General features: G+C 65.2%; 48 protein-coding genes, 6 tRNA genes and 1 other RNA gene (2 of these 55 running past the window's edge). 34 read left to right on the plus strand and 21 right to left on the minus strand.

What is annotated here, in order from left to right; translation table 11 throughout:
* Together V6W80_RS08975 and V6W80_RS08980 are read left to right on the plus strand one after the other, a co-directional pair.
* Positions 1-979, plus strand: the 3' portion of a protein-coding gene (locus tag V6W80_RS08975) for a metal-dependent hydrolase family protein (RefSeq protein ID WP_184290863.1). Its footprint begins 275 nt before the window's first position; the window shows 979 of its 1,254 coding nt (coding positions 276-1,254); its start codon lies beyond the left edge, outside the window; its stop codon occupies positions 977-979.
* Positions 980-1,040: 61 nt separating this feature from the next.
* A complete protein-coding gene (locus V6W80_RS08980; protein ID WP_338546664.1) occupies positions 1,041-1,442 on the plus strand; it encodes an ester cyclase in 402 nt (133 codons plus the stop codon).
* On the opposite strand, the gene V6W80_RS08985 is transcribed toward V6W80_RS08980, so the two are convergent.
* The 5 genes from V6W80_RS08985 to V6W80_RS09005 are packed head-to-tail and all read right to left on the minus strand — an operon-like array spanning position 1,439 to position 7,423.
* Positions 1,439-2,458 (minus strand): helix-turn-helix domain-containing protein, encoded by a 1,020-nt coding sequence (locus tag V6W80_RS08985; protein WP_338546666.1) that lies wholly within the window; start codon positions 2,456-2,458, stop codon positions 1,439-1,441. The genes V6W80_RS08980 and V6W80_RS08985 overlap by 4 nt on opposite strands.
* Positions 2,455-3,837 (minus strand): dihydrolipoyl dehydrogenase, encoded by a 1,383-nt coding sequence (gene lpdA, locus V6W80_RS08990; protein WP_338546668.1) that lies wholly within the window; start codon positions 3,835-3,837, stop codon positions 2,455-2,457. Before lpdA ends, V6W80_RS08985 begins: the two co-directional genes overlap by 4 nt.
* A 2-nt stretch (positions 3,838-3,839) precedes the next feature.
* Entirely contained in the window at positions 3,840-5,126 is a 1,287-nt protein-coding gene (locus tag V6W80_RS08995) for a dihydrolipoamide acetyltransferase family protein (RefSeq protein WP_338546670.1), read from the minus strand.
* Between the two features lies 1 nt (position 5,127).
* On the minus strand, positions 5,128-6,186 hold the full coding sequence (locus tag V6W80_RS09000; protein ID WP_017642822.1) for an alpha-ketoacid dehydrogenase subunit beta: 1,059 nt from the start codon (positions 6,184-6,186) through the stop codon (positions 5,128-5,130).
* Positions 6,187-6,190: 4 nt separating this feature from the next.
* Positions 6,191-7,423: a thiamine pyrophosphate-dependent enzyme gene (locus V6W80_RS09005; RefSeq protein WP_338546673.1), complete on the minus strand. Its 1,233-nt coding sequence runs from the start codon at positions 7,421-7,423 to the stop codon at positions 6,191-6,193.
* A 223-nt stretch (positions 7,424-7,646) separates the two neighbouring features.
* Here V6W80_RS09005 and V6W80_RS09010 point away from each other — a divergent pair, with 223 nt between their 5' ends.
* Entirely contained in the window at positions 7,647-8,108 is a 462-nt protein-coding gene (locus V6W80_RS09010; RefSeq protein WP_017642824.1) for an Lrp/AsnC family transcriptional regulator, read from the plus strand.
* Positions 8,109-8,124: 16 nt separating this feature from the next.
* Here V6W80_RS09010 and V6W80_RS09015 read toward each other — a convergent pair whose 3' ends face one another.
* Positions 8,125-8,334, minus strand: a complete 210-nt coding sequence (locus V6W80_RS09015; RefSeq protein ID WP_017642825.1) for a hypothetical protein — start codon at positions 8,332-8,334, stop codon at positions 8,125-8,127.
* Positions 8,335-8,399: 65 nt separating this feature from the next.
* A complete protein-coding gene (locus V6W80_RS09020; RefSeq protein WP_026084051.1) occupies positions 8,400-8,807 on the minus strand; it encodes a response regulator in 408 nt (135 codons plus the stop codon).
* A gap of 397 nt (positions 8,808-9,204) precedes the next feature.
* Here V6W80_RS09020 and V6W80_RS09025 point away from each other — a divergent pair, with 397 nt between their 5' ends.
* A complete protein-coding gene (locus V6W80_RS09025) occupies positions 9,205-10,977 on the plus strand; it encodes a glycoside hydrolase family 5 protein (RefSeq protein ID WP_338546674.1) in 1,773 nt (590 codons plus the stop codon).
* A 62-nt stretch (positions 10,978-11,039) separates the two neighbouring features.
* Here the strand turns inward: V6W80_RS09025 and V6W80_RS09030 are convergent, their stop codons facing one another.
* The 7 genes from V6W80_RS09030 to V6W80_RS09060 all read right to left on the minus strand — a co-directional run bounded on the left by V6W80_RS09030 (position 11,040) and on the right by V6W80_RS09060 (position 19,045).
* A complete protein-coding gene (locus V6W80_RS09030; RefSeq protein ID WP_338546675.1) occupies positions 11,040-11,591 on the minus strand; it encodes an ATP-dependent Clp protease proteolytic subunit in 552 nt (183 codons plus the stop codon).
* A gap of 149 nt (positions 11,592-11,740) precedes the next feature.
* A complete protein-coding gene (locus V6W80_RS09035; RefSeq protein ID WP_017642599.1) occupies positions 11,741-12,541 on the minus strand; it encodes a universal stress protein in 801 nt (266 codons plus the stop codon).
* Positions 12,542-12,678: 137 nt separating this feature from the next.
* Positions 12,679-13,830, minus strand: a complete 1,152-nt coding sequence (locus V6W80_RS09040) for an acyl-CoA dehydrogenase family protein (protein WP_338546676.1) — start codon at positions 13,828-13,830, stop codon at positions 12,679-12,681.
* Positions 13,831-13,841: 11 nt separating this feature from the next.
* Entirely contained in the window at positions 13,842-14,894 is a 1,053-nt protein-coding gene (locus tag V6W80_RS09045; RefSeq protein ID WP_338546678.1) for an enoyl-CoA hydratase/isomerase family protein, read from the minus strand.
* Entirely contained in the window at positions 14,891-15,787 is an 897-nt protein-coding gene (mmsB, locus tag V6W80_RS09050) for a 3-hydroxyisobutyrate dehydrogenase (RefSeq protein WP_257706260.1), read from the minus strand. The genes V6W80_RS09045 and mmsB overlap by 4 nt, the downstream gene beginning before the upstream one ends.
* A gap of 13 nt (positions 15,788-15,800) precedes the next feature.
* Positions 15,801-17,315, minus strand: coding sequence for a CoA-acylating methylmalonate-semialdehyde dehydrogenase (locus tag V6W80_RS09055; protein ID WP_338546680.1), 1,515 nt, complete (start codon positions 17,313-17,315; stop codon positions 15,801-15,803).
* A complete protein-coding gene (locus tag V6W80_RS09060) occupies positions 17,312-19,045 on the minus strand; it encodes an AMP-binding protein (protein WP_338546682.1) in 1,734 nt (577 codons plus the stop codon). Before V6W80_RS09060 ends, V6W80_RS09055 begins: the two co-directional genes overlap by 4 nt.
* A gap of 208 nt (positions 19,046-19,253) precedes the next feature.
* On the opposite strand from V6W80_RS09060, the gene V6W80_RS09065 reads away from it, so the two are divergent.
* Positions 19,254-20,210 carry a LysR substrate-binding domain-containing protein gene (locus V6W80_RS09065; protein ID WP_184290842.1) on the plus strand — a complete coding sequence of 319 codons (957 nt, stop codon included), beginning with the start codon at positions 19,254-19,256 and terminating at the stop codon, positions 20,208-20,210.
* Between the two features lie 98 nt (positions 20,211-20,308).
* The gene (locus V6W80_RS09070) at positions 20,309-20,755 is read left to right on the plus strand and encodes a hypothetical protein (RefSeq protein WP_173148240.1); all 447 of its coding nucleotides are present in this window, start codon (positions 20,309-20,311) and stop codon (positions 20,753-20,755) included.
* Positions 20,756-20,784: 29 nt separating this feature from the next.
* Here V6W80_RS09070 and V6W80_RS09075 read toward each other — a convergent pair whose 3' ends face one another.
* A complete protein-coding gene (locus V6W80_RS09075) occupies positions 20,785-21,735 on the minus strand; it encodes a 2-hydroxyacid dehydrogenase (protein ID WP_338546684.1) in 951 nt (316 codons plus the stop codon).
* A gap of 54 nt (positions 21,736-21,789) precedes the next feature.
* Entirely contained in the window at positions 21,790-23,097 is a 1,308-nt protein-coding gene (locus tag V6W80_RS09080) for an Nramp family divalent metal transporter (protein ID WP_231356241.1), read from the minus strand.
* A gap of 281 nt (positions 23,098-23,378) precedes the next feature.
* Between V6W80_RS09080 and tig the strand changes: the two genes are divergently transcribed.
* The 5 genes from tig to V6W80_RS09105 all read left to right on the plus strand — a co-directional run bounded on the left by tig (position 23,379) and on the right by V6W80_RS09105 (position 31,366).
* Positions 23,379-24,689 carry a trigger factor gene (tig, locus tag V6W80_RS09085; RefSeq protein ID WP_026084027.1) on the plus strand — a complete coding sequence of 437 codons (1,311 nt, stop codon included), beginning with the start codon at positions 23,379-23,381 and terminating at the stop codon, positions 24,687-24,689.
* A 90-nt stretch (positions 24,690-24,779) separates the two neighbouring features.
* Complete coding sequence (clpP, locus tag V6W80_RS09090) at positions 24,780-25,421, plus strand: ATP-dependent Clp endopeptidase proteolytic subunit ClpP (RefSeq protein WP_007162222.1); 642 nt, start codon at positions 24,780-24,782, stop codon at positions 25,419-25,421.
* Positions 25,422-25,531: 110 nt separating this feature from the next.
* Positions 25,532-26,812, plus strand: coding sequence for an ATP-dependent Clp protease ATP-binding subunit ClpX (clpX, locus tag V6W80_RS09095; RefSeq protein WP_007162223.1), 1,281 nt, complete (start codon positions 25,532-25,534; stop codon positions 26,810-26,812).
* A 126-nt stretch (positions 26,813-26,938) separates the two neighbouring features.
* Positions 26,939-29,335 (plus strand): endopeptidase La, encoded by a 2,397-nt coding sequence (lon, locus tag V6W80_RS09100; RefSeq protein WP_064308841.1) that lies wholly within the window; start codon positions 26,939-26,941, stop codon positions 29,333-29,335.
* A 174-nt stretch (positions 29,336-29,509) separates the two neighbouring features.
* The gene (locus V6W80_RS09105; RefSeq protein WP_160923125.1) at positions 29,510-31,366 is read left to right on the plus strand and encodes a SurA N-terminal domain-containing protein; all 1,857 of its coding nucleotides are present in this window, start codon (positions 29,510-29,512) and stop codon (positions 31,364-31,366) included.
* Positions 31,367-31,470: 104 nt separating this feature from the next.
* Here the strand turns inward: V6W80_RS09105 and cysK are convergent, their stop codons facing one another.
* Positions 31,471-32,445, minus strand: a complete 975-nt coding sequence (gene cysK / locus V6W80_RS09110; protein ID WP_184290835.1) for a cysteine synthase A — start codon at positions 32,443-32,445, stop codon at positions 31,471-31,473.
* Positions 32,446-32,556: 111 nt separating this feature from the next.
* Between cysK and V6W80_RS09115 the strand changes: the two genes are divergently transcribed.
* Both V6W80_RS09115 and V6W80_RS09120 read left to right on the plus strand, forming a co-directional pair.
* Complete coding sequence (locus V6W80_RS09115; protein WP_338547393.1) at positions 32,557-33,390, plus strand: AAA family ATPase; 834 nt, start codon at positions 32,557-32,559, stop codon at positions 33,388-33,390.
* 8 nt (positions 33,391-33,398) lie between these two features.
* Positions 33,399-34,574, plus strand: coding sequence for a vWA domain-containing protein (locus V6W80_RS09120; RefSeq protein ID WP_338546690.1), 1,176 nt, complete (start codon positions 33,399-33,401; stop codon positions 34,572-34,574).
* A 39-nt stretch (positions 34,575-34,613) separates the two neighbouring features.
* Here the strand turns inward: V6W80_RS09120 and htpX are convergent, their stop codons facing one another.
* The gene (htpX, locus tag V6W80_RS09125) at positions 34,614-35,492 is read right to left on the minus strand and encodes a protease HtpX (RefSeq protein WP_017642582.1); all 879 of its coding nucleotides are present in this window, start codon (positions 35,490-35,492) and stop codon (positions 34,614-34,616) included.
* Between the two features lie 193 nt (positions 35,493-35,685).
* Positions 35,686-36,897: a pyridoxal phosphate-dependent aminotransferase gene (locus V6W80_RS09130; RefSeq protein WP_017642581.1), complete on the minus strand. Its 1,212-nt coding sequence runs from the start codon at positions 36,895-36,897 to the stop codon at positions 35,686-35,688.
* A gap of 156 nt (positions 36,898-37,053) precedes the next feature.
* On the opposite strand from V6W80_RS09130, the gene msrB reads away from it, so the two are divergent.
* The 4 genes from msrB (at position 37,054) to V6W80_RS09150 (ending at position 39,418) form a co-directional block, all read left to right on the plus strand.
* A complete protein-coding gene (msrB, locus tag V6W80_RS09135; RefSeq protein ID WP_184290831.1) occupies positions 37,054-37,455 on the plus strand; it encodes a peptide-methionine (R)-S-oxide reductase MsrB in 402 nt (133 codons plus the stop codon).
* A complete protein-coding gene (locus tag V6W80_RS09140; RefSeq protein ID WP_338546693.1) occupies positions 37,452-37,937 on the plus strand; it encodes a glutathione peroxidase in 486 nt (161 codons plus the stop codon). Before msrB ends, V6W80_RS09140 begins: the two co-directional genes overlap by 4 nt.
* A 108-nt stretch (positions 37,938-38,045) precedes the next feature.
* Entirely contained in the window at positions 38,046-38,933 is an 888-nt protein-coding gene (locus V6W80_RS09145; RefSeq protein ID WP_257706251.1) for an ATP-binding protein, read from the plus strand.
* The gene (locus V6W80_RS09150; protein WP_231356236.1) at positions 38,930-39,418 is read left to right on the plus strand and encodes a GAF domain-containing protein; all 489 of its coding nucleotides are present in this window, start codon (positions 38,930-38,932) and stop codon (positions 39,416-39,418) included. Before V6W80_RS09145 ends, V6W80_RS09150 begins: the two co-directional genes overlap by 4 nt.
* Positions 39,419-39,442: 24 nt before the next feature.
* Here V6W80_RS09150 and V6W80_RS09155 read toward each other — a convergent pair whose 3' ends face one another.
* On the minus strand, positions 39,443-40,210 hold the full coding sequence (locus V6W80_RS09155) for a hypothetical protein (RefSeq protein ID WP_231356235.1): 768 nt from the start codon (positions 40,208-40,210) through the stop codon (positions 39,443-39,445).
* A gap of 171 nt (positions 40,211-40,381) precedes the next feature.
* On the opposite strand from V6W80_RS09155, the gene V6W80_RS09160 reads away from it, so the two are divergent.
* The 6 genes from V6W80_RS09160 to V6W80_RS09185 all read left to right on the plus strand — a co-directional run bounded on the left by V6W80_RS09160 (position 40,382) and on the right by V6W80_RS09185 (position 40,979).
* A tRNA-Glu gene (locus tag V6W80_RS09160) sits at positions 40,382-40,457 on the plus strand.
* Between the two features lie 6 nt (positions 40,458-40,463).
* Positions 40,464-40,539 (plus strand) — tRNA-Gly (locus V6W80_RS09165).
* A 64-nt stretch (positions 40,540-40,603) separates the two neighbouring features.
* A tRNA-Glu gene (locus V6W80_RS09170) sits at positions 40,604-40,679 on the plus strand.
* 4 nt (positions 40,680-40,683) lie between these two features.
* A tRNA-Gly gene (locus tag V6W80_RS09175) sits at positions 40,684-40,759 on the plus strand.
* Between the two features lie 64 nt (positions 40,760-40,823).
* A tRNA-Glu gene (locus tag V6W80_RS09180) sits at positions 40,824-40,899 on the plus strand.
* A gap of 4 nt (positions 40,900-40,903) precedes the next feature.
* Positions 40,904-40,979, plus strand: a tRNA-Gly gene (locus V6W80_RS09185).
* Between the two features lie 91 nt (positions 40,980-41,070).
* Here the strand turns inward: V6W80_RS09185 and V6W80_RS09190 are convergent.
* Entirely contained in the window at positions 41,071-42,066 is a 996-nt protein-coding gene (locus V6W80_RS09190; protein WP_338546694.1) for a sulfate ABC transporter substrate-binding protein, read from the minus strand.
* Positions 42,067-42,234: 168 nt separating this feature from the next.
* On the opposite strand from V6W80_RS09190, the gene smc reads away from it, so the two are divergent.
* The 11 genes from smc to V6W80_RS09245 all read left to right on the plus strand — a co-directional run.
* Positions 42,235-45,720, plus strand: coding sequence for a chromosome segregation protein SMC (smc, locus tag V6W80_RS09195; RefSeq protein ID WP_338546696.1), 3,486 nt, complete (start codon positions 42,235-42,237; stop codon positions 45,718-45,720).
* Between the two features lie 205 nt (positions 45,721-45,925).
* Positions 45,926-46,825, plus strand: a complete 900-nt coding sequence (gene zipA / locus V6W80_RS09200; RefSeq protein WP_257706247.1) for a cell division protein ZipA — start codon at positions 45,926-45,928, stop codon at positions 46,823-46,825.
* A gap of 115 nt (positions 46,826-46,940) precedes the next feature.
* Positions 46,941-49,322, plus strand: a complete 2,382-nt coding sequence (gene ligA, locus V6W80_RS09205; protein ID WP_338546697.1) for an NAD-dependent DNA ligase LigA — start codon at positions 46,941-46,943, stop codon at positions 49,320-49,322.
* A 148-nt stretch (positions 49,323-49,470) separates the two neighbouring features.
* Positions 49,471-49,567: signal recognition particle sRNA small type (gene ffs / locus V6W80_RS09210), an RNA gene on the plus strand.
* Positions 49,568-49,758: 191 nt separating this feature from the next.
* Complete coding sequence (locus tag V6W80_RS09215) at positions 49,759-50,040, plus strand: hypothetical protein (RefSeq protein ID WP_338546698.1); 282 nt, start codon at positions 49,759-49,761, stop codon at positions 50,038-50,040.
* A 178-nt stretch (positions 50,041-50,218) separates the two neighbouring features.
* The gene (gene dnaX, locus V6W80_RS09220; protein ID WP_338546700.1) at positions 50,219-52,213 is read left to right on the plus strand and encodes a DNA polymerase III subunit gamma/tau; all 1,995 of its coding nucleotides are present in this window, start codon (positions 50,219-50,221) and stop codon (positions 52,211-52,213) included.
* A gap of 33 nt (positions 52,214-52,246) precedes the next feature.
* Complete coding sequence (locus tag V6W80_RS09225; protein ID WP_007162246.1) at positions 52,247-52,573, plus strand: YbaB/EbfC family nucleoid-associated protein; 327 nt, start codon at positions 52,247-52,249, stop codon at positions 52,571-52,573.
* Between the two features lie 62 nt (positions 52,574-52,635).
* A complete protein-coding gene (gene recR, locus V6W80_RS09230) occupies positions 52,636-53,235 on the plus strand; it encodes a recombination mediator RecR (RefSeq protein WP_017639624.1) in 600 nt (199 codons plus the stop codon).
* 97 nt (positions 53,236-53,332) lie between these two features.
* On the plus strand, positions 53,333-53,842 hold the full coding sequence (locus V6W80_RS09235; RefSeq protein WP_338546701.1) for a sigma-70 family RNA polymerase sigma factor: 510 nt from the start codon (positions 53,333-53,335) through the stop codon (positions 53,840-53,842).
* Positions 53,839-54,768: a DUF4880 domain-containing protein gene (locus V6W80_RS09240; protein WP_338546703.1), complete on the plus strand. Its 930-nt coding sequence runs from the start codon at positions 53,839-53,841 to the stop codon at positions 54,766-54,768. The genes V6W80_RS09235 and V6W80_RS09240 overlap by 4 nt, the downstream gene beginning before the upstream one ends.
* A 76-nt stretch (positions 54,769-54,844) precedes the next feature.
* Positions 54,845-56,147: the 5' portion of a TonB-dependent siderophore receptor gene (locus V6W80_RS09245; protein WP_338546705.1), read on the plus strand. 1,115 nt of this gene lie beyond the right edge of the window; the window shows 1,303 of its 2,418 coding nt (coding positions 1-1,303); the start codon lies at positions 54,845-54,847; the stop codon falls past the right edge of the window.

Here is a 56,147-nt window from a genome sequence, read left to right on the forward strand (position 1 = left end):
CCTGCCCATTCTGGGCGCGATGCTCGAGCGCGGCTTCACTACCGTCCGCGATGCCGGCGGCGCGGACTGGGCACTGGCACGATCCATCGCTCTGGGGCTGGTGCCAGGCCCGCGGATCTTCGCCTCCGGCAAGGCGCTGTCGCAGACCGGCGGCCACGGGGACATGCGGGCGCGTGGGGAACTGCTGCTGAACGAACCGTGCAGTTGCTGCTTCCGTGCTGGCGCCATCGCCCGGGTGGTTGACGGGGTGGACAACGTGCGCAAGGCGGTGCGCGAAGAACTGCAGCAGGGCGCCAGCCAGATCAAGATCATGGCCTCCGGCGGTGTTTCCTCGCCTACCGATCCCATCGCCAATACCCAGTACAGCGAAGCCGAGATTCGTGCCATCGTCGAGGAAGCTGAGGCGGCCAACACCTATGTGATGGCCCATGCCTATACCGCCCGGGCCATTCGCCGTGCCGTGGCGTGCGGGGTGCGCACCATCGAGCACGGCAATCTGGTCGACCGGGAGACGGCGCAGTTGATGCGCGAACGGGGCGCCTTCGCCGTGCCCACCCAGGTGACCTACGAGATGCTCGCCGAGCACGGCGCCCGCTATGGGCTGCCAGCGGATTCCGTGGCCAAGATCGAAGACGTCCGCCTGGCGGGCCGTCGCGCCCTGGAATTCTTCGCCGAGGCGGGCGTACCCATGGGCTACGGCTCCGACCTGCTGGGCGAGATGCACGAATACCAGACGCAGGAACTGCGCATCCGCGCCGAGGTGCTGGGCAATCTGGAGGCCTTGCGCAGCGCCACCAGTGTCGCGGCACGCATCCTTGAACGCGAGGGCGAACTGGGTTGTATCGCGACCGGAGCCCTGGCCGATCTGCTGGTCGTGGATGGCGATCCGCTGGCTGATATCTCCTGTCTGGTGGGGCAGGGCGAAAGACTCGACGTCATCCTGCAAGGTGGCCGTCTGGTGAAGAATCGCCTCGGGTAACGGGAGTCTTGCCGGACTGGCGCGGTCCCCTGTAGCAGTCAATGCCCATGGAGAGCTCGCGATGCCGCTCGCCGCAACCGAATTCGGCAGCCACTACCAGGCCTACCTCGACTGCCTCAACCGCCAGGCCTGGGCGGAGCTGGGCCGTTATGTCGACGAGGCCGTCGAACACAATGGCCGGCCCCTGGGATTGGCGGGCTACCAGGCCATGCTTGAAGGCGATCATGCCGCCATTCCCGATCTGCACTTCACCGCGCATCTGCTGGTGGTGGAAGCACCCTGGCTGGTCGCGCAGCTGGATTTCGACTGCACGCCGCATGGCGAGCTGTTCGGGGTGGCGGTGAACGGGAGGCGGGTACGCTTCAGCGAGCATGTCTTCTATCGTTTCGAGAACGGGCGAATCCGCGAGGTGCGCTCGGTGATAGACACCGCCGCCATCGCTGCCCAGCTGGCCGACGGCTAACCCGCTCGACTCTGGCGCTGGCGATAACCCAGGGGGCTCAAGCCCGTCCATTTGCGAAAGGCGCGCTGGAAGGAGCGGGGATCGGCGAAGCCCAGGCGCAGGGCCAGTTCATCCAGGGGCAGGGCGCCCTGATCCAGCTGGCGACAGGCTAGCCGGCACCGGCGTTCGTCCTTGAGGCGTTGGTAGGACTGGCCGCCTGCCGCCAGCTGGCGTCTCAGGGTGGCGGGCGAGAGCCCCAGGTCTGCCGCCAGGCCGACGGCGTCCGGCCAGTCTTCGGGGGCGCGGCTGCGCAACAGGGTGCGGATGCGGGCGATCAGGTTGGCGTCGTCGCGATAGTGCACCAGCAGATTGCCCGGCGCGCCGGCGATGAAACGCCGCGCGTCCGTGGCACTGCGCCGGATCGGCAGGACCAGCAGGGCGGCGTCCAGCACCAGGCAGTCGTCATCGCTGGCGAAGCTTAGCCGTGGCCCGAAGCGTTGCTGATAGTCGGCCAGCAGGTCCGCTCCCGGCGTCTGAGCGGTCAGACGGATCTCCTCTAGCGGCAGCCGGCGGCCCACCAGCCAGCAGGCCAGGCCATGCAGGATCAGCCAGAGGGTAAAGACCGCGAAGCTACCCGGCAGACCACCGGGTGCCAATCGCAAGGTCGCCCGCTCCCCGTCGCGTTGCAGCCGCAGGTTTACACCCAAGGTCAGGCGCAGGAAGTCGGCGCTGTGCCGCAGGGCATTGCCCAGGGTCGGTTGCAGGCGGGTGCTCTGGCAGAGAAAGGCAAAGCTGCCCGCCGGCAGCGGACGCGGACCCAGGGCGAAGAATTCGTCACCGAAGCGCCGTGCCAGGCGATACCACAGCTGGCCGAACAGCGGCGCCGAGAGACGTTCTCGGTCAAGTAGCAGGTCGGATAGCCGGACGCCTTCCGCGGCGAGCAGGGCGTCCGGCAACTGACCGCTTTGCCGGCAAAGCCCGGCCAGGGCCTCGTCGAGGATGCCTGGGGCCAGGCTGTCGCGCGGCAGGTGGGTCACAGGTGCAGCGCCCGGCCCAGGGCACGCAGCGCCGCCTCCTGCACCGCCTCACCCAGGGTGGGGTGGGGGTGCAGGGTGGCGGCCACGTCTTCCAGCTGCATGCCCATCTCCAGGCTGTGGGAAAAGGCCGTGGCCAGTTCCGCCACCTGCTGCCCGGTGGCCTGCCAGCCGAGAATGCGGTGGTCATCCGCGCGGGCCACTACCCGCACGAAGCCTTCCGGTCCCTCCAAGGTGAGGGCGCGGCCATTGGCGGCGAAGGGGAAGCTGGCGACCATGGTCTCCAGGCCTTGCGCCTTGGCCTGCTCGGGGGTGAGGCCGACCACCACGATCTCCGGATCGGTGTAGCAGACCGCCGGGATGGCCACCGGGGCGAAACGCCGTCGCTTGCCGGCGATCAGCTCGGCCACTACCTCGCCCTGGGCCATGGCGCGATGGGCCAGCAGGGGTTCGCCGGTAAGATCACCAATGGCCCAGACGTCGGTCATGCTGGTACGACAGCCGTCGTCGACGCGGATGTAGCGACCGTCGTAGTCCAGCGGCAGGCGCTCCAGGCCTTCGGTGCGGGGGCGGCGGCCGGCGGCGACCAGGATGCGCTGGGCCGGCAGAAGCTCTTCCCGACCGTCGCCACGGGTCATCCACAGACCCGCGCCGTCCGCGGCCAGGCCGGCGACCTGGCAGTTCAGGTGCAGCGCGATGCCCAGGCGTTCCAGCCGCTGGCGCAGTGGCGTCGTCAGCTCGGCGTCATAGCCGGGCAGCAGTCGCGACTGGGCTTCCACCACGGCGACCTGGGCGCCGAGCTTGCGATAGGCGATGCCCAGTTCCAGGCCGATGTAGCCGGCACCCACCACCACCAGATGCTCGGGAATCTCCGTGGGCGACAGCGCCTCGGTCGCCGAGATCACCGGGCCACCGAAGGGCAGGTTGGGCAGCTCCACCGAGGTGGAGCCCATGGCCAGCACCAGGTGCTCGGTGCGGATGCGCAGTCGCTCACCGCCGGCACGCTGCACCTCGACGGTCTTGCCGTCGAGGATTTCGGCCCAGCCCTCGATTACCGTCACCCCCTGCTTCTTGAGCAGGGCGGCGACGCCGGTGGTGAGGCGATCGACGATGCCGTTCTTCCAGGCCACGGCCTGGCCAAGATCCAGCTCCGGGCGGCCGTGGCGGATGCCCAGGCTGCCATGCTCAGCGCGCCCGCAGGCCCGCTGGTATTCCTCGGCCACGTGGATCATGGCCTTGGAGGGGATGCAGCCGACGTTGAGGCAGGTGCCGCCGAGGGCAGCGCCCTCCACCAGGGTAGTGGCGATGCCCAGCTGGGCGGCGCGCAGGGCGGCGACATAACCGCCGGGGCCGCCGCCGATGATGAGGAGTCGGGTGTCCATGGCTACTCCAGGAAGAGGGTGGCGGGTTGTTCGAGCAGCTGGCGCACGGCCTGGATGAAACTGGCGGCGTCCTGGCCATCGATCAGCCGGTGGTCGAAGGAGGCGGAAAGATTCATCAGCTTGCGTGGCACCACCAGGCCATGGCGGAAGGCCGGGCGCTCGACGATGCGGTTGACGCCGATGATGGCCACCTCGGGATGGTTGATGATGGGCGTGGAGGCGATGCCCCCCAGCGGACCGAGGCTGCTGATGGTCAGGGTAGAGCCGGACAGTTCGTCGCGCCCGGCCTTGCCGCCGCGCACTGCGGTCGCGAGGCGCGCCACCTCCTGGGCACAGCCCCAGAGATCCAGCGCCTCGGCGTGGCGCACCACCGGTACCGCCAGGCCCTGCTCACCCTGGGTGGCGATGCCGAGATGTACCGCGCCATAACGCGTCACGGTGCTGCTGTCTTCGTCGAAGCGCGCATTCATCTGCGGAAAGTCCCGCACCGCCACTACCAGGGCGCGCGCCAGGAAGGGCAGCAGGGTGAGATGGGCACGACGCCCCTGCCAGCGCTGGTTGAGGGTGGCGCGCAAGGCTTCCAGCTCGGTGACATCCACCTCTTCCACATAGGTGAAGTGGGGGATATGCCGCTTGGCGGCCTGCATCTTCTCGGCGATCTTGCGTCTCAGGCCGATCAGCGGGATGCGCTCCTCGCCACTGCGTTTCGCCAGGCCACCGCCGCCAGTGGCCGGTGGCAGTCCGGCGTCGCGTTGCTGCACATAGGCTTCCAGATCGCCATGCAGGATGCGCCCGCCCTGACCGCTGCCGGTGACGAAGCGCAATTCGATGCCAAGGTCCCAGGCGTGCTGGCGCACCGCGGGAGACGCCAGCGGCGGACTGCCCGGGGCTGGTCGGGAGGCCGGACGATCGTCGTCGCGCGGGAGCTCCGCTTCCGGGTGTCGCGGAGCAGGGGCCGCCTCGGGCTTGGGCGCTTCCGCCTTCGGTGCTGGCGCCGGCGCGGCTTCCATCGGCACGGGGCGACTGGCCTCGCGCAGATTGCCGTCACCGGCCACCTCCAGGCGGATCAGCTCGGCGCCCACGGCCAGCACCTGGCCGGGCTCGCCGCCCAGGGCGACTACCCGGCCCACCACCGGGGAAGGGATCTCCACCATGGCCTTGTCGGTCATGACGTCGGCCAGGGTCTGGTCCTCGCCGACTTCATCCCCTACCGCCACGTACCACTTGACCAATTCCACCTCGGCGATGCCTTCGCCGATGTCGGGCATCTTGATGACATGGGTACCCATCTCAGACCTCCATGACGCGCTTGAGCGCGGCGCCGACCCGGGACGGACCCGGGAAGTAGTCCCATTCCTGGGCGTGGGGATAGGGGGTATCCCAGCCGGTGACCCGCTCGATGGGCGCCTCCAGGCGATGGAAGCAGTGCTCCTGCATCAGAGACACCAGCTCGGCGCCGTAGCCGCAGGTACGGGTCGCTTCATGCACCACCACGCAACGGCCGGTCTTGGTCACCGAGTCGGTGAGGGTCTGCAGATCCAAGGGCCAGAGGCTGCGGATGTCGATCACCTCGGCGTCGATGCCGGTCTCGGCGGCGGCCGCCAAGGCGACCCAGACGGTGGTGCCATAGGTCAGCACCGTGACCTGCTTGCCAGGGCGGACCACGGCGGCCCGTTCCAGCTCCACCCGGTAATAGCCGTCCGGCACAGCGCTGGCCGGGTGTCCCGACCAGGGCGTCACCGGGCGGTCGTGATGGCCGTCGAAGGGGCCGTTATAGAGGCGCTTGGGTTCGAGAAAGATCACCGGGTCGTCGCTCTCGATGGAGGCGATCAACAGGCCCTTGGCGTCATAGGGATTGGACGGCATCACGGTGCGCAGGCCGCAGACCTGGGTGAACATCGCCTCCGGGCTCTGGCTGTGGGTCTGGCCGCCATAGATGCCGCCGCCACAGGGCATGCGGAACACCAGCGGCGAGGTGAACTGGCCGACCGAGCGATAGCGCAGGCGCGCCGCCTCGGAGACGATCTGGTCGATGGCCGGGTAGACATAGTCGGCGAACTGGATCTCCGCCACCGGGCGCAGGCCGTAGGCGCCCATGCCCACCGCGGCGCCGGCAATGCCATTCTCCGAGATGGGCGCATCGAATACCCGCGAGGCGCCATATTTGGCCTGCAGGCCCTCGGTGCAGCGAAAGACGCCGCCGAAGTAGCCGACGTCCTCGCCGAACACCACCACGTTGTCGTCGCGTTCGAGCATCACGTCCATCGCCGAGCGGATGGCCTGGATCATGGTCAGGGTGCTGCGGCTGCCGGCCTGGGTCGGCAGGTCGGTTTCCTGTTGTACGGTCATGGCGTCACTTCCCGAGCTGTTGGCGTTGGCGGCGCAGGTGCGGCGGCAGGTCCTGGTAGACCTCCTCGAACATGTCGGCGGCGCTAGGGGCGAGATCGCTGGCAAAGGTGCCGTGGGCTTCCGCGGCCTTCTGTGCGGCGGCGACCTCGGCTTCCAGCTCGGCGGCCAGCGCCTGGTGCAGCGCGTCCGACCAGAGACCACGACCGATCAGATGCGCCTTGAGCCGGTCGATGGGGTCGCCCAGGGGGAAGTGCGCCCAGTCATCGGCGGGTCGGTACTTGGACGGATCGTCGGAGGTGGAGTGGGGACCGGCGCGATAGGTCACCCATTCGATCAGGGTCGGCCCCAGGTTGCGCCGGGCGCGTTCGGCGGCCCAGCGCGAGGCGGCCAGTACGGCGAGGAAGTCGTTGCCATCCACCCGTAGCGCAGCGATGCCGTAGCCAATACCGCGGGTGGCCAGGGTGATGCCCTCGCCGCCGGCGATGGCCTGGAAGGTGGAGATGGCCCACTGGTTGTTGACGATGTTGAGGATCACCGGCGCCCGGTAGACATGGGCGAAGGTGAGGGCGGCGTGGAAATCGCCTTCGGCGGTGGCGCCATCGCCGATCCAGCCGGCGGCGATGCGGGTGTCCCCCTTGATCGCCGAGGCCATGGCCCAGCCCACTGCCTGGATGTACTGGGTGCCCAGGTTGCCGGAGATGGAAAAGAAACCGAGGTCGCGGTAGGAGTACATCACCGGCAACTGGCGACCCTTGAGCGGATCCCGGGCATTGGACAGCAGCTGGCAGATCATCTCGTCCAGCGGCGCCTCGCGGGCGATGAGGATGCCCTGCTGGCGGTAGGTGGGGAAATGCATGTCGTCCGGGCGCAGGGCCAGGGTCTGGCCCACGGCGATGGCTTCCTCGCCCAGGCACTGCATATAGAAGGACAGCTTCTTCTGCCGCTGGGCCTTGAGCATCCGGGCATCGAACAGGCGCGTCTTGAGCATGGCCCTCAGGCCTTGCAGCAACAGGTCGGGCGCTTCTTCCGTGGCCCAGGGCCCGACGGCGCAGCCGTCTTCATCGAGGATGCGGATCAGCTGGGTCGCCAGCTCGCGGGTATCCACCGGCGCCACGTCGACGGGTGGCTTTTCCGCACGGCCAGCGGGGCAGAGCTGCAGATAGTTGAAGTCGGTAGGACGGCCCGGTCGGCCGCTGGGTTCGGGGACGTGCAGGCGCAGGGGTGGGTAGTCGCTCATGGCCGACCCCCCAGGTAGGTAAGGGGGCGGGCGGGTCGCAGGACGGGTTGGCCGTCCGGGTGCGATGCAGGGTGCCACATGGTGGAGGCCTCGGCATTCTTGTTATTGGTCACCTGAGTATAGGCCGGCTCCGCTAGCCGTTTTGCCGCAATTTGGAGGTGGGCAGCAGGGTCGTTTGGTGCTATTGAACTCTCTACAAGAACAACAGTAGAGGTTTTGCACCATGGCTGGTCTGGACCGTATCGACCTGCGCATCCTCAATGCCCTGTCCGCCGATGGCCGTCTGAGCTGGCGCGATCTGGCACAGAAGATCGGGCTGTCGCTGACCCCGACGCTACGGCGGGTCAAGCGTCTAGAGGAGGAGCGCTATATCCAGGGGTATCACGCCCAGCTCGACGAAACCCGGCTGGCCGGCAGTGTCAGCGTCTTCGTCTCGGTACGTCTGGAAAAGCAGTCCACCGATTACTTGCGCGCCTTCGAACGGGAGATCGTCAAGGCGCCCCAGGTGATGAGCTGTTTCCAGATGACCGGCGATGCCGACTATGTGTTGCGGGTGGTGGTGCAGGATCTGGCCGCCTACCAGCACTTTCTGGCCGATACCCTGACCTGCATTCCCGGGGTGGCCAGTGTGACCTCGGCCTTTTCGCTCAAGGCGGTCCTGCTCAGGCCAGCGCCACCCCTCTGAACGATCGAGCGAGCGGTTAGGTGCCCAGTGAGCGGCGCACCTGCTGCGCCTGAACGGCACAATAATTCGAATCGCGGAGCCGGGCGATATCCAGCATCAGCGTCAGGCGACGTCGACCGGAGGAGTTGCAGAGCTGGGCGGGCAGACCGCCATCCGGCGTGAGCGGGCCGAACAGGCAGGTGACGTTGGGGAGCTGGGCAACGAATTGCTGGGTCAGGGCGAGCATTATGGCGGTCCGGACGGTCGAGGTGGCAATGTGACAGCGTTCACATTGCCGAGGTTCCTCGCCAGTCAGGCGCTGGGCGTCACCGAATAGGCCACGCCATTCACCGCGTCGATCAGCTGACCGATCGACCAGGGCTTGGGCAGGAACCGAACCTTGCATTTAATGCTGGCCGTGGACGGCGTTTCGTAGCCGGACATGACAATAATCGGCATGTCTGGCCACCGCTGGCACACCATGTTGGCCAGCTGCGCGCCATCCATCGAGCCGGGCATGCGAATGTCCGTCAATAGAATGTCGATGTTGGCGTCTTCTTTCTCCAGCAACGACAGGGCGGTGTCGGCCGAGTCAGCGGCGATGATGTTGAAGCCTTCGGGCTCGAGGATTTCGCGGACGAAATCCGCTACCAGTGGCTCGTCGTCCACCACCAGGAGAGTGGGTCGGAAGACAGGGGTTCCCGGCTGTTCTGCGCGCATGACTGGACCTTATATACAAGACATTGCTGAGCCTTGGAGGGTAACGGTGGAGGAAAATTCCCTGAGAGAGCTCGGAGAATTTTGGCGTCAGATTTCTGTCTTCGCGGGGTCGAAAGACCAACCAGGTGCCCGCTTTCCAAGCTGCGACCCTGTGTCGCGCACATTTGGTTACGTTTGCCGCAAGGGCTCTGTCCCGGTGCTTTCAGCGTTTCTTTGGACGCTGTGACTTCCTGTTGGATGAAAGGTTTCACTTGGCTGGCATATGACTTGTATTAGGTGAGACAACTGCAGGACGCAGAGCGCTTTTTTTGTCACGTCCCAGTGGCCTTACCTAAACCCAGGCTTTGCTCGTACACAAAGGACATCGACGCCACGCCTCCCAAAGCAGTACCTGTCCATGACACCTATTCGCTCCGTTGTTACCGCCCTTCGTCGTCCGCTCGCCGCGGCCGCTGCTGTCGTCGCGCTGTCCGCTGGCTTCGCCCAGGCCGAGCCTGTCAGCCTGGTAGGTCTGAATCTGTCTGGTGCGGGCTTCGCGCCCCAGGTGTTGCCTGGCATCAATGGCACCAACTATATCTTCCCGGTGGAAGCCTACTTCCAGCAGTGGAGCGCGCGGGGCGTGAAGCTGATTCGCTTCCCCATCATCTGGGAACGCCTGCAGCCACGCCTGGGCGGACCCCTGGATAGCGCCTACGTGGCCTTGGTGAACCAGACCTTCGGCTATGCGCAGAAGCATGGCATCAAGATCATCCTCGACCTGCACAACTACGCCCGCTATCGCGGTCAGGTGATAGGTACCAGCGGCGTACCCTATGCCCGCTATCAAGAGATCATGACCTACATCGCGCGGCAGTGGAGCGGCCAGTCCTCGCTGTACGCCTACGACATCATGAACGAGCCCCACGATGCCATGGCCTACTGGCCGACCGCGGCCCAGTACGGCATCAATGGCGTCCGGGCGGTGGACAGCACTCGGCCGGTGATCGTCGAAGGCAACGGCTGGTCGAGCGCCACCCGCTGGGCCGAATTCAACGATGCCCTGCTGGGGCTGAAGGATCCGGCCAACAACATCATCTTCTCGGCGCACTCCTACTTCGACGAGAACGCCGGCGGCAGCTATGACAAGACCGACGTCAACAAGCTCGATGCCAACTATGGCGTGACGCGGGTGAAGCCCTTCGTCGACTGGCTGAAGAAGAACGGCAAGCGTGGCTATATCGGCGAGTTCGGTGTCCCGGACAACAATCCGCGCTGGAACCTGCTGATGGACAACATGCTGGCCTACCTGAAGCAGAACTGCATTCCGGCCTCCTACTGGGCCGCAGGTCCCGGCTGGGGCAGTTACTTCATGTCGGTGGAGCCCATCAATGGCCAGGAGCGCCCGCAGTGGCCGACCCTGCGCAAATACCTGGACGACAGCAGCTGCACTGCCATCGGTCCAAACGCCAGTGGCAGCACCGCGCCGGCCGCCGGCGGTACCGGCACGGGCAACAGCGGCTCCACCGGTGGCAATGCCGGCGCCGTGGGCAATTCCGGTGGTGGCAGCGCTGGCAACACCGGCAACACCGGCAATACGGGGAGCAACGCCGGGGTCCAGATTCCGCCGAGCACCGGTGCCACCGCAGGCACTGTCACCTCGGTGGTCAACGACTTCACCAACCCGGACTGGCACAAGGGCGTGTTCCTCAAAAAGGCTGCGATCTCGGTACCCGGAACCGCGGTGAATCGCGCTGCCTTCAAGGCCGGTGCCTACCTGACCACCGCGGATGGCCAGGTACGGCGGATCTCCTCGGTGCAGGCCGGCAACAGCCTGGGCGTCTTCACCGAGGGCACGCCCTTCAACGGCAACGCCGTGGGCTATCCCAAGACCGTGACGGTCTCGCCCACCGGGGTGACCAGCGCCGCCAGCGTCAGCAGTGCCATCAACGACTTCACCAACGCCGACTGGAATCGCGGCGTCTACCGTCGCGCCGCGGCCATTTCCATCCCGGCGACCGCAGCCAATCGCTCGGCCTTCAAGCTGGGTGGCTCGGTACGCCTCGTCAACGGCCAGATCCTCAAGATCAGCTACGTGCAGGATGGGGCGAAAAGCCTGGGCGTGTTCTTCGATGCCAGCCGGCTGGATGCCAGCGTCGGCTATCCCAACACCCTGATGTCCTTCAGTCGCTGATCCTCGGGATCAGGCAACAAAAAACCCGGTGGCCATTGTCCACCGGGTTTTTTGTTGCCCGCTCAAAGATGGATGAAGGTGGTGACCTCTCCCGGTTGCACCCGGCATTCATCCACGGCATGGATCACCCCCGTGGTCAGAGCCGCTTCCGGACTCAGCAGCCGGGCGTTGGCCTTGAGGCAGCTGTGGATGTCCAGGGCCTCTGCGGCACCGGCGGTGCGCTCGGCGACGATGCGGGCATAGAGATCCAGGTCGTAGTCCAGGCACATGGCGTATTCGGCCATGCGTGCGTGGTCCACCGAGTTGTTCAGATTCCAGTAGAAGGAATGATAGAGGAACTTGCTGTGGCGACTGGCGGTACGCTGTTCACCGGCGAGAAAAAGGATGTTGCCCATGGATTCGACGGTACCCAGGTTGTGGGTGTGCACCGGTACCGGCAGGGACAGCAGGAAGTTGTACATTGTGAAGCCGTAGCTGCAATCGCCGCCCATGGTGGCAATCTTGAGCAGGATGCGCGAGGCGTCCTGCTGGACCGCCTGAGAGCACTGGGCGATCAGCTGGCCGCAACTGGTGGAATTGATGGGACCGGTGAAATGGATGACATGGGTGCTCATGGGGCCTACCGACGCGCCGGGGAGCCCGGCGGAAGGCGGGCTCTATAGGAGTTGCTTCGGCGACTTTCGGCCGGGCTTGAGTGCTGGCGTCGGCTGGCCGACGAAGCGCGTCCCAGACGGATGGGCTGCGCCTGAGCGCAGCCGCGATCTCAGCGCAGCAGGAGCATCGGCACTTCGGTCTTGTGCAGCAACTGGGTGGTGCGACTGCCGCGCAGGAAGCGCCAGACCGAGGAGTGGCTGTAGGCACCCATGATCAGCAGATCCGCCCGGCGTTCGTCGAGGTGGCGGGGGACGATGCGCTCCACGTCGCCATGGGCGACGGTGGTGTCCACCCGGCACCCGGCGCTGCGCAGCAGCAGGGCCAGGTCCTCCAGGCGCTTGCGCAGGATCGGATCGTCTTCGCCAACTCGCAACAGGGTACCGCTCATGCCGGCCAGTAGCGGACTGCGCGCCAGCGCCAGGATGCCCTGGTGAGTGGCTTCCCGCCCGTCGTAGGCGATGGTGAATTGCCGTGGCGGCTTGAACGGCCCCGAGCAGATCAGGATCGGCCGGTGCACGGCGCGCACCACGGCTTCCAGCTGGCTGCCGATGCCGCTGTCCCCGGAACGCTCGCCGCGCTTGCCGATCACCAGCAGGCGGGTATCGGCTTCCAGGGTCTTGAGGGTATCCACCAGGCCCTCGGGCCGCCGCAGGATCTGCGGGGCGGAGGTCAGGCCCTGCTGCAGCAGGCGCTGGCGGGCATTGAGCAACAGCGCCTTGGCCATCCCGGCACCGACATCATCGTCCAGATAGACCGGGGCGCCGTTGGCGACCTTCTTGCCGCTGCTGGCCGATTCCTGCACGTGCAGCAGGGTGACGGGTGCATCCAGCCGCCGCGACAACCAGGCGGTGTGGTCGCAGACGCTTTCGGCGTGAGGGGATCCATCGATGCAGGCGAGCAGGGAGGCCATAACGGTATTCCTTGACGAGACCGGGACCAGACACGATCCCTGTCAGGAGCGTAGCACCCGCCCAGCGCCTGCTGATGACGCTTGGGTGTCATCTTCGGCTTTTGCTGGACAGGTCACGGCCGTCATCCCGGACGCCCTCACATTTCGTAGCGATCGAGTTCCCGGGTGATCAGCAAACGCTGAATTTCACTGGAGCCTTCGTAGATCTGGGTGATGCGGATATCGCGGTAGTACTGCTCCACCGGATAGTCCTCCAGGTAGCCATAGCCGCCATGGATCTGGATGGCCTTGGAGCACACCCATTCGCCCGTCTCGGTGGCGAACAGCTTGGCCTGGGAGGCTTCGCTGAGGCAGGGCTCACCGGCCGTGCGTAGGCGCGCGGCATGCAGGATCAGCAGGCGCGCGGCGTTGAGCCGGGTGTGCATGTCGGCCAGCATGTTGGCGATGCTCTGGTGCTGGATGATGGCCTTGTCGAACTGGATGCGTTCGCGGGCGTAGCCCAGCGCCGCCTCGAAGGCCGCGCGAGCGATGCCCAGGGCCTGGGCGGCGATGCCGATGCGCCCGCCTTCCAGGTTGGACAGGGCGATGGCCAGCCCCTTGCCGCGCTCGCCCAGCAGGTTGGCCGCCGGGATCCGGCAGTTGTCCAGGGTGACCGCGCAGGTGTCGGAGGCGCGCAGGCCCATCTTGTCTTCGGTGCGCTCGACGCGAAAACCGGGAGTGTCGGTGGGTACCAGAAAGGCCGACAGGCCCTTCTTGCCCAGCTCCGGATCGGTCACCGCGAAGACGATGGCCAGGCCGGCGCGGCGCCCGTTGCTGACGAACTGCTTGCTGCCATTGAGCACCCAGCTGTCGCCGTCGAGGACCGCGCGGGTGCGCAGGTTATGGGCCTCGGAGCCGGCCTGGGGTTCGGTCAGGCAGAAGCAGCCGATGACCTTGCCAGCGGCCAGGTCGGGCAGCCAATGATCCTGCTGTTCGGCGGTGCCGTAGCGCAGCAGTGGGCCGCAACCCACCGAGCTGTGGATGCTCATCAGGGCGCCGAGGCTACCGTCGCCGGCGGAGATCTCTTCCACGGCCAGGGCATAGGCGACGTAGTCCATATAGGTGCCGCCCCATTGCTCGGGCACCACCATGCCCAGCAGGCCCAGTTCACCCAGTTGGGCAACCACGGCGTCGTCGATCCACTCGGCCTTTTCCCAGGCCCGGGCGTGGGGCGCGACCTCGCGGCGGGCGAAGTCACGCGCCATGTCGCGGATCATGCGTTGTTCTTCGGTGAGTTCGATGTCGTGCATGGAAGCCTTCCTCAGGAATGGCGAAAATCGGTGAAAAAGGCCGCGACGCGGCGTGGATCCAGATCCTGCCAGCGAGCCGGATTCCAGTGCGGCGTGCGGTCCTTGTCCACCAGCATGGCGCGCACCCCCTCGATGATCTCGCCCTTTTCGAACCAGCGGCGATCCAGGTGCAGCTCCAGCGCGAAACACTGCTCCAGCGACAGCCCGCCGCCTTGACGCAGCAATTCCAGGGCGGTGGCGACCGCCAGTGGCGAGCGGGCGTCCAGGGTGGCCAGGGTCTCCTGGGCCCAGTCGCGATAGGCGGAGCGGCTTTCCGCCTGCAGGCTGCCGCGCAACTCTTCCACGGTCGCCGCGGCGAAGTGTTCGGCGATGGCGGGGCGCAGGTCGGTCAGACGCGCCGACTCGGCCGGCGCCGTGGCGAACTCCTGCAGCAGGGCGGCCAGATCGGTCGGCCCCTGGGCAGTGGCCGCCTCCAGCCGTTGAAGGAGGTCGTCGGTTGTCGCTTCGGCAATGAAGACATCGGCCAGGCCGGCGGCCAGGGCATCGGCCGGACCGATCTGCACGCCGGTCAGGCCCAGATAGAGGCCCAGCTGATCCGGCAGGCGTGGCAGGAAGTGGCTGGCGCCGACATCGGGGAAGTACCCGATGGCGGTTTCCGGCATGGCCATGCGGGTGCGCTCGCTGACGATCCGCAGGCGCGCCGCCTGCACCAGGCCCATGCCGCCGCCCAGGACCAGGCCGTGGGCCAGCGCCAGCACCGGCTTGGGATAGCGGTGCAGCGCCAGGTCCAGGGCGTATTCCTCGGTGAAGAAGGTCAGGTGCAGGTCGTCGCCACGCTGGTAGCTGTCGTAGAGCGCACGGACATCGCCGCCGGCGCAAAAGGCCTTGGGGCCGTTGCCGCGCAGCACGATCACCCGCACGCCGGGGTCCTGTTCCCAGTCGCGCAGGGCTCCGTGCAGCGCGCGCACCATCTCCAGGTCCAGGGCATTGAGCCCGGTCGGGCGATCGAGGGTCAGATAGCCGATCCCGCCACGTCTTTCCAGCAGTACCTTGGCGTCGCTCATGCACCGTCCTCGTCCAGGTAGTCCTGGATGATGGCCGAGAAATCCAGGCCGCCGCCACCCGCGCGGCTGAATCTCTGATAGAGCTGCTGCGCAACCGCCCCAAGGATCACCGGCTGGCGCACGGCGCGCGCCGCCTCGGTGGCCAGGCCCAGGTCCTTGAGCATGAGTTCGGCGGCGAAGCCACCCTGGTAACCGCGCGAGGCTGGCGCCTGGGGCAGCACGTCCGGATAGGGGTTGTTGACCTCCGAACTCCAGCAGCGCCCGCTGCTGGTATTGATCACCCCGGCCAGGGTCTTGGCGTCCATGCCCAGGCGGGTACCCAGGGCCATGGCTTCGGCTACCCCGACCATGGAGATGCCCAGCAACAGGTTGTTGGCCACCTTGGCCACCTGGCCGTTGCCGCTGGCGCCGCAGTGCACCAGGTTGCGGCCCATGGCGGCCAGTAGCGGCTGGGCACGCTGGAAGCCGGCCTCGCTACCGCCGACCATGAAGGTGAGAGTCCCTGCCGCGGCGCCGCCGGTGCCGCCGGAGACCGGGGCGTCCAGCAGTTCCAGGCCGCGCTCGGCGGCGGCGCTGGCCACCGCCCGGGCGCTGAGCGGGTCGATGGTGGAGGAATCGATCAAGAGGGTGCCCGGCCGGGCACGGGCGATCAGTCCGTCCTCGCCCAGGTAGACCGTCTTCACCTGGGCGGCCGCGGGCAGCATGGTGATGATCACCTCCGCGCCACTCGCCGCCACGGCGGTGGGCGAGGCAGCGACCTCGGCTCCTTCGGCGCGCAGTGCGTCCAGCGCGGCGGTGGAAAGGTCATAGACGGTCAGCTGATGGCCGGCCTTGAGCAGGTTGCGGGCCATGGGCGCGCCCATGTTGCCCAGTCCCAGAAATCCCAGATGCATGCTGGCGTCTCCCTTACTTGAGGGTGATGGTGGTGTTGACGACCCCGGCGCTGCCGACGTCCTGCTCGTCGGGCCAGCGCGTGGTGATGGTCTTGGTCTGGGTATAGAAGAGCACCGCCTGCTTGCCATAGGGCCCCAGGTCACCCAGTTTGGAGGCGCGCGAACCGCTGAAGGAGAACAGCGGCACCGGTACCGGAATGGGCACGTTGATGCCGACCTGGCCGACGTCGATGTCTTCCTGGAAGCGCCGTGCCGCGGCGCCGGAGCGCGTGAAGAGGGCAACGCCGTTGCCGTTGGGGTTGGCGTTGATCAGGGCGATGGCCTCGTCGAGGGTGGCGGCGTGCATCACGCAGAGCACCGGTCCGAACAGTTCTTCGCGGTACAGGGTCATGTCGGTGGTCACCCCGGAAAACAGCGTCGGGCCGACGAAGTTGCCCTTCTCGTAGCGCTCAACCTGGATGTTGCGGCCGTCCAGCTCCAGGGTCGCGCCTTCGCTCAGCCCGCGCTCGATCAGGCCGCTGACCCGGTCCAGGGCCTGGCAGGAGATCAGCGGGCCGACATCGGTGCCGTGCTCGTGACCCGCACCCACCTTGAGGCTGCGCGCCTTGGCCACCAGGTCCGGCACCCAGCTGTTGGCTTCACCCACCAGCACCACCACCGAGACCGCCATGCAGCGCTGACCCGCCGCGCCGAAGGCGGCGCCCACCAGGTTGGCCAGGGTCTGTTCGCGGGGCGCATCGGGCATCACCACCGCATGGTTCTTGGCGCCCATCATGCACTGCACGCGCTTGCCGGCTTCGCTGGCGCGGCGATAGACATGGGTGCCGACGCGGGTCGAGCCGACAAAGGACAGCGCCTTGATATCCGGGTGATCGCAGAGGGCGTCCACCACCGCCGGTCCGCCATGGACCACGTTGAGCACCCCGGGCGGTACCCCGGCTTCCAGCGCCAGCTCGGCCAGGCGCATGGTCACCAGCGGATCCTGCTCCGAGGGCTTGAGGACGAAGGTATTGCCGCAGGCGATGGCCATGGGAAACATCCACAGCGGAATCATCGCCGGGAAGTTGAAGGGGGTGATGCCGGCGCAGACGCCTAGGGGTTGCAGCAGCGTATAGGTGTCCACCCCGCTGGCGACGTTGTTGGCCAGTTCGCCCAGTTGCAGATTGCCGATGGCCGCGGCGTGCTCCACTACCTCCAGGCCGCGGAAGACATCGCCCTCGGCGTCGGCCAGAGTCTTGCCCTGCTCGGCGGTGAGCAGGGCGGCCAGTTCGCTCATGTGTTCGCGGATCAGCTGCTGGTAGCGCAGGAAGATGCGTGCCCGGGCGCCGATGGGCGTCTTGCGCCAGGTGGCGAAGGCCGCCTTGGCACTGGCCACGGCGCGCTGTACCTCCTCAGGGGTGGCGAAGGGCACCCGCGCCAGCACCTCCTGGGTGGCCGGGTTGATCACTTCGCGGCCTTCGCGGCTGGTGGAGGTGACGAATTGGCCGTCGATCAGCAGCGGCACGTCTTTGATGGCGGTCTGGGTCATGACAGGGATTCCTGGGCGGTGGCAACGGAGGCCGGTGCAGGGTGGTTGGCGAAGTCTTCTTCGGCATAGTCGTGGAGGTCGGCTGTGCCAGCCGCGCGGCGCTGTGCCTCGCCCAGGCGCAGCTCGATGCGGCGGATCTTGCCGGACAGCGTCTTGGGCAGTTCGCCGACGAATTGCAGGCGGCGTACTCGCTTGTAGGGGGACAGGCAGCCACGGGCGAAGCCGAGCAGCTCCTGCGCGAGTTCAGGCGAAGGCGCGTGGCCGGCGGCCAGGATGACGAAGGCCTTAGGTACATTGAGGCGCAAGGGGTCGGGGCTCGGCACCACGGCCACTTCCATCACGGCCGGATGCTCGATCAGGGCGCTTTCTAGTTCGAAGGGGCTGATGCGGTAGTCCGCCGACTTGAAGACGTCATCGGCGCGCCCGACGAAGGTGATGTAGCCCTCGGCATCACGCACCGCGGTATCGCCGGTGCGGTAGTGGCCGTCCCGCATCACCTCGGCGGTTTTCTCCGGACTGTCCTCGTAGCCCAGCATCAACCCGGCGGGGCGCGGCTGCAGCGACAGGGCCACCTCGCCGTCGTTGCCCGGCTGGCCATCGGCATCCAGCAATTCGACGTGGCACCCTGGCAGCGGACGACCCATGGAGCCCGGCTTGAGCGGCTGGCCCGGGGTATTGCCTACCAGGGCGGTGGTCTCCGACTGGCCGAAACCATCTCTCAGGGTCAGCCCCCAGGCCGCCTGCAGGCTGTCGATGATCTCCGGATTGAGCGGCTCGCCGGCGCCGACCAGCTCCCGCAGCTGCAGCCGCTCGCGATAGGCGGCAAGGTCCTCCTGGATCAGCATGCGCCACACCGTGGGCGGCGCGCAGAGACTGGTGACGGGATAGCGCGCCAGCACCTCCAGCAGCGCCTGGGGCTTGAAGCGCGGCACGTCATGGATGAACACGCAGGCACCGGCATTCCAGGGGGCGAAGACACAACTCCAGGCATGCTTGGCCCAGCCGGGGGAGGAGATGTTGAGGTGTACGTCGCCTGGCTGCAGGCCGATCCAGTAGAGGGTCGACAGGTGCCCGACTGGATAGCTGCTGTGGCTGTGCAGGACCAGCTTGGGTCGCGAGGTGGTCCCCGAGGTGAAATAGAGCAGCAGCGGATCCGTGGCGAGGGTAGGGCCGTCCGGCAGGAAGTCGCTGGCGCAGGCGCCCGGTGCATAGGGCTGCCAACCGGCCACCGGCGACCCGACGCAGATCCGGGTAAGGCCCGGATCCAGACTGGCGCAACGCTCCGTATGGGCACTGCCCACCACCAGGTGAGCGATGCGCCCGCGCTGCACCCGATCCTGCAGATCGGCATCACTGAGCAAGGTGGTGGCGGGCACCACCACGGCACCCAGCTTGAAGGCACCGAGCAGCGTCTCCCACAGCGCCACCTCGTTGCCCAGCATCACCAGGATGCGTTCGCCGCGCCGCACGCCCTGGGCCCGCAGGAAGTTGGCGGTGCGATTCGAGGCCTGGCGCAGCTCGGCGAAGCTGTAGCGCTCTTCGCGACCTTCGGCGTCGAGTCGCCACAGTGCCGGACCGGCATGCTCCTCGGCCAGGCGATCGAAATGATCCAGTGCCCAGTTGAAGTGTTCCAGTTCCGGCCAGCGGAAATCGCGGACGGCAGTGGCGTAGTCGGTGCGATGGCGCAGCAGGAAGTCCCGCGCTGTGCGGAAGGCGTCGCCGGCCGTCATGGGCGATACCCCGCGGCCTGCAGGATCGAGAGGGAAGGGCAGCGTCCGGCCTGGCGCCGGGATGGGGCCTGAGGGTGGGTCATGGTTGCCTGCTCTTTATTGTTGTTGGGTAGCAGCGGGTCGCGCCGTCACCACTCGTGACGCGCCCTGGTAAGCAGTATAGTTCCGGCAAAAGTCTCTTGGCTTCCGACAAAAACGCCCGACCGACATGCAAAAATCCAATAACCCGGCAGCGCGTCTCGACTGGGACGATCTCAGATTCTTCCTCGAAGTCGCCCGCACCCAGAAGGCCAGCGCCGCGGCGCGGCGGTTGGGGGTCGATTACACCACCGTCTCGAGGCGTATCTCAGCCCTGGAAAAGGCGCTTGGTGCCCTGCTGTTCGAGAAGTCGCGCAGCACCGGCTTCAGCCTCACCATGGAAGGGCAGCGGCTGCTGGTGCACGCCGAAACCCTGGAAAGCACCCTGCAGACCGCCTGCGAGCAGATCTCCGATACCCGTCTGGCGCCTTCCGGCCAGGTGCGCATCGGTGCTACCGAAGGCTTCGGCAGCTACTTCGTCGCGCCTCAGCTGAGCTTCTTCCAGGATCGCTATCCGGGGATCACCCTCGATGTGCTACCGGTCCCGCACTTCGTCAACCTGTCGCGCCGCGAAGCCGACATCGCCATCACCCTGGAACGCCCCGAGCGCGGACCCTATGTCTGCCGCAAGCTGTGCGACTATCGCCTGCGACTCTACGCCACCGCCGACTACCTGGCCCGCCACCCGCCCATCGCGCAGCTCGCGGATCTGCACCGTCATAGGTTCATCACCTACGTCGACGATCTCGCCTTCAGCCCCGAGCTGCTCTATCTGGAGCGCATTCTGCCGGAGGCCAGCAGCGGCCTGCGCAGTACCAGCGTGATTGCCCAGTATCAGGCCGCCCTGTGCGGACACGCCCTGGCCATCCTGCCGTGCTTTGTCGCCGAGCCGGATCCGCGCCTGGTGGCGCTCCTGCCGGAACAGATCCAGATCACCCGGCAATTCTGGCTCTACTACCGCGAAGACTTGCGCCGCCTGCGCCGCATCACCCTGGTGACCGACTACCTGCGCGCCTGCACCGACGCCAATCGCGACTTCCTGCTCGGCGAAGCCCGCGCGCCGGTGCTGGGCTGGCCGGCGACCTGAGGCCCGGCGCCGATCGCTGCGGCACCCCGGGACCCGGCCGGGGTCTCAGAGCTGTCGGTCGTCCTTCGACGGCCTCCAGTGAACAGATGGGAACGGCAATGGAACGATATCAGGCATTGAGTCAGGCGCTGAGCAAGTCAGCCGAGCGGGAAGAAGCCTACTGGCAGGAGCTGGAGCGCCGCCTGCATGAATTGCCGGAGTGCTTCACCCGCTACCTGGGGCTCACTCCCGCGGATCAGGTCGATGCCGGGTTGGGCCTGGAAAAGCGCGTCGATGGCAACATCGTCCGCGAACTGGAAGTCTATGCGCGCTACGACCTCACGGTGATCGTCGATGACCTGGCCGGCACGCCCCAGACCTTCGCCATCGGGCTGTCCTTCTTCTATACCAACGACCACTTCGTGCTGAAGGAGCGCGACGGCGAATTCTCCGTTGCCCTCGAACCCCAGGACGATCCCGACCGATTCTGGGACGAAGGCTGCCGCGAGATCTACGATTCGCTGGCACGGCGGATCCGCAGCAAGACCCTGCCCGCCATCGAGTAGGAAAGGGCGGCCGCGCGGGTCGCCGCTTTTCAGACGGGAGTGACCAGGGTCCCGTTGGTGAAATAGCGCTCCACATTGGCCAGCACCAGGTCAGCCATGGCCTGGCGCGTCTCGTGGGTGCCGCTGCCGAGATGCGGGGTGAGGACCACGTTGTCCAGCGTCAGCAACGCCGTGGGCACCTCGGGTTCCTCGGCGAAGACATCCAGCCCGGCGCCGCCCAGGGCGCCGCTCCGCAGGGCCGCCACCAGGGCCGGCTCATCGACCACACTGCCGCGAGCGATGTTGATGAGATAGCCACGCGGTCCCAGGGCCGCGAGGATCCGCGCGTCGATCAGCCCATCGGTGGCGGGACCACCGGGCAGCGACAGCACCAGGAAGTCCGCTGCCTCCGCCAGGGCTTCGAGATCGGCATGATAGCGATAGGGTACGTCCGGTTGCCGATGGCGACCGTGGTAGGCCACTTCCATGCCAAAAGCCTCCACCCGTCGGGCGATGCCTTTGCCGATGTTGCCCAGACCGACAATGCCGCAGGTCTTGCCCGCCAGGCGCGAGGTCAGGGGAAACTTGCCCTGGCGCCAGTCGCCGCGGCGCACGAAACGATCCGCCGCACTGATGCCCCGCGCTACATCGATCAGCAGGGCGAAGGCGGTGTCGGCGACGCAGTCGTCCAGGACACCCGGAGTGTTGCTCACGAGCACGCCTCTGTCGCGCGCCGCGGCGATGTCGATGCTGTCGTAGCCCACGCCGAAACTGAACACCGCCGCCAGGGCGGGCAGGGCACTCATCAGTTCACGGGTCGCACCGTGCACGCCTGAGGTCACCACGGCCACCACGTCCTGGCCGCGTGCCGCGAGCAGTTCGGACTGATCGGGTGCTTCCCAGAGTCGTAGCACCTCATAACGGGTCTCTAGCGCGTCCTGCAGCGCAGGCAGCAGCGGACCCACCTGCAGCAACAGCGGACGTTGGTTCTGTTCAGCCATTTCTAGACTCCTTGAAAGAGAAGGGACGGCGAACCGCCCCTTGAAGCGGTGGGCTCAGCCCAGCAATTGCAGGCCCAGCTGGATCGCGACCCAGATCGCCAGCAGGGTGGCGAAACCCAGGGCCAGGTTCTCGAACCAGTTGTTGCGGTACTCGTCGCCCAGCAGCGACTTCTGGTTGGACATGATCAGCAGGCCCAGGGAGATCACCGGCAGGCCGACGATGTTCAAGGCATTCACGCCGATGGTCAGGGTCACGAAGTCGGGCATGCCCGGCAGCGACCACACCAGCGGCGTCACCAGGATGAAGAGCAGGAACCACTTGTGCGCCGGGTCCTTGTGAAAGGTCTTGCCATAGCGCTCGCGCCGTTCCGGACGGATGTGCTGCAGGGCATCGGTGATCAGCATGGGGAAGGCGGTGGTCTTGCCCACCACGCTGGCGAACAGGGTGGCGAAGACGCCGGTGAAGAAAATCAACCAGCCGCCCGAGCCGAAGAACAGTTCCAGCGCCGAGCCCAGGTCGTTCAGGGTGTTCACCTGCAGGCCGTTGGGTCTGAGGATTTCCACGCCGACGACCCAGATGGCCAGGTTGATGATGATGCCAACCACCACGGCGAACAGCAGATCGTTGCGCTGGATGCGCTTGTGCTCCGGGCCGGTCCAGCCCTTTTCCTTCATCACATAGGGATGCACGAAGTTGGCGATGGAACCGGCCACGGCGCCAATGACCGACACGGCCACCAGCAGAGCCCCATGCACGCCTTCGTCCGGCGGAATGCTGAAGCCGATGGTGCCGCGCAGGATACCGCCCAGGTCCGGGCCCGACATCACCGCCAGGGTGATGAAGGCCAGGGTCATGACCGCCAGCAGCACCTTCATCACGCCTTCGATCAGGGCATAGAAGTTCCGTCCCACCAGCAGCCAGACGGCGATCACCACCGCCACCGAGCAGAGCAGCGGATAGTCGACATGGAGAAGGGTGGCCAGGGCCTCGCCAGCGCCCTTGAGCATGTAGGCGTTGGTCAGGTGCCCCATGACGAGCGCGTACCCGAGCATGAACCAGGCGAACACCGGGTGCAGCTGGGCATAGCCTTCGAGGATCGACATGCCCTTGTTATTGCACAGCTGGAAGCGCGCGATGATGTTGACGATGAGAAAGCGCAGCAGCAGGGACACCGCCAGCACCCACATCATGGCGTAGCCGTAGTTGGCGCCAGCCACCGAAGAGGTGATGAGGTCGCCAGCGCCCAGCCAGGACAGCACCGCGATGATGCCGGGGCCCAGCAGCTTCGCCAGGCGGCGCAGGCCGGAGCCTTGCTCCTTGGCCAGAGGTACGGATTTTTCGACGGGACCGGATCGCTCCATTGGGGCGTTTCTCCTAACGATTGTTGTTGTTGTGAAGGGGCCGGAAGTGGCCTTTTCGTTAGCTTGCCCTTTCAGGGTTTAGCACTACATACGACGTCGTACAACTAAAGGTGGGCAACAAAATGTTGCTTTCGTCGGGTCAGGCCAGACGCCCTTCGTTGATTGCCGTACGTACCGCTGGATCAAGCCAGGTGACTTCGCTTGAGACTGTCTCTAGAATGGTCGCCCTTGATTCTGGGGGGTCGGAAAGCCGGCCTGTTCTTGTGCCACGAGGAATATCCATGCAAGTTTCCGTTGAAAACACCTCTGCTCTCGAGCGTCGCATGACCATTGGCGTGCCGGCCGAGCGTATTGAGACCGAAGTGAACAAGCGTCTGCAGCAGACTGCACGGCGTGCCAAGGTTCCCGGTTTCCGCCCGGGCAAGGTACCCATGAGCGTCATCCGCCAGCGCTACGAAGCCTCGGCTCGTCAGGAAGCCTTGGGTGATCTCATTCAGGAAACCTTCTACGAAGCCGTCGTCGAGCAGAAGCTCAACCCGGCCGGCGCACCCGCCGTCGAACCCAAGGTGTTCGAAAAGGGCAAGGACCTAGAATATGTCGCCACCTTCGAAGTCTTCCCCGAGTTCGAAGTCAAGGGCCTGGACGGCATCGAGATCGAGCGCCAGGACGCAAGCGTCGAAGACGCCGACATCGACAAGATGCTCGACGTGCTGCGCAAGCAGGGTACCCGTTACGAAGCCGTTGACCGCGCTGCCGCCAACGACGACCAGGTCACCATCGACTTCGTCGGTACCCAGGATGGCGAAGCCTTCTCCGGTGGCTCCGCCGAGAACACCAAGCTTGTGCTGGGTTCGGGGCGCATGATCCCCGGTTTCGAAGACGGTCTGGTCGGTGCCAAGGCCGGTGACGAGCGTGTGCTCGACCTGACCTTCCCCGAGGACTACCAGAACCTGGATCTGGCCGGCAAGGCCGCCCAGTTCAAGGTCACCGTCAAAGAAGTGGCCGCACCCGAGCTGCCCGAGCTGAACGAAGCCTTCTTCAAGCAGTTCGGCGTGGAAGAGACCACCGTCGAAGGGTTCCGCGCCGAAGTGCGCAAGAACATGGACCGCGAGCTGCGCCAGGCGCTCAAGACCAAGGTCAAGAACCAGGTCATGGACGGTCTGCTGGCTGCCAACCAGATCGACGTACCGGCTGCCCTGATCAGCAACGAAGTGGATCGCCTGCGCGTTCAGGCCGTCCAGCAGTTCGGCGGCAACATCCAGCCCGAGCAACTGCCGGCCGAGCTGTTCAGCGAGCAGGCCAAGCGCCGCGTGCTGCTGGGCCTGATCATCGCCGAGATGGTCAAGCAGTTCGAGCTCAAGCCCGATGACGCCCGCGTTCGCGAGCTGATCGAAGAGATGGCTGCGGCCTATCAGGAGCCCGAGCAGGTAGTGAAGTGGTACTACCAGAACGAGCAGCAGCTGAACGAAGTGCGTTCGGTTGTACTGGAAGAACAAGTCGTGGATACTGTCCTCAAGCAGGCAAAAGTCACCGACAAGCAGGTCTCCTACGAGGACGCGGTCAAACCGGCCGAGGCTCCCCAAGCAGCCTGATCTGCCTCCAGTTGCTAGTTCACCTAAGCCAGCCTCGTGCTGGCTTATGTGTTTTTGACAGGTCATCCAGATAGGGAGCTAGTGCAGGACATGTCCCGCAATTCATACATGCAATCCATGCCCGATATTCAAGCCGCTGGCGGTCTGGTACCCATGGTGGTGGAGCAATCCGCCCGGGGCGAGCGCGCTTACGACATCTACTCCCGGCTGCTCAAGGAGCGGGTCATCTTCCTGGTCGGCCAGGTCGAGGACTACATGGCCAACCTGGTCGTCGCCCAGCTGCTGTTCCTGGAAGCGGAGAATCCTGACAAGGACATCCACCTCTATATCAACAGCCCGGGTGGTTCGGTGACCGCCGGCATGTCGATCTACGACACCATGCAGTTCATCAAGCCCGACGTTTCCACCATCTGCATCGGCCAGGCCTGCAGCATGGGCGCTCTGCTGCTGGCAGGCGGCGCCGCCGAGAAGCGTTTCTGCCTGCCGCACTCGCGGATGATGATTCACCAGCCCCTGGGCGGTTTCCAGGGTCAGGCCTCGGACATCGAAATTCACGCCCGTGAAATTCTGACCATCCGCGAGCGTCTGAATAAGGTGCTGGCGCATCACACCGGTCAGCCGATGGACGTGATCGCCCGCGATACCGACCGTGACAACTTCATGAGTGGCCCCGAAGCCGTCGCCTACGGCCTGATCGACAAGGTCCTCGAGAAGCGCAACATCCCCGCCTGACCCCGCCTCGACCACCTGCCCAAGCGCCGGTCGTTTGGGCAGGTAGGCTTGAAAAACCGTGCAATAGGCTCCATCTTGTTGATGTAAGCACATTCCATTGGATCGATCGAATGACAGATACGCGCAATAGCGACGATAACGGCAAGCTGCTTTACTGCTCCTTCTGCGGCAAGAGTCAGCACGAAGTACGTAAATTGATCGCTGGACCCTCCGTCTTCATCTGCGACGAATGCGTCGACCTGTGCAATGACATCATCCGCGAGGAAGTCCAGGAAGCTCAGGCCGAAAGCAATGCGCACAAGCTGCCAGCGCCGAAGGAAATCAGCGCCATCCTCGACCAGTATGTCATTGGTCAGCAGCGTGCCAAGCGGGTCCTCGCCGTTGCCGTCTACAACCATTACAAGCGTCTGAATCAGCGCGAGAAGAAAGACGACGTCGAACTGGGCAAGAGCAACATCCTGCTCATCGGTCCGACCGGTTCGGGCAAGACCCTGCTGGCGGAAACGCTGGCGCGCCTGCTCAACGTACCTTTCACCATCGCCGATGCCACCACTCTGACCGAAGCCGGTTACGTGGGTGAAGACGTCGAGAACATCATTCAGAAGCTCCTGCAGAAGTGCGACTACGATGTGGAAAAGGCCCAGATGGGCATCGTCTACATCGACGAGATCGACAAGATCTCGCGCAAGTCCGACAACCCCTCCATCACCCGTGACGTCTCGGGCGAGGGCGTGCAGCAGGCGCTGCTGAAGCTGATCGAAGGTACCGTGGCGTCGGTTCCGCCCCAGGGTGGCCGCAAGCATCCCCAGCAGGAATTCCTGCAGGTCGATACCCGCAACATCCTGTTCATCTGCGGCGGCGCCTTCGCCGGCCTGGAAAAGGTCATCCAGAACCGTTCCACCAAGGGCGGCGGCATCGGCTTCAACGCCGAGGTGCGCAGCCAGGAACTGGGCAAGAAGATCGGCGAATCCCTGCGTGACGCCGAGCCCGAGGATCTGGTCAAGTTCGGTCTGATCCCCGAGTTCGTCGGTCGTCTGCCGGTCATCGCGACCCTGGACGAGCTGGACGAGCCGGCACTCATGCAGATCCTGACCGAGCCGAAGAACGCCCTGACCAAGCAGTACGCCAAGCTGTTCGAGATGGAAGACGTGGATCTGGAATTCCGTCCCGACGCGCTCAAGGCGGTTGCCCGCAAGGCGCTGGAGCGCAAGACCGGTGCCCGGGGTCTGAGATCCATCCTCGAAGGCATCCTGCTCGAGACCATGTACGAGATTCCTTCGCAGAAGGAAGTCAGCAAGGTGGTCATCGACGAGAGCGTGATCGACGGGAGTTCCCAGCCGCTGCTCATCTACGAGAACAGCGAGCCCGCCAAGGCGGCGCCAGACGCGTGACAGAAGGGGCTTCGGCCCCTTTTTCATTTCAGCGACGGTTGTATTTTGCGGCGGTCAACCTCATGTTAGGGGAAACCGAGGCCTTAACCGCATCTGCGGCCGATTATTTGCCGAGACCCGTACCCCATGACTACGACGATAGAACTTCCCCTGCTGCCCCTACGTGACGTAGTGGTCTATCCCCACATGGTCATCCCATTGTTCGTCGGAAGGGAAAAGTCCGTCGAGGCCCTCGAGGCCGCCATGGCTGGCGACAAGCAGATCCTGCTGGTCGCGCAGAAGAATCCCGGCGATGACGATCCCGCCGCGGACGACATGTATCACATGGGTACGGTCGCGACCGTTCTCCAGCTGCTCAAGCTGCCCGACGGCACCGTCAAGGTCCTGGTTGAAGGCGAGCAGCGCGGCCGTATCGAATCCTTCGTCGAGAACCAGGCCTATGCCCGTGCGCTGGTCACCCTGATCGAAGACAGCGAAGCCCCGGATCGTGAATCCGAGGTGTTCTCGCGCAGCCTGATGAGTCAGTTCGAGCAATACGTACAGCTCGGCAAGAAGGTCCCTGCCGAAGTCCTGTCCTCGCTCAACAGCATCGAGGATCCCAGCCGTCTGGTCGACACCATGGCCGCCCATATGGCGCTGAAGATCGAACAGAAGCAGGAAATTCTCGAGATCACCGAGCTGGGCGCACGCGTCGAGCACGTGTTGGCCCTGCTGGATGCGGAAATCGACCTCCTGCAGGTGGAAAAGCGCATCCGTGGTCGCGTCAAGAAGCAGATGGAGCGCAGCCAGCGCGAGTACTACCTCAACGAACAGATGAAGGCCATCCAGAAAGAACTGGGTGACATCGACGAAGGCCACAACGAGGTCGACGACCTCAAGCGTCGCATCGAAGCCGCCGGTCTGCCCAAGGATGCCCTGGCCAAGGCTACGGCCGAGCTGAACAAGCTCAAGCAGATGTCGCCGATGTCGGCCGAAGCCACCGTGGTGCGCTCCTACATCGACTGGTTGGTGAACGTACCGTGGCAGGCGGAAAGCAAGGTCCGCCTGGACCTAGGCCGTGCCGAGGAAGTCCTGGATAAGGACCACTACGGTCTGGAAGAGGTCAAGGAACGCATTCTTGAATACCTCGCCGTGCAGAAGCGTGTGAAGAAGGTGCGCGGGCCGGTGCTGTGCCTGGTCGGTCCGCCCGGCGTGGGCAAGACCTCCCTGGCCGAGTCCATCGCCCGTTCCACCGGTCGCAAGTTCGTGCGCATGGCCCTGGGCGGCGTGCGTGACGAAGCCGAGATCCGTGGCCACCGCCGCACCTACATCGGTTCCATGCCGGGTCGTCTGATCCAGAAGATGACCAAGGTCGGGGTGCGCAATCCGCTGTTCCTGCTCGACGAAATCGACAAGATGGGCAACGACATGCGTGGCGATCCCGCCTCTGCCTTGCTCGAGGTCCTGGATCCGGAGCAGAACCACACCTTCAACGACCATTACCTGGAGGTGGACTACGACCTCTCCGACGTGATGTTCGTCTGTACCGCCAACTCCATGAACATTCCGGCGCCCTTGCTGGACCGTATGGAAGTCATTCGCCTGCCTGGCTATACCGAGGCGGAAAAGGTCAACATCGCCACCCGTTACCTGATTCCCAAGCAGGTCAAGGCCAATGGCCTGAAGAAGGGCGAGGTGGAGTTCGACGAAGACGCCCTGCGCGACATCATCCGCTACTACACCCGCGAAGCGGGCGTACGGAGTCTGGAGCGTCAGGTGGCCAAGGTCTGCCGCAAGGTGGTCAAACAGCATGCCCTGAGCAAGGAGCGCACGGCCAGCGTCACCGTGGATACCCTAGAGCACTGGCTGGGCGTCCGCAAATTCCGCTATGGCCTGGCCGAGCAGCAGGATCAGGTTGGTCAGGTCACCGGCCTCGCCTGGACCCAGGTTGGCGGCGAACTGCTGACCATCGAGTCCGCGGTCGTCCCCGGCAAGGGCCAGATGATCAAGACCGGTTCCTTGGGCGATGTGATGGCCGAGTCCATCACCGCGGCCCTGACCGTGGTCCGCAGTCGTGGTCGCAGCCTGGGCATTCCCAAGGACTTCCACGAGAAGCACGACATCCATATCCACGTGCCCGAAGGCGCCACGCCCAAGGACGGCCCAAGCGCCGGTATCGGCATGTGCACGGCGCTGGTCTCGGCCGCCACCCGCATCCCGGTGCGTGCCGACGTCGCCATGACCGGCGAGATCACCCTGCGTGGCCAGGTACTGGCCATCGGTGGGCTCAAGGAAAAGCTGCTCGCGGCCCATCGTGGCGGCATCCGTACCGTGATCATTCCCGAGGAAAACGTCCGGGATCTGCGGGACATTCCGGACAACATCAAGGCCGACTTGCAGATCAAGCCAGTCAAATGGATTGACGAGGTCTTGGAGGTTGCGCTGCAATACACGCCGGAGCCGCTTCCGGACGATGGTCCGGAGCTCGTCAGCAAGGACGAGAAGCGGGATCAGGAAGGCAAGGAGCGCGTCAGTACGCACTGACGGCGCCCTTGGGCTTGATGGGCGGGGCGCCAGCCAAGGTTGCTGGTGTTCCGCCGTCCTGCTGGATGCAAGGTCCTTGATCGACGAAAAGGCGCATCTCGAGATGCGCCTTTTCGCTATTTGCTATTCGACGATTTCGCCATGGCCGGTCTGGCCACAGCTCGTGGGGGGAACATGCTACAAAACATCAGGGACCGTTCGCAGGGATGGATTGCCAAAGTCATCATCGGATTCATCATCCTGCTGATGGCGCTGACCGGCTTCGAAGCGATCATCCGCGCCACGGGTCACCAGGGTGCCGTCGCCCTGGTCAATGGCGACGAGATCAAGCAGACGGAGCTGGCCCAGGCCGTGGAAATGCAGCGTCGCCAGCTGCAGCAACAACTGGGGCAGGGCTTCGATCCTTCCACCCTGGATGACCGGTTGCTGCGCGAGTCCGCACTCAAGGCACTCATCGACAAGCAACTGCTGCTGCAGAGCGCCAAGGCCGATCGCTTCGCCTTCTCCGAGCAGGCACTGGATCAGTTGATCCTCAATACCCCCGAATTCCAGACCGAAGGGCGTTTCGATCCCCAGCGCTTCGATCAGGCCGTTCGCCAGATGAACTACAACCGCCTGCAATTCCGCGATCTGCTGCGTGACGAAATGCTGATCGGTCAGCTGCGTGCCGGTATCGTCGGCAGCAATTTCGTCACCGATGCCGATATCGAGGCCTTCGCCGCGCTCGAGCGTCAGACCCGCGACTTCGCCATGCGTACCGTCAAGGCCTCGCCGGCTGGCATCACGCCGACCCAGGACGAGATCCAGGCCTACTACGACAGCCACAAGAACGCCTTCATGACGCCTGAGCAGGTAGTCATCGAGTACGTCGAGCTGAAGAAGGCCGCCTTCCTGGCCAAGGCCAAGGTCGACGAAAGCCGCCTGCAGGCCGCCTACAAGTCCGAGATCGCCAATCTGTCGGAGCAGCGCGACGCCGCTCACATCCTCATCGAGGTCAACGACAAGCAGAACGATGAGCAGGCCAAGGCCAAGATCCAGCAGATCCAGGAGCGCCTGAACAAGGGTGAAGATTTCGCCAAGCTGGCCAAGGAGTTCTCCCAGGATCCGGGTTCGGCGGCCAATGGTGGTGACCTCGGCTTCGCCGGTCGTGGCGTCTATGATCCGGCCTTCGAAGAGGCACTGTACGCCCTGGCACCGCAACAGGTCTCGGCACCGGTGCGTACCAGCTTTGGCTGGCACCTGATCAAGCTGCAGGGCGTCCAGGCGCCGGAAGTGCCCACCCTGGCCAGTGTCCGGCCGCGTCTGGAACAGCAGCTCAAGGCGGAAGACGCCGACCGCCTGTTCGTGGAAGCGGGCCGCAAGCTGGAAAGCTCCGCCTACGAATCCTCCGACCTGAGCCAGCCGGCCCAGGAGCTGGGTCTGCAGGTCAAGACCAGCGCACCCTTCGGTCGCGAAGGTGGCGAGGGGTTGACCGCCAACCGCCAGGTGATCGAGGCGGCCTTCAGTGAAGACGTCCTGCGTAACGGTGCCAACAGCACCGCCCTGCAGCTCGACCCGGAGACCCTGGTGGTGATCCGTGACAAGGAGCACCGCACGCCGCAGCTGCAACCCCTGGATGCGGTCAAGAAAGAGATCGTGACCCGCCTGACCCAGGAAAAGGCCGCAGCCGTGGCCAAGCAGGCCGGCGAAGAGCAGCTCAAGGCGTTGCGTGCCGGCAGCAAGGCCGCCGCGGGTGACTGGCGCACCGTCGAAGCCGCCACGCGCAACCAGGAGGGCGTCGATCCCCAGGTGCTGCAGGCCGCATTCCGCATGGCCAAGCCGGAAGCCGACAAGCCGTCCTATGCCGGCATCAGCCTGCAGAACGGGGACTTCGTCCTGATCCGTCTGCAGGGGGTAGGCGTACCCAAGGAAGCCCTGAGCGTCGAGGACAAGGCGTTGTATCGTCGCTACCTGGCCTCGCGAGCCGGGCAGGTCGATTTCGCGGCCTACCGTCGAGCCCTGGATGCCAAGGCCGAGATCAAGCATCTCTGATACGAAAAAAAGCCCGGGAAACCGGGCTTTTTCTTGGGTGGCGACAAAGGTGTCCGTGCCTGTCGAGCGCCTCCGGGAGGGAGGGGGGCAGTTGCCTCGAGGTCTTACTGGACCAGCTCCTGCTCGTCGAACAGGCCATCGAAGAGCATCGTCGACAGATAGCGCTCGCCGGAGTCCGGCAGGATGACCACGAGGGTCTTGCCCTGCATCTCCGGGGTCTCGGCCAACCGCACCGCGGCGGCCATGGCGGCGCCGCAGGAAATGCCACAGAGAATGCCTTCCTCACGCATCAGGCGCTGGGCCATCAGCTTGGCCTGTTCATCGCTGACCTGCTCGACGCGATCGACCATGGCGAGGTCCAGGTTGCCGGGTACGAAGCCGGCGCCGATGCCCTGGATCTTGTGCGGACTGGGTTTCACCTCGGCACCGGCGAGGGTCTGGCTGATGACCGGCGAGGTTTCCGGCTCCACCGCGACCGAAAGGATCGGCTTGCCCTTGGTGTTCTTGATGAAGCGCGAGATGCCGGTCAGGGTGCCGCCGGTACCGACGCCGGCCACCAGCACGTCGATGGCGCCATCGGTGTCGTTCCAGATTTCCGGGCCGGTGGTCTTCTCGTGGATGGCCGGGTTGGCCGGGTTGTCGAATTGCTGTGGCATGAAGTAGCGATCGGGCTCACTCTCGGCGATTTCCCGGGCCTTCTCGATGGCGCCCTTCATGCCCTTGGCCGGCTCGGTCAGCACCAGCTCCGCCCCCAGCGCCTTGAGCACCTTGCGCCGCTCCAGGCTCATGGAGGCCGGCATGGTCAGCACCAGGCGATAACCACGGGCGGCGGCGACATAGGCCAGGCCGATACCGGTGTTGCCCGAGGTCGGCTCCACCAGACTCATGCCAGGCTTGAGCAGGCCCTTGGCTTCGGCGTCCCAGATCAGGTTGGCACCGATGCGGCATTTGACCGAATAGCCCGGATTGCGCCCCTCGATCTTGGCGAGCAGGGTGACGCCCTTGGGGCCGAGGCGGTTGATGTAGACCAGTGGCGTGTTGCCGATGGACTGGGCGTTGTCAGCGAAGATGCGGCTCATGGCGGATCCTGTACGGCGCGGAAAACTCGCAGCCTAGGCCTTGCGTCCGATGGCGTCCAGCCCAGGCACGGCGTGTTATCGTCAGGCGAAACAGCTGCCAGAGGATAGATGATGGCCTTTCAGGGTACCGAGCGTTATGTGGCCACGGCCGAGCTCAGTCTGGCGGTCAATGCCGCCATTCAGCTGGGACGTCCGCTGCTGGTGAAGGGCGAGCCGGGCACTGGCAAGACGCTGCTGGCCGAGCAGGTAGCCGAGAGCCAGGGCGCACGTCTTATCACCTGGCACGTCAAGTCCACCACCAAGGCCCAGCAAGGCCTCTATGAATACGATGCCGTGAGTCGCCTGCGCGATTCCCAGCTCGGGGATCCCCGGGTGCAGGAGGTGGCGAACTACATCAAGCCCGGCAAGCTGTGGGACGCCTTCACCGCCGAGGATCCGGTGGTGCTCTTGATCGACGAGATCGACAAGGCCGACATCGAGTTTCCCAATGACCTGTTGCTGGAACTCGATCGCATGGAATTCCATGTCTACGAGACGGGCGAGACCATCCGCGCCCAGCGACGACCGGTGATCATCATCACCTCCAACAACGAAAAGGAGCTACCGGACGCCTTCCTGCGTCGTTGCTTCTTTCATTTCATCCGCTTCCCGGAGCGGGAGACCCTTGAGCATATCGTCCAGGTGCATTACCCCGACCTTCAGGCGCGCCTGGTCAAGGAGGCCCTGGATCTCTTTCTCGACCTGCGCAGCGTGCCGGGGTTGAAGAAGAAGCCGTCCACCTCGGAACTGGTGGACTGGCTGGTCCTGTTGCTGGGCGATGAGGCGGCGCAGCGGGCCCTGCACGGCGAGGGTGGCCTGCCGCCGCTGGCGGGCGCCCTGGTGAAGAACGAGCAGGATCTGCAGTTGCTCGAACGCCAGGCCTTCATGCGCCGCCGGCGGAGCTGAGGGCGGGCATGTTCCTCGACTTCTTCACCCGACTCAGGGCCGCCGGCATTCCGGTGTCCCTGGGCGAACTGCTGGATCTGCACGCCGCCCTGGATGCGGGCCTGGCAGTGGCCGATCCAGACGCCTTCTATCTGCTGGCCCGTGCCGTGCTGGTCAAGGACGAGCGCTTCTTCGACCGCTTCGATCAGGTCTATGCCGGCGAGCTGGCCAGGTCCGAACGTCTGGCGGAGACCAAGGCGATTCCCGCGGACTGGTTGCGGCTGGAGTTCCAGCGCTTGCTGTCGGACGAGGACCGCCAGCGACTTCAGGCCCTGGGCGGCCTCGACGAACTGCTCGAAACCCTGCGGCAGCGCCTCGCCGAGCAGCGCGAGCGGCACGCCGGTGGCAACAAATGGGTCGGCACGGGTGGCACCAGTCCCTTCGGCAGCGGTGGCTACAATCCCTTCGGTGTGCGCGTCGGCGAGGCCGGTACCCGCCAGGGGCGGGCGGCCAAGGTCTGGGAGCAGCGTGACTACCGCAATCTGGACGATCGCGCGCCCTTGGATCGGCGCAATCTGCAATTGGCCCTGCGGCGGCTGCGGCGCTTCGCTCGCAAGGGTGCGGCGGCGGAGTTCGATCTGGATGAGACCGTTGCCGCCACGGCGCGGGAGGGCGGGTTGCTGGACGTGCGCTATCGCCCTGAACGACACAACGCCACCAAGGTGCTCCTGCTGCTCGATGTCGGCGGTTCCATGGATCTGCATGTGCGCCTGTGCAGCGAGTTGTTCAGCGCCTGTCGCCTGGAGTTTCGCCACCTGGAGTACTACTACTTCCACAATTGCGTCTATGAACGCGTCTGGCGTGACAATGCCCGGCGCCATGAGGAAGGGCTGAATACCGCCGAACTGCTGCGCCGCTATGGCGCGGACTACCGCCTGGTGATCGTCGGCGACGCCAGCATGGGGCCCTACGAGATCACCCATCCAGGTGGCAGCGTCGAGCACTGGAACGAAGAGCCCGGTGCCCTGTGGATACAGAGACTCTGCCAGCACTTCCCACGGGCGGTCTGGCTCAATCCCTATCCGCAGGACGGCTGGGCCAGCAGCACCTCGATCCAGTTGCTGCGCGAACTCATGGCCCAGCGGATGTTTCCCTTGACCGGCGAGGGGCTGGGCGATGCCATCCGATCCTTGACCCGCCCATGAAAAAACCCGGCCGAAGCCGGGTTTTTTCATCGCTCGCGCTTAGCGCTGACCGTAGCGGCGCAGGGCCTCGATGCGGTCTTCCAGCGGCGGGTGGCTCATCAGCAGACCGGCCAGACCGTTCTTCAGCGAGCCGTTGATGCCGAAGGCGTTCAGGGTGTCGGGCATCTGCACCGGGATACCTTGCTCGGCACGCAGGCGCTGCAGGGCGCCGATCATGGCGTTGGGGCCAGCCAGGCGGGCACCGGCTTCGTCGGCGCGGAACTCGCGTTTGCGCGAGAACCACATGACGATGATGCTGGCCAGGATACCCAGGACCAGTTCGGCGATGATGGTGGTCACAAAATAGGCGATGCCGTGGCCTTCCTCGTTCTTGAAGATGGCCTTGTCGACGAAGTTGCCGAAGATCCGCGCGAAGAACATCACGAAGGTGTTCACCACGCCCTGGATCAGCGCCAGGGTCACCATGTCGCCGTTGGCGACGTGACCGATCTCGTGGGCCAGCACCGCGCGCACCTCGTCGGGCGAGAAGCGCTCCAGCAGGCCCTGGCTCACCGCGACGAGGGCGTCGTTACGGTTCCAGCCGGTGGCGAAGGCGTTGGCCTCGTAGGCCGGGAAGATACCGACCTCGGGGGTCTTGATGCCGGCTTCGCGGGCCAATTCCTCGACGGTCTGCAGCAGCCACTGCTCATGGCGGGTACGCGGTTGGCTGATGACCTCGGTACGGGTACTCATCTTCGCCATCCACTTGGAGATGAACAGCGAGATCAGCGAGCCGGCAAAGCCGAACACGGCACAGAACACCAGCAGACTGCCATAGTTCTGACCGGTGTAGCGATCCACGCCAAGCACCTTCAAGGTGATGCTGGCAACGATCAGCACCGCCAGGTTGGTAGCCAGAAACAACAGAATGCGCATCATGGTGGGGTATAGCTCCTCACAGGTTTATCTGCCGGCTATATAAGGTTCGGCCCCGATCCATTCAATGTTTCCACTATTGCAAACTGTGTCGTCTGCCAGCCGGCTGGCCTGGCCGCGGCCAGCGCGCGAGTGCCAGCGCCGGTTGACGCCGCCAGGGACGCCAACCGGTGAAAGACCCGGAAATGCTTTGCCGCTACTGGGCGTAGCCGCCGAGGAAGTTGCCGATGCGGCCGATCGCCTGCTCCAGGTCATCGACGCGGGGCAGGGTGACGACACGGAAGTGGTCGGGCCAGGGCCAGTTGAAGGCAGTGCCCTGGACCACCAGCAGCTTTTCCGAGAGCAGCAGGTCGAGAACGAATTTCTCGTCGTTGTGGATGGGGCAGACCTTGGGATCGATCCGCGGGAAGGCATAGAGCGCGCCCATCGGCTTCACGCAGCTGACGCCGGGGATGTCATTGAGCAGTTCCCAGGTGCGATTACGCTGCTCCAGCAGGCGTCCATGCGGCAGCACCAGGTCATTGATGCTCTGGTAGCCGCCGAGAGCGGTCTGGATCGCGTGCTGGGCCGGCACGTTGGCGCACAGGCGCATGTTGGCCAGGATGTCGAGGCCTTCGATATAGCTGTGGGCGCGGTGCTTGGGGCCCGAGACGATCAGCCAGCCCGAACGGAAACCGGCGACGCGATAGGACTTGGACAGGCCGTTGAAGGTCAGGCACAGGACGTCCGGCGCCAGGGAGGCGGTGGAGATGTGCTGGGCTTCGTCGTAGAGGATCTTGTCGTAGATCTCGTCGGAGAACAGCACCAGATTGTGCCGCCGCGCCAGTTCGACGATGCCTTCCAGTACCTCCTTGGAATAGACCGCGCCGGTGGGATTGTTCGGGTTGATCAGCACCAGCGCCTTGGTGTTGCTGGTGATCTTGGCTTCCATGTCGGCCAGGTCGGGGAACCAGCCGGCCTGCTCGTCGCACAGATAGTGCACCGGCTTGCCGCCGGCCAGGCTGACCGCGGCGGTCCACAGTGGATAGTCGGGCGCCGGGATCAGCACCTCGTCGTTGTTGTTGAGCAAGGCCTGCATGGCCATGACGATCAGCTCGGAGACACCGTTGCCCAGGTAGATGTCCTCGATGCCGACACCCTCGATGCGCTTCTGCTGGCAGTACTGCATCACCGCCTTGCGCGCGCTGAACAGGCCCTTGGAATCGCTGTAGCCCTGGGCGGTCGGCAGGTTGCGGATGACGTCCTGCAGAATCTCCTCGGGCGCCTCGAAGCCGAAGGGCGCCGGATTGCCGATGTTGAGCTTCAGGATGCGATGGCCTTCCTCTTCGAGGCGCTTGGCATGCTTGAGGACCGGGCCGCGGATGTCGTAGCAGACATTGGCGAGCTTGTTCGACTTGGAGACCTGCATGGGGAAATGAATCCTGGAAAAGGGGCGAGTAAGACTCGGCGGGGACGGACGCCGACCGGCGCTTGGCAGCATCCGCGGGTGGATGCCAGACTGAGCGGGAATCATACGGCTGCATCGCCTGTTACAAAAGATGCGCCGGCATCCAGAGAGGTCATCATGGAAAAAGTACAGCGTAGCCCGGAAGACTGGCGTGAGCGCCTGACCGACGATCAGTTTCGCGTCTGTCGCCTGGCCGCCACCGAAAGACCCTATACCGGTGCCTACTGCAACACCAAGACGCCTGGCGTCTATCATTGCGCCTGCTGCGAGCTGGCACTGTTCGACTCCAGCACCAAGTTCGACTCCGGCTGCGGCTGGCCCAGCTATTACGCGCCCATCGATGCCGAGGCGGTGCGGGAAAAGGAAGATTTCAGCCACGGCATGCAGCGCGTAGAGGTGCTCTGCGCCCGCTGCGATGCCCACCTGGGGCATGTCTTCCCCGACGGTCCACCGCCGACCGGTCTGCGCTATTGCATCAACTCGGTGGCGCTACAGTTGCAACCCAGGGCCTCCGCGTGATCGAGGACCTCCTCAGCGTGCCGTTCGAGACCGCCGATGGCCAGCGGGCCTGTCTGGCCGATTGGCCGGCGCGGGCCTACCTGGTGGTCAATACCGCCAGTCGTTGCGGCTTCACCCGTCAGTACGACGGCCTCGAGGCGCTGCAGCAGCGCTATCTGGCCGAGGGACTGCGGGTGATCGTCTTTCCCTGCAATCAGTTCGGTGGTCAGGAGCCAGGTAGCAATGCCGAGATCCAGACCTTTTGCCTGACCCGCTTCAATGTCAGCTTTCCGGTGATGGCCAAGCTCGACGTCAATGGCGACGGCGCCCATCCGCTGTTCGTGGCGCTCAAGCGGGCGGCGCCGGGCTTGTTGGGAGGCGCCATCCGCTGGAATTTCACCAAGTTCCTCGTCACGCCGACCCAGGGGCGCGTCCAGCGCTTCGCGCCCATCACCCGTCCGTCCCAGCTGGAAAAGCATGTCCGCCAGGCGCTGGCGTCCTAGCGTGGTAGCCCTCCGGACTTTGTCTGGAGGGCAAAAGTCATACGATAATGCGCGGCTTGGAAGGCGGCTGGTCCGCTGTTCTTTTTTTCGTCGTCAAGGATCATCCCTGTGAATGCCTCCCTAGAAGACTTTCTGCTCCACGCACGGCAGGTGCTGGAGCGCCTCGAACCCCTGTTGCCCCATCGTCGCGAGCCGCTGGACTGGCAGCACTGCTATGCGGCGCGCTGGCGCCGGGAAGGCCATGGCGGCTATCTGCAGCCGCTCGACGTCAATCTGGAATTGCGCCTGGCCGACCTGCTGGGTATCGATCGGCAGCGTGACCAGCTCGCCCGTAACACCCGCCAGTTCGTGGCCGGGCTGCCGGCCAACCACAGTCTGCTGTGGGGCGCGCGTGGCACCGGCAAGTCGTCGCTGATCCGGGCGCTGCTGGCGGAATATGCCGGGCAGGGCCTGCGCCTGATCGAAATCGAGCGCGACGACCTGGCCGATCTGCCCCGCGCCGTGGAACAGCTCGCCGGCCAGCCACAGCGTTTCGTGGTGTTCTGCGATGACCTGTCCTTCGATTCCGGCAGTGACGATTACCGGGTGCTCAAGAGCGTGCTGGATGGCTCCCTGGAGCAGGCGCCGGACAACGTGGTCCTCTACGCCACCTCCAACCGCCGTCATCTGGTGGCGGAGCGGCAGAGCGACAACGCCAACTGGGAGCACGTCGACGGCGAGCTTCACCCCAGCGAAGCGGCCGAAGACAAGATCGCCCTGTCGGATCGTTTCGGACTGTGGCTGTCCTTCTACCCCTTTACCCAGGATCACTATCTAGCCGTGGTGCGCCACTGGTGCACGACCCTGGCCGGCAAGTCCGGCCTGCAGCTGGAGTGGTCCGAAGAGGCGGATCGCGAAGCCATCCGCTGGGCGTCCGGTCGCGGCAACCGCAATGGCCGTTGTGCCTATCAATTCGCCCGGCAATGGGTCGGGCTCAAACTGTTGGAGAACACATGACCGTAGAACTGACGGGCGTAGGGGCAGGACTCGAGGGCTACGCCATGCTGGCCGCCCAGGTGGAAGCCCTGCTGGCCGGTGAGCGCAACCTGGTGGCCAATGCCGCCCAGTTGTCGGCCTTCATCTATCAGGAAGTGCCGGACCTGAACTGGGCCGGCTTCTATTTCGTCGAGGGTGAAGACCAGCTGCTGCTCGGCCCCTTCCAGGGCAAGGTGGCCTGCATGCGCATTCCCTTCAACAAGGGCGTGTGCGGCGCGGCCGCCCGGGAGCGCCGCACCCAACGCGTCGAGGATGTCCACGCCTTTCCCGGGCATATCGCCTGTGACGCGGCCTCGCGCAGCGAACTGGTGGTGCCGCTGGTGCAGGACGGTCGGCTGATCGGCGTGCTGGATCTGGACAGCCCTCATCCGGCGCGCTTCAGCGCGGCGGATCAGGCGGGTATCGAAGCCATGGTAGAGGCCTTTCTGGCCGCGACCGATTGCTGATCGGCGGGGAGGGCAGGGAAGCCCTCACTCGTAGTCGTTCTTCTTGCGCCAGCTGTCGTCCTTGAGCGTGTCCACGCTATCCGACAACTCGTTGGCGCTGCTGCTGGCCTGCTCGACCAGTTCGCTCTGCTGGCGTTTCACCTGGGCAATCTGCTCTTCCAGATAGGCCAGCAACTCGGTATAGCGCTCGGGTTGCTGTTGCTTGCGGATCTGCATGATCGCCCGTTCGTACGATTGGCGTGCCTGGATATAGTGTTCGCTCTTGATCTGCTGTTCGGCCTGGTAGCGAAAGAACTCCACATAGGTGGCCGTGAGCAGGTAGCGCATCTCGCCCACCCAGCGCTGGGCTTCCTGGCCGTCCAAAATGCCGATCTGATTGGCATGGGCGACGAGTGCGTGCAGCATCTCCATATAGCCACGAACTTCCTTGACCCGCGCCTCGGTATGCACTGGCCTGGCGGCATTGGTGAGTTCGATGTCATCGCCCTTGGCCAGGGCTTCTTCCAATTCGGTCTTGCGTGCGGTAAGGCCGGCGGAAGGGGCTTGCAGGGCGGCAAGGCGGGCGATCAGGCCGAGTTCGATACGGTGGAACAGCTGCTTGAGCGCCGGGGTCATCAGCTGGCCGGGCAGACTGCTGCCCAGCTGGGCGCAGCGCTTGATGCGGTCGGTGAGGTCGGCGACCAGGCGCTGCTTTTCCAAGCGGCCCGCTTCGAGCTTCTGGTTGACGAAGGCGATCATGATCAACAAGAGGATGCCAAGCCCCACTACCGCTGCAATCATCGTTGAGGACATGACCTTCTCCATGGTGCTTGCCCGCCGTTTGTCGTACGAGCGAAGTCGTTGATTTGAAAAGTATTTAATCAGCTATTGACGCCCAGGGTAAGGCTCCCTAGAATGCGCGCACTCCCAACGGCGGCAAGCGTCAGCCGAGTGGTAGGCCAGAGTCCTCAGGGATTCTACCTGGTCCCCTTCGTCTAGTGGCCTAGGACACCGCCCTTTCACGGCGGTAACAGGGGTTCGAGTCCCCTAGGGGACGCCAAAAATTGCGGGAATAGCTCAGTTGGTAGAGCACGACCTTGCCAAGGTCGGGGTCGCGAGTTCGAGTCTCGTTTCCCGCTCCAAATACAATCCGGTTGCCTTTGGGCGGGCGGATGCAGGGTGAAAGGCCTTGCGGAAAGAGGTTTCGTCCCCTTCGTCTAGTGGCCTAGGACACCGCCCTTTCACGGCGGTAACAGGGGTTCGAGTCCCCTAGGGGACGCCATATTGCGGGAATAGCTCAGTTGGTAGAGCACGACCTTGCCAAGGTCGGGGTCGCGAGTTCGAGTCTCGTTTCCCGCTCCAAACACAATCTCACGGTTTCATGACAGTGGGATGCAAGGTGAAAGGCCTTGCGGAAAGAGGTTTCGTCCCCTTCGTCTAGTGGCCTAGGACACCGCCCTTTCACGGCGGTAACAGGGGTTCGAGTCCCCTAGGGGACGCCACATTGCGGGAATAGCTCAGTTGGTAGAGCACGACCTTGCCAAGGTCGGGGTCGCGAGTTCGAGTCTCGTTTCCCGCTCCAAATAAACAAAGACACCGCCTCAGGGCGGTGTTTTTGTGTGCGCGGCTTTTATGCCGATCAGAGGCCCGGCACCAGGCCGGGCGCGAGCGTCCTATTGAGGCGTATAGATCTGGTCGAAGACGCCGCCATCGGCGAAGTGGGTCTTCTGGATGCCGCTCCAGGGACCGAATTCCTTCTGCGCATCGATCAATTCGAGCTTGGGAAAGCGATCGGCGTACTGCGCCAGCACCTTCGCGTTGCGCGGGCGCAGGAAGTTTTCCGCGGCGATCTTCTGGCCTTCGTCGGACCAGAGGTACTTGAGGTATTCCTCTGCCTCGGCGCGGGTGCCTTTCTTGTCGACGACGCTGTCGACCACGCTCACCGGTGGCTCGGCCTGCACCGAGATGCTCGGGTAGACCACCTCGAAGCCGCCCCGGCCGAATTCCCGGGCGATCATCTCGGCTTCGTTCTCGAAGGTCACCAGTACATCGCCCTGCTGGTTCTTCATGAAGGTGGTGGTGGCGGCGCGACCGCCGGTATCCAGGATGGGCACGTGCTTGAACAGCTCGGCGACGAAGCCGCGGGCCTTCTGCTCGTCACCACCCGGTTGGCGCAGGGCGTAGGTCCAGGCGGAGAGGTAGGTGTAGCGACCGTTCCCGGAGGTCTTGGGATTGGGCACGATCACCTGGACGCCGTCCTTGAGCAGATCGGACCAGTCATGGATGCCCTTGGGATTGCCCTGGCGCACGATGAGCACCGTGGCCGAGGTGAAGGGCGCGCTGCGATCGGGCAGGCGGGTTTCCCAGTCCTTGGGCACCAGGCCGCGATCGGCCAGGGCCTGGATGTCGGTGGCCTGGTTCATGGTGATGACGTCGGCCTGCAGGCCGTCGATGACCGCGCGCGCCTGCTTGCTGGAGCCGCCATGGGACATCTGGATCACCGGGGTGTCGCCGTGCTCGGCTTTCCAGTGTGCCTGGAAGGCCGGGTTGTAGTCCTTGTAGAAGTCACGCATGACGTCGTAGGAGACGTTGAGCAGCGGCGGCGCGGCGAGGGCCTGGGCGCTGGCCGCCAGGGCGGCGGCTAGCAGGGTGAAGCGAAGGATCTTCATGGGGGCATCCTGCGATTGGGGGTGCAGGACTATAGCCTGTCGCCCCGGCGGCGTGCAGAACGGCTGGAAATAAGCTCATGCTCAGCGACGGCAGTCGTGGCCGCCAATGGTAGACTTTCGCCCTTTCGCCTGCGGTTGGGCACGGCGCGGTGAACAAGGGCTCCTGATATGCGGTTGAGGTCGATCAAGCTGGCGGGATTCAAATCCTTCGTCGATCCGACGACGGTGAATTTCCCGAGCAACATGGCAGCGGTGGTCGGTCCCAATGGTTGCGGCAAGTCGAATATCATCGACGCCGTACGCTGGGTGATGGGCGAGAGCTCGGCCAAGAATCTGCGTGGCGAGTCGATGACGGACGTCATCTTCAATGGCTCCAACAGTCGCAAGCCGGTATCCCAGGCCTCCATCGAGCTGATCTTCGACAACTCCGACCACACCCTGGTGGGCGAATACGCGAGCTACGCGGAGATCTCCATCCGCCGCCGGGTGACCCGCGAAGGCCAGAACACCTATTTCCTCAACGGCACCAAGTGCCGCCGGCGCGACATCACCGATATCTTCCTCGGCACCGGCCTGGGGCCGCGCAGCTATTCGATCATCGAGCAGGGGATGATCTCCAAGTTGATCGAGGCGCGCCCGGAGGATCTGCGGCACTACATCGAGGAGGCCGCGGGCATCTCCAAGTACAAGGAGCGGCGGCGCGAGACCGAGAATCGCATTCGCCGCACCCAGGAGAATCTCGCCCGCCTCACCGACCTGCGCGAGGAGCTGGAGCGGCAGCTGGAGCGGCTGCATCGCCAGGCGCAGTCGGCCGAGCGCTTCCAGGCCTTCAAGCAGGAGGAGCGGCAACTCAAGGCGCAGTTGCAGGCGGTGCGCTGGCGCGAGCTGGATGGCCGCGTCGAGCAGCGCGAAAAGGTGATCCGCGACCAGGAGACCGCCCTCGAAGCCCTGACCGCCGAACAGCGCCAGGCGGATGCCGGCATCGAGCGGCTGCGCGATGGCCATCATGAGTTGAGCGAAGCCTTCAACCTGGTGCAGGGTCGCTTCTACTCCCTGGGTGGTGACATCGCCCGCCTGGAGCAGACCATCCAACATGGTCAGCAGCGCCAGCGCCAGCTGCAGGACGACCTGCGCGAAGCCGAGCAGGCCCGTAGCGAAGCCGAATCCCACCTCGAGCACGACCGGGTGCTGCTCGCTACCTTCGAGGAAGAGCTGGCGATGCTCGAGCCCGAGGAAGAGGCGGCCCGGGAGCTGGGCGAGGAGGGCGGTGCCGCGTTGGAAGAGGCGGAGCTGGCCCTGGCGGACTGGCAGCAACGCTGGGAAGCGCTCAGCGCGGCGAGTATCGAGCCGCAACGGGAGGCCGATGTGCAGCAGGCGCGCATCCGCTCGCTGGAGCAGGGCCTGGAGCGCGGCATGGACCGGCAGCGCCGGCTGCGTGATGAACGCACTCTGCTGGGCGAGGACGGGCCTTCCGAGCGTCTGGTCATGCTGGAAGAGCAGATCGCCGAGGACGAGTTGCTGCTGGAGGGTTTGGCCGAACAGGAATTGCAGGTCGTCGAAGGCCTGCAGCGACTACGCGAAGAACTGCTGGGGTTGGCAGGCGAGCAGAGTCAGCGCCAGGGCGAATTGCAGCGCCTCGAAGGCCGCATTGCCTCGCTGGAAGCCCTACAGCAGGCGGCCCTGGCACCCGATACCGGCGCGGCCCAGTGGCTCGAGGCCGAGGGTCTCACTCAGGCGCCACAGCTGGCGGACGATGTCCAGGTCACCCCCGGTTGGGAGCTGGCGGTGGAGACCGTCCTCGGCAGCGATCTGCAGGCGGTCTGCCTGGATGACCTGGCGCCTCTGCGTCTCGCTACCTTCGCCAGCGGTGCCTTGAATCTGGCGCTGCCCGGCTCGCTGCCGGTCGCCGCCGGCAGCCTGTTGGAGGAGGTGCAGGCGCCGCGCGACCTGTCGCCCTGGCTGGGGCAGGTGCTGATCGCGAACAGTTACGACGAGGCGCTGGCGCGGCGGCCGGCCTTGGCACCAGGGCAGAGTCTGATCACGCCGGAGGGCTACTGGGTCTCCCGGCATTTCCTACGTGTGCGTCGTGCTCAGGCGGCCGAAGGCAGTGTCCTGGCCCGCGGCCGCGAACTGGAGGAGTTGCAGGCGCGACGCCTGGAGCTGAGCGAGGCGCTCGCCCTTCAGGAGGAGCGACTGGAGGATCGTCGCGCGGCCCAGCAACGTCTGGAAAGCGAACGTGAAGATGCCCGCCGTCGCCAAAAGCAGGAGCAGCAGCGGCTGGCCGAATCCCGTGCTCAGCTCTCTGCCCAGCAGGCACGGGCCGAGCAGCTGAGCATCCGTCGGCAGCAACTGGAGGCCGATCTCCAGGACGTCGAGCAGCAATTGGCGCGTGAGCAGGAGGAGTTAGGCGAATGCCGGCTGCGCCTGCAGGACGCCCTCGATGCCATGGCGGTGGATACCGAGCAGCGCGCGCTATTGCAGGAGCAGCGTGACCGCCACCGGCAGGCAGTGGAGGCGGCGCGCCAGCGCCAGCGCCAGGCTCAGGAACAACTGCATCAGCTCACGGTGCGCCTGACCACCCTGAGAGCCCAGCGCCAGTCGACGCTCCAGGCGCTGGAGCGGCTGGAATTGCAGACCGCGCGCCTGGGCGAGCGCTGCGAGCAGCTCAATCTCAACCTGGAGGAGGGCGGCGAGCCCCTCGACGAATTGCGGCTGCGCCTGGAGGAGTTGCTGGAGCGGCGCCTGCAGGTCGACGAGGAAATGCGGACGGCGCGCCTGGCGCTGGAGGATGCCGATCGGGAGTTGCGCGATTTCGAGCGGCGGCGGCTGCAGGCGGAACAGCAGGCGACGCTGCTGCGCGGCCAGTTGGAGCAGCATCGCCTGGAATGGCAGGGCTTGGCGACCCGGCGCAGCGGCTTCGCCGAGCAGTTGGCGGCCGATGGCTATGACCTGCCGACGGTGATCGCGACCCTGCCGGCGGAGGCCAGCGAAGCCGCCTGGGAGGAGCAGCTGGAAGCCGTCGCGGCGCGGATCGGCCGGCTTGGACCGATCAACCTGGCGGCCATCGACGAATATCAGCAGCAGGCCGAGCGCAAGACCTATCTGGACGCCCAGAACGCCGATCTGGTGGAAGCGTTGGAGACCCTGGAAAGCGTCATCCGCAAGATCGACCGGGAAACCCGCAATCGCTTCAAGGATACCTTCGACCAGATCAATCACGGCTTGCAGGCCTTGTTCCCAAAAGTTTTCGGTGGCGGCAGTGCCTACCTGGAACTTACCGGGGAAGATTTACTCGATACCGGGGTTGCGATCATGGCGCGCCCGCCGGGCAAGAAGAACAGCACCATCCATTTGTTGTCGGGCGGTGAAAAGGCGCTGACGGCGCTGGCTCTGGTATTTGCCATCTTCCAGTTGAATCCGGCGCCGTTCTGCATGCTCGATGAAGTGGATGCACCCCTGGATGACGCCAACGTCGGCCGTTATGCCCGCTTGGTCAAGAGCATGTCGGAGAAGGTGCAGTTCATTTACATCACGCACAACAAGATCGCCATGGAGATGGCCGATCAGTTGCTGGGTGTGACCATGCATGAACCGGGCTGTTCGCGGCTGGTGGCGGTGGATGTGGAAGAGGCCGTGGCCATGGTCGATGCCTAATGCCCCACAGCCTCGCGGCTTGGCGGTGTAAAGTTGGCAATAGTCGTGCTAGCTTATGGCCGCGCTAGCGGTAAGTGGAAAAAGCTAAGAAGAACACTGACTTGGCGTAGGTTTCGGAGGTTTTGGAAAGACCTCGCAAGCGTCGACTTTCCAAAGTTTCCCGACGGGTGTCGGTCCATTATTTTCACAGGGGTATGTCTTTTTCATGGATATGGGTCTGCGCGAGTGGCTGATCATCATCGGCGTCATCGTCATCGCCGGTATTCTGTTCGATGGTTGGCGTCGCATGAGCGGCAAGGGCAAGCTCAAGTTCAAACTTGACCAGTCGTTGAACAATCAGCCGGAAAACGAGGACGAGGATCCGGAAATCGTCGGTCCGACGCGGGTGGTAGAACCCAAGGAGCCATCCCTGGACGATCCGGGCGAGCCGACGCCACCGCGCTCCACGCAGCGCAAGCGCCGTGAAGAACGCCGTGAAGAACCCAGTGCCGACAGCTTCGACCTGTCCAGCGATGAAAGCCTGGCAGGCCTGGCCGCCGATTCCGATGAAGTCGTGACCCGTGGTCGCGACAAGCCGCGCAAGGAAAAGCCGCTGAGCAGCAAGGCGCCCGAGCGTGAGTCGGTCAGCGAACCCGTCAGCAGCAGTGGCAACAGTCAGGCAGCCATGGCGCCGGTGGACGAGGTGCTGGTGATCAATGTCATCTCCCGTGACGAGAAGGGCTTCTCCGGTCCGGCACTGCTGCAGAACATCCTCGAAAGCGGGCTGAGATTTGGCGACATGGACATCTTCCATCGCCACGAGAGCATGTCGGGCAATGGCGAGGTACTGTTTTCCATGGCCAACGCCGTGCGTCCGGGCACCTTCGATCTGGATGCCATCGACGACTTCCACACTCCGGCGGTGAGCTTCTTCCTGGGTCTGCCCGGTCCACGCCATCCCAAGCAGGCCTTCGACCTGATGGTCGCCGCGGCGCGCAAGCTGTCGTCCGAACTCAATGGCGAGTTGAAGGACGAGCAGCGCAGCGTCATGACCGCCCAGACCATCGAACACTACCGCCAGCGTATCGTCGACTTCGAACGCAAGAGCCTGATGCTCAAGCGTTGATCGCGCCGGAGCGAACCAAGAGCAGCCTCGGCTGCTCTTTTTGTTTGTAATCTTCGTAGCGGCGCCGCTGGTGGCGCCAGGGCCACCCCTGGGGTGGCGACAGTGAGAGACCACCATGACCGACGCCCAAGATGCCGTCACCCGCATCGCCGCCCTGCGCGGCGAGATCGACGCCCACAACTACCGCTACTACGTACTGGACGAGCCGAGCGTGCCCGATGCCGAGTACGATCGGCTGTTCGGCGAACTCAAGACGCTGGAGGCCGAGCATCCCGAGCTGGTGACGCCCGACTCGCCCACCCAGAGGGTCAGCGGCGCGGCCCTGGCCGCCTTTGGCACCATCCGCCACGAGGTGCCCATGCTCAGCCTGGGCAACGCCTTCGCCGATGAGAATCTGCAGGACTTCGACCGCAGCGTTGGCAAGCGCCTGCGCGAGGAATTCGGCGAGACCGACTTCGCCGGGCCGGATTCCGGCGTCGAATACACCTGCGAGCCCAAGCTCGATGGCCTGGCGGTCAGCCTGCTGTACGAGGCGGGAATCTTGACCCGCGGCGCCACCCGCGGCGACGGCACCACCGGGGAAGACATCACCGCCAATGTGCGCACCATCCGCAACGTTCCGCTACGCCTGCAAGGCGAGGGCTGGCCGGCGGTACTGGAGGTGCGCGGCGAGGTGTTCATGTCCCGCGCCGGCTTCGAGGCGCTCAATGCCCGGGCCATGGAAAGCGGCGGCAAGACCTTCGCCAATCCGCGCAACGCTGCCGCTGGCAGCCTGCGCCAGCTGGATTCGCGCATCACTGCCCAACGTCCGCTGGAGTTCTGCTGCTACGGTTTCGGGCGGGTCGAGGGTGGGGCTCTGCCGGACACCCAGTACGACATCCTGCAGCGGCTGCGTGAATGGGGAATCCCCATCAGCCGCGAGTTGCGCAAGGTGCAGGGCGCGTCAGGCTGCCGCGCCTACTACGAGGACATCGGCCAGCGGCGCGATGCGCTGGCCTACGAGATCGACGGCGTGGTCTACAAGGTCAACCGGCTCGACTGGCAGGGTGAGCTGGGTTTTCGCGCGCGCGAGCCGCGCTGGGCGCTGGCGCACAAGTTTCCCGCTCGCGAAGAGCTGACCGAACTGCTCAATGTCGAATTCCAGGTGGGGCGCACCGGGGCCATTACCCCGGTCGCCCGGCTCAAGCCGGTGCAGGTGGCCGGCGTCACCGTGACCAACGCTACCTTGCACAACATGGACGAGATCGCGCGGCTGGGCGTGATGATCGGCGACAGCGTGATCGTGCGCCGCGCCGGGGACGTCATCCCGCAGATCATGCAGGTGGTACCGGAGCGGCGGCCAGCGGATGCCCGGCCGGTGGAGATCCCCACCCATTGTCCCGTGTGTGGTTCGGCGGTGGAGCGCACCCAACTGATCAAGCGCGGCAAGGGCAAGGAGTCGGTCAGCGAAGGTGCGGTCTATCGCTGCGTTGGCCGGCTGGCCTGCCAGGCCCAGCTCAAACAGGCGATCATTCATTTCGCCTCGCGGCGGGCCATGGACATCGACGGCCTGGGCGATCGCATCGTCGAGCAACTGGTAGACCGCGAGCTGGTGAAGTCGCCGGCCGATCTCTACACCCTGACCTACGAGCAGGTGGTCGAACTGGAAGGCTTCGCCGAGGTGTCCAGTCGCAACCTACTGGCCGCCATCGAAGCCAGCAGTCAGCCGACGTTGGCGCGCTTCATCTTCGCCCTGGGCATCCCGGAGGTGGGCGAGGAGACCGCCAAGCGCCTGGCGCGCGCCCTGGGCAGCCTGCAGCGTATCCGCGAGGCCCTGCCCGAGGTGCTGGTCTACCTGCCGGACATCGGGCCGGAGGTGGCCTTCGAGATCCATAACTTCTTCCAGTCCGCGCACAACCGTGACGTGCTGGAGGCGCTGCTGGCCAACGGCATCGAGCTGGCCGACGAGGGTGAGGTGCACGCCGAATTCTCCGGCTATGCCACCTTCGCCGACTTCCTCGACCAGTTGCACATTCCCTATCTGGGCAAGACCGGCGCCAAGACCCTGGCCACGGCCTTTCCCACGCTCGCGGCGCTGATCGAAGGCTCCCAGGACTGGTTGACCTTCAAGACCCTGTCCGGCCTCAACGAGCGGGCCAAGCAGGGGCTGCGCGAGTACTTCGCCGAGGCGGACAACGTCGCCCAGGCGCTGGCCATCGAGGCCCAGCTCAAGGCCTTCGGCATGCATTGGGAAAGCACGCGCCAGGTTGTACAGGGATTACCCTTCGCCGGTCAGACCTGGGTGCTCACCGGAACCCTGGAGGCCATGAGTCGCGATGCGGCCAAGGAGCGCCTGGAAGCCCTGGGCGCCAAGGTGTCGGGGTCGGTATCGGCCAAGACCGCCGTGGTGGTGGCCGGGCCGGGGGCGGGGTCCAAACTGACCAAGGCGAACGAGCTGGGGGTCAAGGTGCTGGACGAGGATGCCTTCCTGCAGATCCTCGAGGCCCAGGGTCAATAACGTTGGGGCCGGGGGCGGAGCAGGTAGACAGCTTCGGGCCTGTGATCTCCGGCCTTACCTTGCAGCTAAGTCCTTGTATGGCTTGCAACTTCGCCCCAACCGCGTAGAATGACGCACCTCACCTCAGGGTGAGGCGTTATGGTGGCTCTGTCGGTCCCCCCGCAACGATCAACCGTGAACCCGGTCAGGCCCGGAAGGGAGCAGCCGCAGCGGTGATGTCGTGTGCCGGGGTGTGGCTGGCGGGGCCACCTCCATTTCTGCCCTCCGCTTTTCCCATCTCCGCTTTTTCTCCCTGCCTTCTTCCCTCCTTCTGCTCGCACTGCCTGGTTAACCGCTCCACAGGGCTTTCGTGACGAAATGCACTGTTTTGGTTCATGGCTCTATGCCATCATGCGCGCCGTCTCATCATTACTGGACAAATGTCCAAGGATTCATCGTGAAGAATGGACTCGAAAGCGCAGGACGCGCCCTGAGCAGTGGTCTCCATCCCTATCGCATCGATTGCCGACGCGATACCGCAGCGACGTTGATCGCCCACATCTACCATCCTAGTAAGCCCCTGCTGCTGATCAGGATCGACCTGACCAACGAGGAGGCAAGCAATCCCTTCAAGATGAACGCCACCGTGACCCGACTGCGTGGCCAGCTGGATGCCCTGGCAGCCTACGTCTCCAGCGTGGTCCTGGCCGATGGCGAAGACCACTGCCTGCGTGCCTAAAACGGCTTTTTCGCTGGCGCTTTCCCTCCTGATCGCTTGAAAAGCCGCTTGGCCGCCTTCATCTAGGAAGGTAGCCGCAGCCCGCACGGCATCGCTCCGATGCCACGCCACGGGATGCATTCGTGGCCCCTCTTCGTTAGCATGTGCTCCCCCCACGTCTTCTCCTGATCAGGTCTCGATGAGTTACCAGGTTCTTGCGCGCAAATGGCGCCCGCGGTCGTTCCGCGAAATGGTCGGCCAGACCCATGTGCTCAAGGCGCTGATCAACGCGCTAGATAACGAGCGGCTGCACCACGCCTATCTCTTCACCGGAACCCGCGGGGTGGGCAAGACCACCATCGCGCGGATCCTGGCCAAGTGCCTGAATTGCGAGACCGGCATCAGCTCGACGCCCTGTGGCACCTGCTCGGTGTGCCGCGAGATCGACGAAGGCCGTTTCGTCGATCTCATCGAGGTGGACGCCGCCAGTCGCACCAAGGTGGAAGACACCCGCGAGCTGCTGGAGAACGTGCAGTACGCACCGTCCCGCGGTCGCTACAAGGTGTACCTCATCGACGAGGTGCACATGCTCTCCACCCACAGCTTCAATGCGCTGCTCAAGACGCTGGAAGAGCCACCGCCCCACGTCAAGTTCCTGCTCGCCACCACCGATCCGCAGAAGCTGCCGGTCACCATCCTTTCGCGCTGCCTGCAGTTCTCGCTGAAGAACATGCCGCCGGAGCGGGTCGTTGCCCACCTGCAGCAGGTGCTCGCCGCGGAAAGCATTCCCTTCGAGGACGACGCCCTATGGCTGCTGGGTCGCGCGGCCGATGGTTCCATGCGCGATGCCATGAGCCTGACCGACCAGGCGATCGCCTTTGGCGAGGGCAAGGTGCTGGCCGCCGATGTGCGCGCCATGCTCGGCACCCTCGACCATGGCCAGGTCTACGACGTGCTCCAGGCCCTGCTGGAAGGGGATGGGCGCGCCGTGCTGGATGCGGTCCGTCATCTGGCCGAGCAGGGCCCCGACTGGGGCGGGGTGCTGGCCGAGCTGCTCAATGTGCTGCACCGCGTGGCCATCGCCCAGGTGCTGCCCGATGCGGTGGACAATGGCCAGGGCGATCGCGAGCGGGTGCTGACCCTGGCGCAGACGCTGCCGGCGGAAGATGTCCAGTACTACTACCAGCTGGGTCTGGTCGGGCGGCGCGATCTGCCGCTGGCGCCCGACCCACGCCACGGCTTCGAGATGGTCCTGCTGCGCATGCTGGCGTTCCGGCCTGCCGGTGCGGCGATTGCCGAGCGACCGGCACTAAAGACGACGGGAGCCAGCCCGGCCACGGCTGACTCCAACCCCCGTCCGGTGGCCGCGGCGGTACCGGCAGCGGCTGCGCCTGCGCGCCCTCCGGCGCCAGAGGCGTCCCCTGCGCCTGTCCAGGCAACGCCGATGGTGAGTAATACCACCCCAATAGAAGAGCCGGTGGATCTCCCCTGGGAGGATCCTGCGCCCGTGGCGACCAAGGCGGCTCCGGCTCCGGCTCCGGCTCCGACTCCGGTCGAGGCGGCTGGTGCGCCGGTCGCATCCAGGGCGCTACCGACCCCCCAGGTCGAGGCGACCCCTGAAGCCACGGTGATCGCCGAATTGCCTGCGGATACCTCCGGTGACGATCTGGACGGTGACGAAGAGCCGCCGCCGGCCGAGGATTACTACGAGGTGGGGCTGGACGACTATCTCGACAGCCTTGGCGATCCGGCTGACGACGAAATCGCTGCGGCGCCGACGCCTGCGGTGCAGCCGGCCACGGGCCTCGCGGCCGATTGGCAGGCGCTGTTCCCCGACCTCAAGCTGGGCGGTCTGACCGCCAGCATCGCGGCCAACTGCACCCTGGTCGCGGTGGACGGCGATCGCTGGCACCTACACCTGGATCCGGCGCAGAGCGCCTTGTTCAACGCCAACCAGCAGCGCCGGCTCAACGATGCGCTGAATCAGCAGCAGGGACGACCCATCACGCTCGAGGTCACCATCCAGACCCCCGAGCAGGAGACGCCCGCCCAGGCCGCCGCGCGGCGCCGAGCGGAGCGGCAGCGGCAGGCGGAGCAGTCCATCCAGGACGACCCGCTCATCCGCCAGATGATGCAACAGTTCGCCGCCACGGTGCGCGCGGGTACCATCGAGCCGGTCGACACCCAAGCCTGACCGGTTTTCCATTCATAGTTCGAGGTAGCAGACATGATGAAAGGTGGCATGGCCGGCCTGATGAAGCAGGCCCAGCAGATGCAGGAAAAGATGCAGAAGATGCAGGAAGAGCTGGCGAACGCCGAAGTGACCGGACAATCCGGCGCCGGCCTGGTCAGCGTCGTCATGACCGGCCGACACGACGTCAAGCGCGTCAGCCTGGATGACAGCCTGATGCAGGAAGACAAGGAAATCCTCGAAGACCTGATCGCCGCCGCGGTGAACGACGCCGTGCGCAAGATCGAGCAGAACAGCCAGGACAAGATGTCCGGTATGACCTCCGGGATGCAGCTGCCGCCCGGCTTCAAGATGCCTTTCTAAGACGCTTCAATAGCGGGTGTCCGTCGGACACCCGTTTCTCCCGCCTTCCAGTACGGTAGTCCATGAGCTTCAGTCCCCTGATTCGCCAATTAATCGATGCGCTCCGGGTCCTGCCCGGTGTCGGCCAGAAGTCTGCCCAGCGCATGGCCCTGCAACTGCTCGAACGCGAACGCCAGGGTGGCCTGCGCCTGGCCAGTGCCCTCAACGCCGCCATGGAAGGGGTCGGCTACTGCCAACGCTGCCGCACCCTGAGCGAAGACGAGATCTGCGGCTTCTGCGCCGATACTCGGCGTGACGACAGCCTGCTCTGCGTGGTGGAAGGCCCCATGGATGTCTTCGCCGTGGAGCAGACCGGCTATCGCGGACGCTACTTCGTGCTCAAGGGGCACCTGTCGCCCATCGACGGCCTGGGCCCGGACGCCATCGGCGTGCCCGAACTCGAACGGCGCGTTAGCGAAGGGGGGTTCCAGGAGATGATCATCGCCACCAATCCCACGGTTGAAGGCGAGGCGACCGCCTACTATATCGCCCAACTGCTGGCGCCCAAGGGCCTGACCATCTCCCGGATCGCCCATGGCGTACCCCTGGGTGGCGAGCTGGATCTGGTCGACGGCGGCACCCTGACCCACGCCTTCGCCGGGCGCAAGCCGATCTCGCTCTAGCGCGACGCTATCCCGTCGCCCTGAAAGGCGACAGGCCTGTATCTTGTGATCGAGAAGCATTATCATTATCGGAAGTCAGCTGCTTCCGAGGATGGTGATGCAGACGCTCGAGTCCGACCGGCACGGACATATCCGGACCCTCTACCTGGACCACCACGGCTGGCTGCGCGAGCGGCTGCAGCGGCGGCTGGGTTGCCTGGGGCAGGCGGCCGACCTGGCCCAGGACACCTTCGTCCGGCTGTTGGCCCGGGAAGGAGAGCTGGAACGGCTGCGTGAACCCCGTGCCTTCCTTGCGACCATCGCCCAGGGATTGCTGGCCAACCACTGGCGGCGCCAGGCCCTGGAGCGCGCCTATCTCGAAGCGCTCGCCGCGCGACCGCAAGCCGTACAGCCTTCGCCGGAAGCCCAGGCGCTCATCCTGGAAACTATCACCGAACTCGATGCGCTGCTCGACCGCCTGCCTGGCCGGGTGCGCCAGGCCTTTCTGCTGGCACAGCTGGAAGGGCTCACCTATGCCGTCATCGCAGGGCGTCTGGGCGTGTCGGAGCGGATGGTGAAGAAGTACATGGCCCAGGCCATGCTGCATTGCCTGGAACTGGTGTCTTGAGTCTTCTCACACCCAGCCAGGGCGGACCTCTGGAAGAGGCGGCGAACTGGTTCGCCGAACTCGCCGCCGATGAGGTGGATCCAGCCACCGAGCGGGCCTGGGAGCGCTGGTTACAGGCGGATAGTCGCCACGCTGTGGCCTGGGCGCGGGTGGAGGAGATCAGCGCCCGCTTCAGCGGTCTGCCCCCGTCCGGGCGGATGGCCCTGACGCGGCGCGAATCCCTGGGACGACGGCGGGCGCTCAAGGTGCTGGGACTGGCGCTGGGTGGTCTGGCCCTTGGTTGGGTGCGGCCGGACGACTGGCGGCTGGGGCAGAGCGCTGCGCTGAGCACGGCGGTCGGCGAGATCCGCGCCTTCGATCTGGCGGCCGGGGTACGCGTCTGGCTCAACACCGACAGCCAGCTGGCACAGGCGACGGCAAACCATTGGCGGCTGTTGCGCGGCGAGGCGCTGTTCGAAAGCCGCGGCGGAACCGCGCCCACGGTGCTGGAGGCGACGGCGGGTCAGGTGCGCTTCGGTGTGGGCTGCTGCGCGGTCCGCGCGCGTGACGACGGTCTGGAGGTCGCGGCCTACAGCGGTGCTCTGCAGCTGCTGCCACGCCAGGCCAGGCCGGAGACCCTGGCGGAAGGTAGGCAGGCCCTGCTGACGCCTACCGCCGTGCAGCCGTTGGGTCGCGTCGATCCGGGGCGGCAGCTCTGGCGCCAGGGGCGGCTGGTGGTGGATGACTGGTCGCTGGCGGCCCTGGTGGCGGAGCTGGGGCGCTATCGCCCAGGCCTGCTGACCTGTACCGCCACGGTCGCGCACCTGCGGGTGGTGGGCAGCTATCCCCTGGCTGACACCGATCGCGCCTTGGCCGCGCTGGCCGACAGCCTGCCGGTGCGGGTGGAGCGGCGCCTGCCCTGGTGGGTGCAGATCGTGCCCGCCTGAAAAAACTGCCGCCGACGGTTCCCCTTTGACGTTCTCGTGGGGCTTAGGGGAAACGATCCCTGTTTCGAGGCCCTCCATGCATCGCCCTATCCGCTTCACGCTGCATCCCCTGCGCCGCGCCCTGCGCGCCTTCGCCCTGACCGTACCGCTGGGTGTCACTGGCCTGGCGGTGCCCCACGGCCTGGTCCAGGCTGCCGCCATTGCCCAGGAATACCGCATCGAGGCCGGTAGCCTGGCCACGGTGGTGAGCACCTTCGCCGCCCAGAGCGGGGTACTGCTGTCGGCCCCCGCCCAGGGGCTGGAGGGTCGCCGCAGTCCGGGGCTGCAGGGCCGCTACACACCGGCCGAGGGCTTCCAGCAGATCCTCCAGGGCAGTGGCCTGCAGGCGGTGCGTCAGGCCGATGGCAGCTATCGCCTGGAGTCGGCGGCCGCGACCGGGGTGACGTCTCTCAGCGAGACCACGGTGACCGGCTTCGCCCTGGGCAATGCCCTGGGCGAGACCGATGGCTACCTGGCGACCCATAGCGACGTGGCCACCAAGACCAGCAAGGGTCTGCTGGAAACCTCCCAGTCGGTTTCGGTGGTGACCCGCGAGCAGATCGATGACCAGGGCGCCAAGACCGTGCAGCAGGCCATGAGGTACACCCCGGGCATCTTCACCGGCCAGATCGGCGCGTCCAATCGCTATGACTATGTGGTGATGCGCGGCTTCGCCGACAATAGCGTCGACAACGTCTTTCTCGACGGCCTCAAGACCATGGGCGACAGCGGCACCTTCAGCTCGCTGCAGGTCGATCCCTACTTTCTCGAGCGCATCGACGTGGTCAAAGGGCCGGCCTCGGTGCTCTATGGCCGCAGTCTGCCGGGCGGCCTGGTGGCGCTCACCAGCAAGAAGCCGCTGTACCAGCCCTATCACCAGGTCCAGGCCACCCTGGGCAACCTCGGCCAGCACGGCGCCGGTTTCGATTTCGGCGGGCCGTTGGATGAGGAGGGGCGTATCGCCTATCGCCTGGTGGGCCTCGCCCAGCACAGCGATACCCAGTTCGATCATGTGGAAGAAGAGCGCTATGCCCTGGCGCCCAGCCTGGCCATCGACCTTAGCGATGACACCACCCTGACCCTGCAGGCCTATCTGCAAAAGGACCCGGACGGTGGCTACCACAGCGGGGTGCCGGCCGAGGGCAGTCTCTATCGAAGAAATGGTCGCTACATCAGCAACCATTTCTTCGACGGCGAGCCCGATCACGATAAATTCGAACGCACCCAGCAGATGGTCGGCTATCAGTTCGAGCACAGATTCAACGACGTCTGGAGCGCGCGGCAGAACTTCCGCTACGCCAAGTCGCGGGTCGAACTGGAGCAGGTCTATGGCTACGGCT

The organism is Pseudomonas benzopyrenica (genome assembly GCF_036884265.1).
In the GTDB taxonomy this organism is placed as follows: domain Bacteria; phylum Pseudomonadota; class Gammaproteobacteria; order Pseudomonadales; family Pseudomonadaceae; genus Chryseomonas; species Chryseomonas benzopyrenica.

What these genes read in the sequence shown, in the direction of transcription:
- V6W80_RS09025 (WP_338546674.1), top strand. Translation starts at nt 9,205, where the DNA reads ATGACACCTATTCGCTCCGTTGTTACCGCCCTTCGTCGTCCGCTCGCC.
- recR (WP_017639624.1), top strand. Translation starts at nt 52,636, where the DNA reads ATGAGCTTCAGTCCCCTGATTCGCCAATTAATCGATGCGCTCCGGGTC.
- cysK (WP_184290835.1), bottom strand. Translation starts at nt 32,445, where the DNA reads ATGAGCCGCATCTTCGCTGACAACGCCCAGTCCATCGGCAACACGCCA.
- dnaX (WP_338546700.1), top strand. Translation starts at nt 50,219, where the DNA reads ATGAGTTACCAGGTTCTTGCGCGCAAATGGCGCCCGCGGTCGTTCCGC.
- clpP (WP_007162222.1), top strand. Translation starts at nt 24,780, where the DNA reads ATGTCCCGCAATTCATACATGCAATCCATGCCCGATATTCAAGCCGCT.
- V6W80_RS09035 (WP_017642599.1), bottom strand. Translation starts at nt 12,541, where the DNA reads ATGGCCTCCCTGCTCGCCTGCATCGATGGATCCCCTCACGCCGAAAGC.
- msrB (WP_184290831.1), top strand. Translation starts at nt 37,054, where the DNA reads ATGGAAAAAGTACAGCGTAGCCCGGAAGACTGGCGTGAGCGCCTGACC.
- V6W80_RS09070 (WP_173148240.1), top strand. Translation starts at nt 20,309, where the DNA reads ATGGAACGATATCAGGCATTGAGTCAGGCGCTGAGCAAGTCAGCCGAG.
- V6W80_RS09105 (WP_160923125.1), top strand. Translation starts at nt 29,510, where the DNA reads ATGCTACAAAACATCAGGGACCGTTCGCAGGGATGGATTGCCAAAGTC.
- V6W80_RS09040 (WP_338546676.1), bottom strand. Translation starts at nt 13,830, where the DNA reads ATGCACGACATCGAACTCACCGAAGAACAACGCATGATCCGCGACATG.
- V6W80_RS08980 (WP_338546664.1), top strand. Translation starts at nt 1,041, where the DNA reads ATGCCGCTCGCCGCAACCGAATTCGGCAGCCACTACCAGGCCTACCTC.
- V6W80_RS09000 (WP_017642822.1), bottom strand. Translation starts at nt 6,186, where the DNA reads ATGACCGTACAACAGGAAACCGACCTGCCGACCCAGGCCGGCAGCCGC.
- V6W80_RS09030 (WP_338546675.1), bottom strand. Translation starts at nt 11,591, where the DNA reads ATGAGCACCCATGTCATCCATTTCACCGGTCCCATCAATTCCACCAGT.
- V6W80_RS09005 (WP_338546673.1), bottom strand. Translation starts at nt 7,423, where the DNA reads ATGAGCGACTACCCACCCCTGCGCCTGCACGTCCCCGAACCCAGCGGC.
- V6W80_RS09130 (WP_017642581.1), bottom strand. Translation starts at nt 36,897, where the DNA reads ATGCAGGTCTCCAAGTCGAACAAGCTCGCCAATGTCTGCTACGACATC.
- smc (WP_338546696.1), top strand. Translation starts at nt 42,235, where the DNA reads ATGCGGTTGAGGTCGATCAAGCTGGCGGGATTCAAATCCTTCGTCGAT.
- lon (WP_064308841.1), top strand. Translation starts at nt 26,939, where the DNA reads ATGACTACGACGATAGAACTTCCCCTGCTGCCCCTACGTGACGTAGTG.
- V6W80_RS08995 (WP_338546670.1), bottom strand. Translation starts at nt 5,126, where the DNA reads ATGGGTACCCATGTCATCAAGATGCCCGACATCGGCGAAGGCATCGCC.
- V6W80_RS09065 (WP_184290842.1), top strand. Translation starts at nt 19,254, where the DNA reads ATGCAAAAATCCAATAACCCGGCAGCGCGTCTCGACTGGGACGATCTC.
- V6W80_RS09120 (WP_338546690.1), top strand. Translation starts at nt 33,399, where the DNA reads ATGTTCCTCGACTTCTTCACCCGACTCAGGGCCGCCGGCATTCCGGTG.
- clpX (WP_007162223.1), top strand. Translation starts at nt 25,532, where the DNA reads ATGACAGATACGCGCAATAGCGACGATAACGGCAAGCTGCTTTACTGC.
- V6W80_RS09055 (WP_338546680.1), bottom strand. Translation starts at nt 17,315, where the DNA reads ATGACCCAGACCGCCATCAAAGACGTGCCGCTGCTGATCGACGGCCAA.
- V6W80_RS09235 (WP_338546701.1), top strand. Translation starts at nt 53,333, where the DNA reads ATGCAGACGCTCGAGTCCGACCGGCACGGACATATCCGGACCCTCTAC.
- V6W80_RS09010 (WP_017642824.1), top strand. Translation starts at nt 7,647, where the DNA reads ATGGCTGGTCTGGACCGTATCGACCTGCGCATCCTCAATGCCCTGTCC.
- V6W80_RS09155 (WP_231356235.1), bottom strand. Translation starts at nt 40,210, where the DNA reads ATGTCCTCAACGATGATTGCAGCGGTAGTGGGGCTTGGCATCCTCTTG.
- mmsB (WP_257706260.1), bottom strand. Translation starts at nt 15,787, where the DNA reads ATGCATCTGGGATTTCTGGGACTGGGCAACATGGGCGCGCCCATGGCC.
- ligA (WP_338546697.1), top strand. Translation starts at nt 46,941, where the DNA reads ATGACCGACGCCCAAGATGCCGTCACCCGCATCGCCGCCCTGCGCGGC.
- V6W80_RS09115 (WP_338547393.1), top strand. Translation starts at nt 32,557, where the DNA reads ATGGCCTTTCAGGGTACCGAGCGTTATGTGGCCACGGCCGAGCTCAGT.
- V6W80_RS09190 (WP_338546694.1), bottom strand. Translation starts at nt 42,066, where the DNA reads ATGAAGATCCTTCGCTTCACCCTGCTAGCCGCCGCCCTGGCGGCCAGC.
- V6W80_RS09015 (WP_017642825.1), bottom strand. Translation starts at nt 8,334, where the DNA reads ATGCTCGCCCTGACCCAGCAATTCGTTGCCCAGCTCCCCAACGTCACC.
- lpdA (WP_338546668.1), bottom strand. Translation starts at nt 3,837, where the DNA reads ATGGACACCCGACTCCTCATCATCGGCGGCGGCCCCGGCGGTTATGTC.
- V6W80_RS09225 (WP_007162246.1), top strand. Translation starts at nt 52,247, where the DNA reads ATGATGAAAGGTGGCATGGCCGGCCTGATGAAGCAGGCCCAGCAGATG.
- V6W80_RS09060 (WP_338546682.1), bottom strand. Translation starts at nt 19,045, where the DNA reads ATGACGGCCGGCGACGCCTTCCGCACAGCGCGGGACTTCCTGCTGCGC.
- V6W80_RS09020 (WP_026084051.1), bottom strand. Translation starts at nt 8,807, where the DNA reads ATGCGCGCAGAACAGCCGGGAACCCCTGTCTTCCGACCCACTCTCCTG.
- V6W80_RS09080 (WP_231356241.1), bottom strand. Translation starts at nt 23,097, where the DNA reads ATGGAGCGATCCGGTCCCGTCGAAAAATCCGTACCTCTGGCCAAGGAG.
- htpX (WP_017642582.1), bottom strand. Translation starts at nt 35,492, where the DNA reads ATGATGCGCATTCTGTTGTTTCTGGCTACCAACCTGGCGGTGCTGATC.
- V6W80_RS09045 (WP_338546678.1), bottom strand. Translation starts at nt 14,894, where the DNA reads ATGAGCGACGCCAAGGTACTGCTGGAAAGACGTGGCGGGATCGGCTAT.
- zipA (WP_257706247.1), top strand. Translation starts at nt 45,926, where the DNA reads ATGGATATGGGTCTGCGCGAGTGGCTGATCATCATCGGCGTCATCGTC.
- V6W80_RS09150 (WP_231356236.1), top strand. Translation starts at nt 38,930, where the DNA reads ATGACCGTAGAACTGACGGGCGTAGGGGCAGGACTCGAGGGCTACGCC.
- tig (WP_026084027.1), top strand. Translation starts at nt 23,379, where the DNA reads ATGCAAGTTTCCGTTGAAAACACCTCTGCTCTCGAGCGTCGCATGACC.
- V6W80_RS09075 (WP_338546684.1), bottom strand. Translation starts at nt 21,735, where the DNA reads ATGGCTGAACAGAACCAACGTCCGCTGTTGCTGCAGGTGGGTCCGCTG.